Source organism: Paracoccus ravus, assembly GCF_004522175.1.
Taxonomy (GTDB): domain Bacteria; phylum Pseudomonadota; class Alphaproteobacteria; order Rhodobacterales; family Rhodobacteraceae; genus Paracoccus; species Paracoccus ravus.
Genome location: NZ_SDEB01000011.1, coordinates 1 through 54,639, shown reverse-complemented (window position 1 = coordinate 54,639; position 54,639 = coordinate 1). Strand labels below are relative to the sequence as shown.

The 54,639-nt window shown below is 64.5% G+C and carries 57 protein-coding genes (1 of these 57 only partly in view); 44 read left to right on the top strand and 13 right to left on the bottom strand.

Translation table 11 applies throughout. From position 1 onward, the window contains the following. The 3 genes in view from ESZ60_RS10730 to ESZ60_RS10720 are tightly spaced (at most 32 nt apart) and all read left to right on the top strand, a layout consistent with a single transcriptional unit that may run on beyond the window. A protein-coding gene (locus tag ESZ60_RS10730; protein ID WP_134680581.1) for an asparagine synthase-related protein crosses the window boundary here: on the top strand, window positions 1–940 show its 3' portion. It extends 896 nt beyond the left edge of the window; 940 of the gene's 1,836 nt are visible here — the last part of the coding sequence; the start codon falls outside the window, past its left edge; its stop codon occupies window positions 938–940. Next, window positions 937–1,848: a phosphoenolpyruvate carboxykinase (ATP) gene (locus tag ESZ60_RS10725; protein WP_134680580.1), complete on the top strand. Its 912-nt coding sequence runs from the start codon at window positions 937–939 to the stop codon at window positions 1,846–1,848. The genes ESZ60_RS10730 and ESZ60_RS10725 overlap by 4 nt, the downstream gene beginning before the upstream one ends. 32 nt (window positions 1,849–1,880) lie before the next feature. After that, window positions 1,881–3,626: an ABC transporter ATP-binding protein gene (locus ESZ60_RS10720; RefSeq protein ID WP_209021287.1), complete on the top strand. Its 1,746-nt coding sequence runs from the start codon at window positions 1,881–1,883 to the stop codon at window positions 3,624–3,626. Here ESZ60_RS10720 and ESZ60_RS10715 read toward each other — a convergent pair. Then, window positions 3,619–3,810, bottom strand: coding sequence for a hypothetical protein (locus ESZ60_RS10715; protein ID WP_134680578.1), 192 nt, complete (start codon window positions 3,808–3,810; stop codon window positions 3,619–3,621). The two genes, ESZ60_RS10720 and ESZ60_RS10715, sit on opposite strands and share 8 nt — an antisense overlap. 584 nt (window positions 3,811–4,394) lie before the next feature. Between ESZ60_RS10715 and phnC the strand changes: the two genes are divergently transcribed. From phnC to ESZ60_RS10690, 5 genes are all read left to right on the top strand, one after another. After that, entirely contained in the window at window positions 4,395–5,219 is an 825-nt protein-coding gene (gene phnC / locus ESZ60_RS10710; protein ID WP_134680577.1) for a phosphonate ABC transporter ATP-binding protein, read from the top strand. 32 nt (window positions 5,220–5,251) lie between these two features. After that, complete coding sequence (gene phnD / locus ESZ60_RS10705) at window positions 5,252–6,163, top strand: phosphonate ABC transporter substrate-binding protein (RefSeq protein WP_134680576.1); 912 nt, start codon at window positions 5,252–5,254, stop codon at window positions 6,161–6,163. 65 nt (window positions 6,164–6,228) lie between these two features. Next, window positions 6,229–7,098: a phosphonate ABC transporter, permease protein PhnE gene (phnE, locus tag ESZ60_RS10700; RefSeq protein ID WP_134680575.1), complete on the top strand. Its 870-nt coding sequence runs from the start codon at window positions 6,229–6,231 to the stop codon at window positions 7,096–7,098. Further along, window positions 7,098–8,411, top strand: a complete 1,314-nt coding sequence (phnE, locus tag ESZ60_RS10695) for a phosphonate ABC transporter, permease protein PhnE (protein WP_134680574.1) — start codon at window positions 7,098–7,100, stop codon at window positions 8,409–8,411. Before phnE (ESZ60_RS10700) ends, phnE (ESZ60_RS10695) begins: the two co-directional genes overlap by 1 nt. Window positions 8,412–8,427: 16 nt before the next feature. Beyond that, complete coding sequence (locus ESZ60_RS10690; RefSeq protein ID WP_134680573.1) at window positions 8,428–9,045, top strand: LbetaH domain-containing protein; 618 nt, start codon at window positions 8,428–8,430, stop codon at window positions 9,043–9,045. On the opposite strand, the gene phnF is transcribed toward ESZ60_RS10690, so the two are convergent. Then, a complete protein-coding gene (phnF, locus tag ESZ60_RS10685; RefSeq protein WP_134680572.1) occupies window positions 9,033–9,734 on the bottom strand; it encodes a phosphonate metabolism transcriptional regulator PhnF in 702 nt (233 codons plus the stop codon). The two genes, ESZ60_RS10690 and phnF, sit on opposite strands and share 13 nt — an antisense overlap. 90 nt (window positions 9,735–9,824) lie before the next feature. Between phnF and phnG the strand changes: the two genes are divergently transcribed. The 19 genes from phnG to ESZ60_RS10595 all read left to right on the top strand — a co-directional run bounded on the left by phnG (window position 9,825) and on the right by ESZ60_RS10595 (window position 25,838). After that, a complete protein-coding gene (gene phnG, locus ESZ60_RS10680; protein ID WP_134680571.1) occupies window positions 9,825–10,274 on the top strand; it encodes a phosphonate C-P lyase system protein PhnG in 450 nt (149 codons plus the stop codon). Next, window positions 10,271–10,834 (top strand): phosphonate C-P lyase system protein PhnH, encoded by a 564-nt coding sequence (gene phnH / locus ESZ60_RS10675; protein WP_134680570.1) that lies wholly within the window; start codon window positions 10,271–10,273, stop codon window positions 10,832–10,834. Before phnG ends, phnH begins: the two co-directional genes overlap by 4 nt. Further along, a complete protein-coding gene (locus ESZ60_RS10670; protein WP_134680569.1) occupies window positions 10,834–11,922 on the top strand; it encodes a carbon-phosphorus lyase complex subunit in 1,089 nt (362 codons plus the stop codon). The genes phnH and ESZ60_RS10670 overlap by 1 nt, the downstream gene beginning before the upstream one ends. After that, on the top strand, window positions 11,919–12,758 hold the full coding sequence (locus tag ESZ60_RS10665; protein WP_134680568.1) for an alpha-D-ribose 1-methylphosphonate 5-phosphate C-P-lyase PhnJ: 840 nt from the start codon (window positions 11,919–11,921) through the stop codon (window positions 12,756–12,758). Before ESZ60_RS10670 ends, ESZ60_RS10665 begins: the two co-directional genes overlap by 4 nt. Beyond that, window positions 12,758–13,615 carry a phosphonate C-P lyase system protein PhnK gene (gene phnK, locus ESZ60_RS10660; protein ID WP_134680567.1) on the top strand — a complete coding sequence of 286 codons (858 nt, stop codon included), beginning with the start codon at window positions 12,758–12,760 and terminating at the stop codon, window positions 13,613–13,615. The genes ESZ60_RS10665 and phnK overlap by 1 nt, the downstream gene beginning before the upstream one ends. Before the next feature lie 2 nt (window positions 13,616–13,617). Then, window positions 13,618–14,301: a phosphonate C-P lyase system protein PhnL gene (gene phnL, locus ESZ60_RS10655; RefSeq protein WP_134680566.1), complete on the top strand. Its 684-nt coding sequence runs from the start codon at window positions 13,618–13,620 to the stop codon at window positions 14,299–14,301. After that, window positions 14,298–14,828, top strand: a complete 531-nt coding sequence (phnN, locus tag ESZ60_RS10650) for a phosphonate metabolism protein/1,5-bisphosphokinase (PRPP-forming) PhnN (protein WP_134680565.1) — start codon at window positions 14,298–14,300, stop codon at window positions 14,826–14,828. Before phnL ends, phnN begins: the two co-directional genes overlap by 4 nt. After that, window positions 14,825–15,967 carry an alpha-D-ribose 1-methylphosphonate 5-triphosphate diphosphatase gene (locus ESZ60_RS10645; RefSeq protein ID WP_134680564.1) on the top strand — a complete coding sequence of 381 codons (1,143 nt, stop codon included), beginning with the start codon at window positions 14,825–14,827 and terminating at the stop codon, window positions 15,965–15,967. The genes phnN and ESZ60_RS10645 overlap by 4 nt, the downstream gene beginning before the upstream one ends. A gap of 151 nt (window positions 15,968–16,118) precedes the next feature. Continuing rightward, window positions 16,119–16,259: a hypothetical protein gene (locus ESZ60_RS20755; RefSeq protein WP_167620119.1), complete on the top strand. Its 141-nt coding sequence runs from the start codon at window positions 16,119–16,121 to the stop codon at window positions 16,257–16,259. 776 nt (window positions 16,260–17,035) lie between these two features. Next, window positions 17,036–18,346 carry an ABC transporter substrate-binding protein gene (locus ESZ60_RS10640; protein ID WP_134680563.1) on the top strand — a complete coding sequence of 437 codons (1,311 nt, stop codon included), beginning with the start codon at window positions 17,036–17,038 and terminating at the stop codon, window positions 18,344–18,346. Between the two features lie 86 nt (window positions 18,347–18,432). Next, window positions 18,433–19,329 (top strand): carbohydrate ABC transporter permease, encoded by an 897-nt coding sequence (locus tag ESZ60_RS10635; RefSeq protein ID WP_134680562.1) that lies wholly within the window; start codon window positions 18,433–18,435, stop codon window positions 19,327–19,329. Next, window positions 19,329–20,195: a carbohydrate ABC transporter permease gene (locus tag ESZ60_RS10630; RefSeq protein ID WP_134680561.1), complete on the top strand. Its 867-nt coding sequence runs from the start codon at window positions 19,329–19,331 to the stop codon at window positions 20,193–20,195. Before ESZ60_RS10635 ends, ESZ60_RS10630 begins: the two co-directional genes overlap by 1 nt. A gap of 3 nt (window positions 20,196–20,198) precedes the next feature. Then, on the top strand, window positions 20,199–21,284 hold the full coding sequence (locus ESZ60_RS10625; protein ID WP_134680560.1) for an ABC transporter ATP-binding protein: 1,086 nt from the start codon (window positions 20,199–20,201) through the stop codon (window positions 21,282–21,284). A gap of 3 nt (window positions 21,285–21,287) precedes the next feature. Then, the gene (locus ESZ60_RS10620; protein ID WP_134680559.1) at window positions 21,288–22,406 is read left to right on the top strand and encodes a mandelate racemase/muconate lactonizing enzyme family protein; all 1,119 of its coding nucleotides are present in this window, start codon (window positions 21,288–21,290) and stop codon (window positions 22,404–22,406) included. Further along, complete coding sequence (locus ESZ60_RS10615) at window positions 22,403–22,732, top strand: L-rhamnose mutarotase (RefSeq protein WP_134680558.1); 330 nt, start codon at window positions 22,403–22,405, stop codon at window positions 22,730–22,732. Before ESZ60_RS10620 ends, ESZ60_RS10615 begins: the two co-directional genes overlap by 4 nt. Continuing rightward, window positions 22,725–23,780 carry a Gfo/Idh/MocA family protein gene (locus tag ESZ60_RS10610; RefSeq protein WP_134680557.1) on the top strand — a complete coding sequence of 352 codons (1,056 nt, stop codon included), beginning with the start codon at window positions 22,725–22,727 and terminating at the stop codon, window positions 23,778–23,780. Before ESZ60_RS10615 ends, ESZ60_RS10610 begins: the two co-directional genes overlap by 8 nt. Next, entirely contained in the window at window positions 23,773–24,219 is a 447-nt protein-coding gene (locus tag ESZ60_RS10605; protein ID WP_134680556.1) for a MaoC family dehydratase, read from the top strand. Before ESZ60_RS10610 ends, ESZ60_RS10605 begins: the two co-directional genes overlap by 8 nt. Window positions 24,220–24,246: 27 nt before the next feature. Next, window positions 24,247–24,987 carry an SDR family oxidoreductase gene (locus ESZ60_RS10600; protein WP_134680555.1) on the top strand — a complete coding sequence of 247 codons (741 nt, stop codon included), beginning with the start codon at window positions 24,247–24,249 and terminating at the stop codon, window positions 24,985–24,987. 11 nt (window positions 24,988–24,998) lie between these two features. Further along, window positions 24,999–25,838: a fumarylacetoacetate hydrolase family protein gene (locus tag ESZ60_RS10595; RefSeq protein WP_134680554.1), complete on the top strand. Its 840-nt coding sequence runs from the start codon at window positions 24,999–25,001 to the stop codon at window positions 25,836–25,838. 30 nt (window positions 25,839–25,868) lie between these two features. Here ESZ60_RS10595 and ESZ60_RS10590 read toward each other — a convergent pair whose 3' ends face one another. Next, window positions 25,869–26,957 carry a lactonase family protein gene (locus tag ESZ60_RS10590; RefSeq protein ID WP_134680553.1) on the bottom strand — a complete coding sequence of 363 codons (1,089 nt, stop codon included), beginning with the start codon at window positions 26,955–26,957 and terminating at the stop codon, window positions 25,869–25,871. A gap of 136 nt (window positions 26,958–27,093) precedes the next feature. Here ESZ60_RS10590 and ESZ60_RS10585 point away from each other — a divergent pair, with 136 nt between their 5' ends. From ESZ60_RS10585 to ESZ60_RS10530, 12 genes are all read left to right on the top strand, one after another. Continuing rightward, window positions 27,094–27,849, top strand: coding sequence for an IclR family transcriptional regulator (locus ESZ60_RS10585; RefSeq protein WP_134680552.1), 756 nt, complete (start codon window positions 27,094–27,096; stop codon window positions 27,847–27,849). A gap of 179 nt (window positions 27,850–28,028) precedes the next feature. After that, window positions 28,029–29,192 carry a CaiB/BaiF CoA transferase family protein gene (locus ESZ60_RS10580; protein WP_245155660.1) on the top strand — a complete coding sequence of 388 codons (1,164 nt, stop codon included), beginning with the start codon at window positions 28,029–28,031 and terminating at the stop codon, window positions 29,190–29,192. Then, window positions 29,189–30,313 (top strand): ABC transporter substrate-binding protein, encoded by a 1,125-nt coding sequence (locus ESZ60_RS10575; RefSeq protein ID WP_209021286.1) that lies wholly within the window; start codon window positions 29,189–29,191, stop codon window positions 30,311–30,313. The genes ESZ60_RS10580 and ESZ60_RS10575 overlap by 4 nt, the downstream gene beginning before the upstream one ends. A gap of 52 nt (window positions 30,314–30,365) precedes the next feature. Continuing rightward, a complete protein-coding gene (locus ESZ60_RS10570) occupies window positions 30,366–31,547 on the top strand; it encodes a substrate-binding domain-containing protein (RefSeq protein WP_134680550.1) in 1,182 nt (393 codons plus the stop codon). Window positions 31,548–31,598: 51 nt separating this feature from the next. Beyond that, window positions 31,599–32,345 carry an ATP-binding cassette domain-containing protein gene (locus tag ESZ60_RS10565; RefSeq protein ID WP_134680549.1) on the top strand — a complete coding sequence of 249 codons (747 nt, stop codon included), beginning with the start codon at window positions 31,599–31,601 and terminating at the stop codon, window positions 32,343–32,345. Next, entirely contained in the window at window positions 32,338–33,060 is a 723-nt protein-coding gene (locus ESZ60_RS10560; RefSeq protein WP_134680548.1) for an ATP-binding cassette domain-containing protein, read from the top strand. Before ESZ60_RS10565 ends, ESZ60_RS10560 begins: the two co-directional genes overlap by 8 nt. Next, window positions 33,057–33,992 carry an ABC transporter permease gene (locus tag ESZ60_RS10555; RefSeq protein ID WP_134680547.1) on the top strand — a complete coding sequence of 312 codons (936 nt, stop codon included), beginning with the start codon at window positions 33,057–33,059 and terminating at the stop codon, window positions 33,990–33,992. Before ESZ60_RS10560 ends, ESZ60_RS10555 begins: the two co-directional genes overlap by 4 nt. After that, window positions 33,989–34,951, top strand: a complete 963-nt coding sequence (locus tag ESZ60_RS10550) for an ABC transporter permease (protein ID WP_134680546.1) — start codon at window positions 33,989–33,991, stop codon at window positions 34,949–34,951. Before ESZ60_RS10555 ends, ESZ60_RS10550 begins: the two co-directional genes overlap by 4 nt. 11 nt (window positions 34,952–34,962) lie before the next feature. Continuing rightward, window positions 34,963–36,108, top strand: coding sequence for an alpha-hydroxy acid oxidase (locus ESZ60_RS10545; protein ID WP_134680545.1), 1,146 nt, complete (start codon window positions 34,963–34,965; stop codon window positions 36,106–36,108). 84 nt (window positions 36,109–36,192) lie between these two features. Next, window positions 36,193–37,176 carry a TRAP transporter substrate-binding protein DctP gene (gene dctP, locus ESZ60_RS10540; RefSeq protein ID WP_134680544.1) on the top strand — a complete coding sequence of 328 codons (984 nt, stop codon included), beginning with the start codon at window positions 36,193–36,195 and terminating at the stop codon, window positions 37,174–37,176. 61 nt (window positions 37,177–37,237) lie between these two features. Beyond that, window positions 37,238–37,741, top strand: coding sequence for a TRAP transporter small permease (locus ESZ60_RS10535; RefSeq protein WP_134680543.1), 504 nt, complete (start codon window positions 37,238–37,240; stop codon window positions 37,739–37,741). After that, window positions 37,738–39,054, top strand: coding sequence for a TRAP transporter large permease (locus ESZ60_RS10530; RefSeq protein WP_134680542.1), 1,317 nt, complete (start codon window positions 37,738–37,740; stop codon window positions 39,052–39,054). The genes ESZ60_RS10535 and ESZ60_RS10530 overlap by 4 nt, the downstream gene beginning before the upstream one ends. Before the next feature lie 51 nt (window positions 39,055–39,105). On the opposite strand, the gene ESZ60_RS10525 is transcribed toward ESZ60_RS10530, so the two are convergent. Genes ESZ60_RS10525 through dctP (ESZ60_RS10505) form a run of 5 tightly spaced genes read right to left on the bottom strand, consistent with a single transcriptional unit; the run spans window position 39,106 to window position 44,826 of the window. Next, entirely contained in the window at window positions 39,106–40,623 is a 1,518-nt protein-coding gene (locus tag ESZ60_RS10525; RefSeq protein ID WP_134680541.1) for a malonate--CoA ligase, read from the bottom strand. Continuing rightward, entirely contained in the window at window positions 40,620–41,912 is a 1,293-nt protein-coding gene (locus ESZ60_RS10520; RefSeq protein WP_425331317.1) for a malonyl-CoA decarboxylase domain-containing protein, read from the bottom strand. Before ESZ60_RS10520 ends, ESZ60_RS10525 begins: the two co-directional genes overlap by 4 nt. Window positions 41,913–41,925: 13 nt before the next feature. Beyond that, window positions 41,926–43,239 (bottom strand): TRAP transporter large permease, encoded by a 1,314-nt coding sequence (locus ESZ60_RS10515; RefSeq protein ID WP_134680540.1) that lies wholly within the window; start codon window positions 43,237–43,239, stop codon window positions 41,926–41,928. Beyond that, window positions 43,240–43,788, bottom strand: a complete 549-nt coding sequence (locus ESZ60_RS10510; protein ID WP_134680539.1) for a TRAP transporter small permease subunit — start codon at window positions 43,786–43,788, stop codon at window positions 43,240–43,242. A 51-nt stretch (window positions 43,789–43,839) separates the two neighbouring features. Then, the gene (gene dctP, locus ESZ60_RS10505) at window positions 43,840–44,826 is read right to left on the bottom strand and encodes a TRAP transporter substrate-binding protein DctP (protein ID WP_134680538.1); all 987 of its coding nucleotides are present in this window, start codon (window positions 44,824–44,826) and stop codon (window positions 43,840–43,842) included. A gap of 119 nt (window positions 44,827–44,945) precedes the next feature. Between dctP (ESZ60_RS10505) and ESZ60_RS10500 the strand changes: the two genes are divergently transcribed. Then, complete coding sequence (locus tag ESZ60_RS10500; protein WP_134680537.1) at window positions 44,946–45,650, top strand: GntR family transcriptional regulator; 705 nt, start codon at window positions 44,946–44,948, stop codon at window positions 45,648–45,650. Window positions 45,651–45,655: 5 nt separating this feature from the next. Here ESZ60_RS10500 and ESZ60_RS10495 read toward each other — a convergent pair whose 3' ends face one another. The 4 genes from ESZ60_RS10495 to ESZ60_RS10480 form a co-directional block, all read right to left on the bottom strand. Beyond that, window positions 45,656–46,762 carry a YihY/virulence factor BrkB family protein gene (locus ESZ60_RS10495; RefSeq protein ID WP_134680536.1) on the bottom strand — a complete coding sequence of 369 codons (1,107 nt, stop codon included), beginning with the start codon at window positions 46,760–46,762 and terminating at the stop codon, window positions 45,656–45,658. Further along, entirely contained in the window at window positions 46,759–47,355 is a 597-nt protein-coding gene (locus ESZ60_RS10490; protein ID WP_167620118.1) for a methyltransferase domain-containing protein, read from the bottom strand. The genes ESZ60_RS10495 and ESZ60_RS10490 overlap by 4 nt, the downstream gene beginning before the upstream one ends. 523 nt (window positions 47,356–47,878) lie before the next feature. Continuing rightward, window positions 47,879–48,913: a mechanosensitive ion channel family protein gene (locus ESZ60_RS10485; RefSeq protein ID WP_245155659.1), complete on the bottom strand. Its 1,035-nt coding sequence runs from the start codon at window positions 48,911–48,913 to the stop codon at window positions 47,879–47,881. Window positions 48,914–49,056: 143 nt separating this feature from the next. Then, entirely contained in the window at window positions 49,057–49,905 is an 849-nt protein-coding gene (locus tag ESZ60_RS10480; protein WP_134680533.1) for a formate/nitrite transporter family protein, read from the bottom strand. A gap of 183 nt (window positions 49,906–50,088) precedes the next feature. Here ESZ60_RS10480 and ESZ60_RS10475 point away from each other — a divergent pair, with 183 nt between their 5' ends. The 3 genes from ESZ60_RS10475 (at window position 50,089) to ESZ60_RS10465 (ending at window position 52,765) form a co-directional block, all read left to right on the top strand. After that, window positions 50,089–51,348, top strand: coding sequence for a hypothetical protein (locus tag ESZ60_RS10475; RefSeq protein ID WP_245155658.1), 1,260 nt, complete (start codon window positions 50,089–50,091; stop codon window positions 51,346–51,348). 1 nt (window position 51,349) lies between these two features. Beyond that, window positions 51,350–52,078 carry a COG3904 family protein gene (locus ESZ60_RS10470; RefSeq protein WP_134680532.1) on the top strand — a complete coding sequence of 243 codons (729 nt, stop codon included), beginning with the start codon at window positions 51,350–51,352 and terminating at the stop codon, window positions 52,076–52,078. Between the two features lie 219 nt (window positions 52,079–52,297). After that, window positions 52,298–52,765, top strand: coding sequence for a DUF1236 domain-containing protein (locus ESZ60_RS10465; protein WP_134680531.1), 468 nt, complete (start codon window positions 52,298–52,300; stop codon window positions 52,763–52,765). Window positions 52,766–52,846: 81 nt separating this feature from the next. Here ESZ60_RS10465 and ESZ60_RS10460 read toward each other — a convergent pair whose 3' ends face one another. Further along, window positions 52,847–53,440, bottom strand: a complete 594-nt coding sequence (locus ESZ60_RS10460) for an NAD(P)H-dependent oxidoreductase (RefSeq protein WP_134680530.1) — start codon at window positions 53,438–53,440, stop codon at window positions 52,847–52,849. Window positions 53,441–53,610: 170 nt separating this feature from the next. On the opposite strand from ESZ60_RS10460, the gene ESZ60_RS10455 reads away from it, so the two are divergent. Next, window positions 53,611–54,438: a DUF1194 domain-containing protein gene (locus ESZ60_RS10455; RefSeq protein ID WP_245155657.1), complete on the top strand. Its 828-nt coding sequence runs from the start codon at window positions 53,611–53,613 to the stop codon at window positions 54,436–54,438. Window positions 54,439–54,639: the final 201 nt, after the last annotated feature.

Here is a 54,639-nt window from a genome sequence, read left to right as displayed (position 1 = left end):
TTTACGAGCAGCATTCGATCTTCCGCCCCATGACCAGGGTCAGCCGGTCTTTGCGCCGGGCCTGCCCGACAGCCGCCAGCTTTATGCTGCGGCCCGGGCTCTGGGATGCAGCGAGATCATTGACGGGCATGGCGGTGACGAGGTCATCGATGGGGGACCCTGGACAATCGGACAGATCGCGCGGCAAGGGCACTGGGCGCAAGCCTTGGCACTGACATGGAAACATGCGCGTTTTGTGGGGACATCGCCTCTGACCGATTGCGGCCAGCTGATCGCGACCCATGGCGACAGCCGGATCTTGCGCAAGCTCACGCAATTCGTCGCAGGGCCTGTCGAAGACCGCATGGCCTGGCGTGCGCTGGTCGATCCGCACCTGGCCGCGGCAACCGATCTTGTCGAAAGGGTAAGGGCCTATCGGGCGGGCATGGCCGAGAGCCGCCTTCCCCTCGCCATCCGCGATCAGGTGGCGCTGCTCGGAGCACCGCTGACGGCAACCGCGCTCGAGATTCTCGATGCCGCGGCGCGGGATGCCGGGGTGACGCCGCATTACCCTTTCTACGATCATCGCGTCATCGAGATCTGCGCCGCTCAGCCGGATCATGCGCGCATCCATGGCGGCCAGCCTCGCAGCCTGCTGCGCGAGGCGATGCGCGGGATCCTGCCCGAAAAGATTCGGCAGCGGACGGGAAAGACGAATTTTCTGCCCCATTTCTGGCTATGTCTCACGCGCGAAAAACGCGTTGCCCGCATGCTCGCCAATCCCGCATCACTCCAGGGATGGGTGAATATCGACAGGCTTCGGGCTGACGGCCAACGGCTGCGGAATCCGGTGCCGGACGCGCGCACCGCCTTTCGGCTCAGCCGTGCCCTGTCCCTGGCGGACTGGCTCGAAGCGCGCGAGGCCGCCCCCAGCAAACCCGCCATCATGGAGACGACATGACTGCTGCGCATTGCTATGCCGCTTACGGGCTTTGCATCCGTTCTGACCTGGCACTTCCCGAGCTTGCGCCCGCCGACCGGACCCGTGCGCCGGATCTGTCGATCACGCTTCGGCCCTCTGGAACGGTCGATCCCGATACGCGGCCACGCATGCGGTTTTCATCGCGGGAATCTCATTTCTACTGGCCAGAGGTCGGGGCATTCCACGTCTCGGCAGACGGGCGCAGCGTCACGATCTCGCCGGCCGCAGGCGCGGCTGCGGAACTGCTCGCATTTCCGCTATTGGGTCCGGTCCTGGCCGAGGTGCTGCGGCGTCGCGGCTGCTTTGCGCTTCATGCCAGCGCGGTGCTCTATCGCGGTCATGCCATCGCCTTTCTGGCGGACAAGGGAACCGGAAAATCCACGACTGCCTCGGCCCTGATCGCGCGCGGCGCGCGCATTCTTGCAGATGATATCGTCGCGATCGACCCGGCGGGCCGCATCCTGCCGGGATTTGCCCAGCTGAAGCTGTCTCAGGCCGCGGCGGCATTCGCGCCGACCGGCTCCATGGCGCGTGGAACGGTCCATCATCTCATCGACAAGACACGCATCCGCCTGCCTCCGGCGACGCTCGCCGAGCAGGCATTGCCCGCATCAAGGCTCTATGTCCTTGAAAGATTGCCCCTTGGCCGCACGAGCGAGGTCGGTGGAATCGCGGCCAGCGCGGCCTTGCAGGTCACGATGCGATTTTCCTATGCCGCGCGTTTCGGGAATGCCCTCTTGCAGGGGCGGGCGGCGGCAGAGCATCTTCGCGCGGCGGCCCATATCACGCGCCTTTGCCCCCCGCGCCATTTGCGACTCAGCGAGGGGCTGGAGTTCGCAGATGACATCGCCCGGGCCATTTCAGCGGATTTGCGGGGGGCAGCGTGAGGGAGACGACCCCATCTCCCGCCAAGAGCGGCTTGTCCTTTCTGCGGGCGATCATCGGTCTTCATCCGCGCCGCTTGGGCATCGCGACATTGTTCCTTGTGCTGGGGACGCTCACCGAGGGGCTATCCCTGCTGCTCTTTCTGCCTGTCATACACCTGGTCAGCGAGGGCAGGGATGTCGTCGATCTGACGGGCCTGCCACTTCCGCAGGGCTTCCCCGACTCGGCCCCGCTTTCCATGCTACTCTTGGCGATCATATGCCTGACCGGGGGGCTGGTCCTCTTCGGGCGTCTCAAGGGCGTGTATCTCGCCCGGTTGGTCTATGACTTCAGCGACCGTTTGCGACTGGGCCTGTTTTCGGATGTCGCGGCGGCTGACTGGTCGCAGGTCATCCGCATTCCCCGGTCGCGGCTGGAACATGCGCTGACCGAAGATATCGATCGCGTTCATGTGGCGGCCTATAGCCTGCTCAACATCCTGCAGAGCGTCGTCGGGCTGGTAATCTATCTTGGCCTCGGCCTGATGATATCACCTTTGATGACCCTGCTCTGCCTCGCCATAGGCGGTTTGGCATTGACGCTTTTGCGCCCTTATCGCCGCGCCGCCACGGCCTATGGCGCAAGCCTGCAATCGCAGCGTCTGCGACTAAGCCAGACGATCAAAGAGTTCACGCGCGCGATGAAGCTCGCCCGAAGCATGAATCTCGAGCCGCGCTATCAGTCTCTTCTTGGCGAGATGCTGCGCCAGACAAGAGACGGCTCTCTGAGCTACGTCCGCAAATCTCTGGTCGGCTCGGGCCTTTTTCAGCTTGCGGCCGCGACCGGGGCCGCGCTGTTCATCTGGGTGGCCCGGTCCTGGGCACAGATGGATCTGGCCAGGATCGCGGTCCTGCTCTTGCTGTTCCTGCGCGCCGTGCCACGGTTTTCAGGCGTTCAGGCCTCGCTCCAGCAAATTCTCGTGGACCTGCCCGCCTGGGACGCGGTCCGCCGCCTGCAAGCGGAACTTTCCTGCTCTCGTGATCCCGATCCATCCGTCGAAGAGCCGGCGGCCCGGCCCCTCAGCGAGATTTCTTTGTGCAATGTGACCTGGCGTTTCCCCGATGCACCGCGCGACACGCTGGATCGAATGTCGCTGACGATGCGCGCCGGACAGATCACCGTGCTGACCGGTCCGTCCGGTGCCGGCAAGAGCACGGTCGCGGATATCGTCATGGGCCTGATCCGTCCGCAGCATGGGAAGGTTCTGGTCGATGGTGTTCCGCTTGCGGCGTCGCAACTGCGATCCTGGCGGGACCGCGCCGCCTATATCACGCAGGACCCGCTGCTGATGAATGCCAGCATCCGCGCCAATCTAGCCTTGGCCATGCCCGGTTCGGATCCCGAGGCCGAGGAAACCATGCAACGCGCATTGCGGGCTGCGGCCGCGGATTTCGTGTCTCGCCTGCCCGGGGGGCTCGATCACGGCGTCGGCGATCAGGGAGGCCTCCTTTCGGGCGGAGAAAGGCAGCGGATCGCCTTTGCCCGAGGATTGATGCGCAATCCGGATCTGCTGGTCCTGGACGAGGCGACCAGCGCATTGGATTTGCAGAACGAAGAAAGCCTGGTCAGAACCGTCCAGAGCCTGCGGGGCAAGACGACCATTCTGGTGATCACCCATCGCCCCGCCCTGGTCGCCATCGCGGATGCCGTCTATGTCATGGAAAACGGGCGGGCCATTGGGAAGTCGCCTGACGGGCCGAGGCGCGAGGCTCAGATATCCCCCGCCGTTTCGATCACCTGAGGGGCCGCTTGCCGGTGACATAGGCCCGAAGGGCGACATAGATCACCACCAAAAGCTGGGCACAAACCACCATCCCGACCACGCCCAGACAGATTGCCCACCAACCCGCGCCCGTCAAAACCCCGTACCCCACCGCGGCGGCGGCGAGGACCGACAGAGCCAAGGCAAACCGGATGATGAACAAATCTTAGCTCCCTTTGCGGCGTATCATGCATGAAGTCCAGCGCGTGGCAAATACAGAGCCCATAGGGAATTCGCGCTTCTGAACGCGGATGGGCACTGGAAAGCAGCGCTGAAGGGCAATTGCGATCTGCCCGGGGCGTCCGTCACAGCCTGTTCTTGTCGAACCAGATCAGCAAAGGGCCACCTCGCTTCAGCGCCAAATGATGGGACTTCCGGTTTGTGGCTCGGGAGCGGGCAGGCAAGGACTGCGTCATGCCGTGGTCTGGACGTATCGGATACGCTCGGTGAACCTTGCCGCGAAGTTTGCGACTTGACCGCCTCGCCAACCTGTCGCGGTCAAACCGGATCCTCAGCCAATTCCCGTCCGTCGGCGATGCGGCGCAATCGCCCCAACTCCTGATCTCGCGGGAGGTTTGCCCTCTGCTCATCAGACCCGAAAGCTGCCGGATGCACGACCCAAGCCCTTGGAGCGGCTGGTGCAATCGGGCCCTGTTCCGACCGAAGTTTCATCGAAGCTTCACAGTCGGTTTTCTTGTTTGTCATGCTTTGCCGCCACATCTGCGCCGATCAGGAAAAGGGCCCTTCATGCGGATCGAAGCTCAGGACATCACGCGCGAGTTCGGCAGCACCCGTGCGGTCGATCGGGCCAGCTTCGTCATCGAAAGGCCGATGATGATCGGCGTGATCGGCAGTTCGGGGGCGGGAAAATCCACGCTTCTGCGCATGATCAACCGCCTGACCGATGCCAGCGCCGGCAGGCTGGTGGTGGACGGTCGCGACATGCTCGCGCTGCGAGGTCGGGAAAAACGCGCCTGGCAGGCGGAATGCGCGATGATCTTCCAGCAGTTCAATCTCGTGCCCCGTCTGGATGTCGTCAGCAACGTCCTGCATGGGCTTTTGAACAAGCGGGGCATGGCGAGCGCGCTTTTCAATATGTGGTCGCGGGCGGATATCGACCGCGCCGTGCAGATCCTCGACCGGCTGGGCATCGCAGAGCAGGCGGTGAAGCGCGCCGAGGCGCTGTCGGGCGGCCAGCAGCAGCGCGTCGCCATTGCCCGCGCATTGATGCAGGACCCAAGGATCATTCTGGCGGACGAGCCCATCGCCAGCCTCGACCCGATGAACGCGCAGGTGGTGATGGATACGCTGCGCCGCATCCACGACGAGGACGGGCGCACCGTCATCGCCAACCTGCACACATTGGATACCGCGCGGCGCTACTGCGACCGGGTCATCGGCATGCGCAAAGGGCGGATCGTCTTTGACGGCGTGCCCGAGCAACTGACCACCGGCGTTGCGCGCGACATATACGGCGCCGGGATCGGCTTCACCGAAGCGACGACCTCGACCGCCATCGAAACCGAGCGCGCGCGGAATGCGGATTACGCCGCGCGCCTCATGGCCGATTGACGGCCAAGCATATTTCAACCCCGGAGATCAACATGACTCGGACCCTCACCCTTCTTGCCCTGACCTCGGCGCTGGTTCTGCCGAACCTCGCCGCCGCGCAGGAGATCAAGGAATTCAACATCGGTGTCATGGGCGGCGAAAACGCCCAGGACCGCATGACGAGCAACGAATGCCTGCGAAAATATGCCGAGGAAGAATTGGGCGTCCCGGTCAAGCTGTTCACCCCGGCCGATTACGACGGTGTGGTGCAGGGCCTGCTGGGCGGGTCGCTCGACATGGCCTGGCTGGGCGCCTCGGCCTATGCCAAGGCCTATCTGACCGATCCCGAGGCGGTCGAGCCGGTTCTGGTCAAGGCCAATCTCGACGGCAGCACGACCTATTACGCGATCGGAATCGCCCGCAAGGATCAGGGCATTGCCTCGATCGCCGAGGCCAAGGGCAAGGTTCTGGGCTTTGGTGATCCCAATTCGACCTCGGGCTACCTGATCCCCGCCGTCGAACTGCCCGATGCCGGCTATTCGGTCGAACCGGGCGAGTTCTTCGCGGATGTGAAGTTCACCGGCGGGCATGAGCAGACCATCGTCGCGGTCAAGAACGGCGATATCGACGCCGGCGTGACCTGGGCCGACGGGCAGGGCGAATGGGAGGACGGCTACAACTCGGGCGCGCTGCGAAAGGCGGTCGATGCGGGTCTCGTCGACATGAACGCCATGGTCGAGGTCTGGCGTTCGAAGCCGATCCCGGAAGGTCCGGTCGTGCTGCGCAAGGCCCTGCCGCTGGAGGTCAAGGAAAGGATGACGGCGATGCTCGCTGGGCTGATCGACCAGGACAAGGACTGCACCTATGGCGTCGCCGCGGGCGAGACCGCCGGCTTCAAGCCGGTCTCGCATGAGGCCTATCAGACCATCATCGAAGTGCGCAAACGTCAGGAAGCCAACGGCTGATCTGCCAAGCCGACATGGGGGCGCGGGCATGCCGCCTGCGCCCCGTTTCATTTCAGGACGTCCCGATGACCGATGCTTCCGAGATCGCCGCCGCCTACCGGGCGCAGCTGGCCCGCCGCCGCAGCTATGGCGCGCTGCTCTGGGGCATATTCGCCCTGCTGATGATTTCCGGGTTTCGCCTCGCAAACGAGCGCAATGCCGGCGGCTTTCTCGACGGGCTGCCGCATGTGCTGGACTACCCGCAGGAGCTGGTGACCGAGGCGATCCAGAAGGTCGCGAACCTGCCCGGCCTGATGTGGGCCGCCGTGCCAGCGCTGGTCGAGACATTGAACATCGCAGCCTTCTCGACGATCCTCGGCGCGATCGGAGGCGGCATCGTCGCGCTGCTGGCGACGCGCGGCCTTGCTCCCTGGCCGAGACTCGTCCCCGTTTTCCGCCGGCTGCTCGACATCTCGCGGGCCATCCCCGAGCTTGTCATCGCGCTTGTCCTGATCTTCGTGCTGGGCGGCGGACCCGTACCGGCGGCACTGGCCATCGCCTTTCATACGGTGGGCGCATTGGGCAAGCTCTTCTCGGAAGTGGTCGAGAATGCCAGCCTGAAGCCGGTCGAGGGGCTGGAATCGGTCGGAGCGAACTGGGTGCAGCGCATCTGGCTTGGCATCCTGCCACAGGTCGCGCCGAACTGGGCGAGCTACGCCATGCTGCGCTTTGAGATCAATATTCGCGCCAGTGCCATCCTTGGCTTCGTCGGCGCGGGCGGGATCGGATACGAGCTGCGCAATGCGATCAGCTGGGGCCAGGGCCGCTATGATGCGGCGGCGGCGATCTTCCTGCTGCTCTTCGCGACCATCTTCCTCTTTGACCAGCTCACGTCAATTGCCCGCGACCGGCTGACGCATGGCCAGCCGGGCAGCCGCGCCGGAGGGCAAATCTGATGAGCATGCCGGAACTTGCCGCCGCCCATGGCGCGATGGGCCGCAGGCGGCTGATCTCGCTCGCCGTGCCGGGTTTGATGCTGGCCTATCTTCTTTATGTCGCCCTGGCCTTCGACCTGGCGGGTCTTGCCGGGCGCGCACGCTGGGATAACGGCCGGCTGCTTTTGCAGGACTTCTGGTCCTACAAGATCCATGTCACCCGCGACAATCGTGCCGGAGGCGCCATCTCGGCCTCGGTCGAAGGGATGCGCAATGCGACATTCACGCCCGAGCGTGAGCCGGAATGGATCAACCCCCGCGCCGATGGCGGACGCGAAATCGCGCTGCCGCAGGACCATGCCGTCACCCTCGCGGGTGAAGGCGCCGTCACCCTGACGACGCCCGAAGGCCGCTACGAGATCCGCCCCACCGCCACTGGCATTGAGGTCGAGATCCCCGACCCGCCCGAAAATTTCAGTATTTCGGACAAGCTCTTCGCGGCAGATCTTCCAGAAGGGGCAAGGTTGACCGTCACCCGCTCGCGGACCGAGATCTTTCGCCGCCAGACGGGCTGGGAGCTGTTCTTCTTCGACCTCTCCAGCCCGTTCAGCGCCATGTCCTGGTCCGAACTGGCGCGCCATGCGCTCAGCGCCGACAGGATCCGCCCGGAGCAGTCGAATATCGCCGCGATGGCGCAGGATTTTTGGGCCAACAGCGTCTGGCATCATGGCGACGTCGCCTGGGCCATGTTCGAGACCGTTCTGATGGCCTTTCTGGGCACTTTCGGCGCGGGGCTGATCTCGCTGCCGATCGCCTTCATGGCGGCGCAGAATTTCGCGCCCTCGCGTGGTTTGCGGCAGGTCTTCCGGCGCTTCTTCGACTTCCTGCGCGGTGTCGATGCGCTGATCTGGACCATCGTGCTGTCGCGCGCCTTCGGGCCCGGACCGATGACCGGAAGCCTCGCGATTCTCCTGACCGAGACCGGAACCTTCGGGAAGCTCTTCTCGGAGGCGCTCGAGAATATCGACGAAAAGCCGGTCGAGGGGCTGCGCTCGACCGGGGCCGGATCGCTTTCACGAGCACGCTGGGCCGTCATTCCGCAGGTCGCGCCGGTGATCCTGTCGCAGCTTCTCTATTATCTCGAATCGAACACCCGCAGCGCGACGATCATCGGCGCGATCACGGGGGGCGGAATCGGCCTCATGCTGGTGCAGGCCATGCAGACCCAGAAGGATTGGGAGCACGTCACCTATTACATCGTGCTCATCGTGCTGACGGTGATCTTCATGGACTGGCTCTCGGGTCGCATCCGCGCGCGTCTCATCAAAGGCTGACCCCAAAGGCTGATCCATGCCCAGACTGACTGCCGATGCGCCCTTTCTCCATGAGGGCGTCGAAATCCTGAACGCGCGATTCGGTCGCTATTGCGAGGTCGGCGCCGGATCGCGGGTCCTGAACTCGGATTTCGCTGATTACGCCTATTGCGACCGGCTGGCCGATATCGCCAATACCTCCGTCGGCAAGTTCGCGAATATCGCCGCGATGACCCGGATCGGGCCGACCGACCATCCGATGACCACGGCGAGCCTGCACCATTTCCTGTATCGCTCGGAATATTACTGGGACGATGTCGAGCCGGATGCCGGTTTCTTCACCGCCCGCGCCGCCCGCCGCACGGTGATCGGGCACGACACCTGGATCGGGCACGGCGCGATCGTGAAACCCGAGGTGACCATCGGCAATGGCGCGATCGTCGCCGCCGGAGCCGTCGTGACCCGTGACGTGCCCGACTGGATGATCGTCGCAGGCTGTCCGGCGAGAGTGTTGCGCCCGCGCTTTCCCGCCCAAATCGGCGAGCGGCTGACGCGGCTTGCCTGGTGGGACTGGGACCATGATCGTCTGCGCGAGGCATTGTCCGATTTCCGCGCCCTGCCGGTCGCCCGCTTCCTCGACCGCTATGAAACGTGAGGCAGGGTCAGGGTCACGCGCTCGGCCACCCACCAGGTCAGGCCACGCTCGACCGGACGGCCCCCGGCCTCGCTGATCGCCTCGGTTCGCAAAAGCGGGTCTCCGGCGTCGATCTGCAGCCTGGCGGCCTGCGCCGCATCCGCGACGCGCGCGGTGACGCGGGTCGAGACGCGGCGGTAATCCGCGATCCCGCATGCCGCTAGCGCGGCGGTGATCGACTGGATGTCGCGCAGGTGGCGCGCAAGATCGGGCAGCGCATCTGCCGGAAAGACGGTGCGAAACAGTGCCACCGGCCTGAAATCCACCAGCGAGACACCCTCGGCCACATGCACCCGCTCGCCGGTCGCAAGCCCGAGCGCCAGCGCCTCGGCCGCGTCCGAGGGACGCGTCATCACCGCGTCGAGCGCACGGCCGGGCACCTTGCCCGCCAGCTCGATATTGCGGTGAAAACGCACCCTGTCACCCAGCGGGTAATCGACCGGGCTGGCCGCGACGAAAACCCCCGCGCCCTGACGCGAATAAAGCAGGCCCTCATCCGCCAGCGCCCTTGTCGCATTGCGCAGCGTGTGGCGGTTCACACCGAAGCGCGCCGCCAGATCGGCCTCGGCCGGAAGCCGGGTGCCGGGCGGCCAGAGGCCGCGCGCGATCTCTGCGCGCAGAAGGTCCGCGATGCTCTGCCATAGCGTCATGTCGTCACCAAAAATTCACATTTTTCAGGATTGCCGCAAGCCTGCCACCCTCCTACAACTTGTCTAGTTGTATAGGCCATAGGCTACACCATGTCATCCCCTGAAGACGATCCCGATCCTTTCCGCCGCGAGGCCCTCGGATTGCTTGCCCGCGCGCCCTCGGCGCGTCTCGGCGAACTTTTCCCGGACCTGCCCGAGCAGGAGATCCTGCGCCGCCCCGAGACCGGCTCCGTCATGGTCCGTGGCCGCGCCGGCGGCACCGGAAGCAGCTTCAACCTTGGCGAGATCACCGTGACGCGGGCCAGCGTGCGCTTGCCCTCGGGGCATGTCGGACATGGCTATGTGCAGGGTCGCGACAAGGCGCATGCCTTGCGTGCCGCAGCCATCGATGCCCTGGCCCAGCATGACCCGAAGCGGATCGAGGTCGAAATCCTCGCGCCGTTGCGCCGCGAAGAGCATCTGCGCCGCGCCGCCCGCGCCGCCGAGGCCGCGGCGACCAAGGTGGAATTCTTCACCCTTGCCCGAGGAGAGGACGAATGACCGCATCTGAGCTTTCCGGCGGCTTTGCCGTGGCGGCCTGGGACGGCGCCCATGCCTTCCGCGCTGTCCTGAACGCGATGGCCCGTCCCGGCACCATCGTCGCGCTTTCGGCTGCGACGGGGCCTGAACCCATCTCGGTCGCCGCGGCGACGGTCCTTCTGACGCTTTGCGACCGCACGACGCCTTTGCACCTTGCCGGGGACCATGACAATGCGGCGCTGCGGACCTGGATTGCCTTTCACTGCGCCGCGCCCATCGTTGCGGCGCAGGACGCCGCCTTCGCGCTTGGCCGTTGGGACGCGCTGCAGCCGCTGGACCGCTTTGCCATCGGCACGCCCGAATATCCCGACCGGGCCGCGACGCTGATCATCGACAATCATGATTTCGAGGGCATGCCCGCGCGCCTGACCGGCCCCGGCATCCGTGGGACGGCTGCATTGGCGCTTCCCGATGCCCGGGCCTTCGTCGCCAACCATGCCCGCTTCCCGCTGGGCTGGGATGCGATCCTGACCTCCGGCAGGCATCTTGCCGCCCTGCCGCGCTCGACGGAGATACGCTGATGTATGTCGCCGTAAAAGGGGGCGAGCGTGCCATCGACGCCGCTCATTCCTGGCTGGATCGCGCCCGGCGCGGCCCCGCCGAGCAACCGGTGCTGGACACCGCCCAGATCCGTGACCAGATGAGCCTTGCGGTCGCCCGCGTCATGGCCGAGGGCTCGCTTTACGATCCCGATCTGGCGGCGCTCGCGATCAAGCAGGCGCGTGGCGATCTAATCGAGGCGATCTTCCTGATCCGCGCCTATCGCACCACCTTGCCCCGCTTTGGCGCTTCGCGTCCCGTCAAGACAGGCGCGATGCGGATCGCGCGCCGGATCTCGGCCACGTTCAAGGACGTGCCGGGTGGGCAGATCCTGGGGCCGACCTTCGACTATACCCATCGGCTGCTGGACTTCCGCCTGCTGGCCGATGGCGCGCTGCCCGCGACCGATCCGGCCGAAGCCTGCGAGACCTTGCCGGAGCCTGCGCCGCGCATCCTGTCCTTCCTTGACCGCGATGGCATGATCGAAACGGCCGAGCCCGACCAGGCCGAGCCTGCCGACCTGACGCGCGAGCCGATGGAACTACCCGCGGAACGCGCACTGCGCCTGCAGGCACTGGCGCGCGGGGACGAGGGCTTCCTGCTGGGCCTCGCCTATTCGACCCAGCGCGGCTATGCTCGCAACCACGCCTTTGTCGGCGAACTGCGCATCGGCACGGTCCCGGTCGAAATGGAGATCCCCGAACTGGGCTTTTCCATCGAGATTGGCGAGATCGAACTCACCGAATGCGAGACGGTGAACCAGTTCAAGGGCAGCCGGACCGAACCCGCGCAATTCACCCGGGGCTACGGCCTGACCTTCGGCCAGACCGAGCGCAAGGCGCTCTCGATGGCTCTGGTCGACCGCGCCCTGCGCTGGGAGGAGTTGGGCGAGGACGGCCAGGGCGCCCCTGCGCAGGACCAGGAATTCGTCCTGTCGCATTGCGACAATATTCAGGCCACGGGTTTTCTCGAACATATCAAGCTGCCCCATTACGTCGATTTCCAAGCCGAACTGGAGCTCGTCCGCCGCCTGCGGGACGGCAGCGCCGGGCAGGAGGATGCGGCATGACCGATCAGGCCTATAATTTCGCCTATCTCGACGAGGACACCAAGCGGATGATCCGCCGCGCCATCCTCAAGGCCATCGCGATCCCCGGCTACCAGGTTCCCTTCGCCAGCCGCGAGATGCCCATGCCTTACGGCTGGGGCACCGGCGGCGTGCAGGTCACGGCAGCGACGCTGGTCCCCGAGGACGTTCTGAAGGTCATCGACCAGGGCGCCGACGACACGACGAACGCCGTCAGCATCCGCAAGTTCTTTCAGCGCACCGCCGGCGTCGCCACGACCGAGCGGACGCGGGACGCCACCGTGATCCAGACCCGCCACCGCATCCCCGAGACGCCTTTGACCGAGGATCAGATCCTTGTCTATCAGGTGCCGATCCCCGAGCCGATGCGCTTTCTGGAACCGCGCGAGACCGAGACGCGGCGCATCCACGCGCTGGCCGATTACGGGCTGATGCAGGTGCGGCTTTACGAGGACATCGCGCGCCATGGCGAGATTGCGACCTCTTATGCCTATCCGGTCGAGGTGGCGGGGCGCTATGTCATGGATCCTTCGCCCATTCCCAAATTCGACAATCCCAAACTCGATGACTGCCCGGCGATCCAGCTGTTCGGCGCGGGCCGCGAGCAGCGCATCCATGCCGTGCCGCCCTATACCCGAATCCGCAGTCTGGATTTCGAGGACCACCCCTTCATCGCCTCCAAAGCCGATCACGCCTGCGCCCTCTGCGGATCGCGCAAGAGCTATCTCGACGAGGTGATCACCGATGATGCCGGCGGCAGGATGTTCGTCTGCTCGGATACCGATTTCTGCGCGGAAAACGCGAAAGGAGACGCGTGATGGCGCTCACCGAAGCCCTTGAGGAAACGGCCCGCCACGCTGCCCCCGACGACGCCGCCCCCGACGCCGCCCCCGATCAGGCCCCCGCCACGCCCTTGCTGCGCGTGAAGGGCGTGACCAAAATGTATGGTGGCCGCATCGGCTGCGCGGCGGTCAGCTTTGATCTGTGGCCAGGCGAGGTTCTGGGGATCGTCGGCGAAAGCGGTTCGGGCAAATCGACGCTGCTGGGTTGCCTGTCGGGGCAACTCCGGCCCGATGCGGGCGAGGTGATCTTTGACACCTCGGCGCAGGGTCCGGTCGACACGCTGAAGCTGGCCGAGCCGCAGCGCCGCCTGCTTGCGCGCACCGATTGGGCCTTTGTCCACCAGAACCCGCGCGACGGGCTGCGCATGGGCGTCAGCGCGGGCGGCAATGTCGGCGAAAGGCTGATGGCGACAGGCGCGCGGCATTATGGTCGCATCCGCGCCAGCGCCGAGGATTGGCTGGGCCGGGTCGAGATCGACCCCACCCGCATCGACGACCGGCCAAGGCAATTCTCGGGCGGGATGCAGCAGCGGCTGCAAATCGCGAGGAACCTCGTCTCGGGGCCGCGGCTGGTCTTCATGGACGAGCCGACCGGGGGGCTCGATGTCAGCGTGCAGGCGCGGCTTCTGGATCTGCTGCGCGGGCTGGTGCGCGACATGGGCCTCTCGGCGGTACTGGTCACGCATGATCTGGCGGTGGTCCGGCTGCTCGCCGACCGGCTGATGGTGATGAAAGGCGGTCGGGTCGTCGAAGCCGGGCTGACCGATCAGGTTCTGGACGATCCGCAGCATGCATATACCCAGTTGCTGGTCTCCTCGGTTCTGCAGGTGTGAAGATGATCGAAGTCAGAAATGTCGCCAAGGATTTCACCCTGCACAATCAGGGCGGGACGGTGCTGCGGGTGATGGAGGGTGCTAACCTTTCCGTCGCGCCCGGCGAATGTATCGCCCTGACCGGGGCCTCGGGCGCGGGCAAGTCCACGCTGATGCGGATGATCTGGGGTAATTACCGCACCGATCACGGCATGATCCGGGTGGGCGGGACCGAGGTTTCGGGGGCCGAGCCGCGCCGGATCATCGCGCTGCGCCGGGCTACTCTGGGCTATGTCAGCCAGTTCCTGCGCGTCGTGCCACGCGTCCCCACCCTGCGCGTCGTGGCCGAACCCCTGCTGAGCTTGGGCGTGCCCGAAAAAAGGGCCGAGGCCCGCGCCGCCGAATTGCTGACGCGGCTCAGGATCGGCGAAAGCCTTTTGGGCCTCTCGCCCACGACCTTCTCGGGCGGCGAGCAGCAGCGGGTGAACATCGCGCGTGGCTTCATCCATCCCTATCCGGCGCTGCTGCTCGATGAGCCGACCGCCAGCCTCGATGCCCAGAACCGCGAGACCGTCCTGCACCTGATCGAGGAAGCCAAGGCGCGGGGTGCCGCCATCATCGGCATCTTCCATGACGAGGCCGCCCGCGAGCGGCTCTGCGACCGGGTGATCGACGTCACCGCCTTCACGCCGGAGCGCATCGGATGAGCGCCCGCCTCATCGCCGTTGTCGGCCCGTCAGGGGCCGGCAAAGACACGCTGATGCGCGAAGCCATGTTGCGACGGCCCGACCTTCATCTGCTGCGCCGGGTCATCACCCGCCCCTCCGAATCAGGAGGTGAGGATTTTCAGGGCGTCACGCCCGAGCAGTTTGCCCCTATGCGGGACGCGGGACGCTTCGCGCTGCACTGGCAGGCGCATGGGCTGGCCTACGGCATCCCGCATCCCCAGGGGGATGGCGTGATGCTGGTCAATCTGTCCCGCGCGGTTCTACCGCAGGCGGCGCAGGTCTTTCCCGGCCTTCGGATCATCCATGTCGATGCCGCACCCCGGATCCGCGCCGCCCGTCTTGCTGCGCGCGGCCGCGAATCCGCCGCGCAGATCGTCCTGCGGATCGCCCGCGAGGCTCAGTTCGACCCCGGCCCGCTGCCGGTGACCCATATCGACAATTCCGGCGATCTTCAGGCGGCGACCGCCGATTTCCTCGCCGCGCTGGACCAGGTGCCAATCCAATGACGAATGCTTCCGTGACCCTCGCCAATGCAGAGTTGATCCTGCCCGACCGCGTGATGCGCGGCCGCGTCCATGTCGAGGATGGCGTCATCGCCGAGATCGTCGAGGGAGGGTCGGTCCCGCCCGGTGCGACCGATTGCCGGGGCGCGCATCTCGCCCCCGGCCTGATCGAGCTGCATACCGACAATCTCGAGCGCCACATCCAGCCCCGGCCCGGCGTGGACTGGCCGCATTCCGCCGCGATCTTCGCCCATGACGGCGAGCTGGCCTCGACCGGCATCACCACGGTCTTTGACGCGGTGCGCGTGGGATCGATCCCGAATGACGGCGCAGGCTATGCGAAATATGCCCGTCCGCTGGTGACCGCGATCAATGCCCTGTGCAAGGCCGGACGGATGCGGATCAGCCATTTCATCCATATGCGTGCCGAGATTTGCAGCGAGACGCTCCTGGACGAGCTGGCAGAATTCGGCGCGGATGACCGCGTGCGGCTGGTCAGCCTGATGGACCACACGCCTGGCCAGCGCCAGTTCCGCGACATCGCCAAGCTCGCGCAATATGTCCGGGGCAAGAAGGGCCTCAGCGATGCCGAATTTGCCGCGCATGTCGCCCGTCTCATGGAGTTGCGCGCGCGCTTCGGCGATGCGCATGAGGCGGGCGCCGTCGCCGCGGCCCACCGCCTTGGCGCGGTGCTGGCCAGCCATGACGACACCACCGCCGATCAGGTCGAGACCAGCGCCGCCCATGGCGTTCGGCTGGCCGAGTTCCCCACGACCGAATTGGCCGCGCGGGCCTGCCGTACGCATGGCATAGCCGTGATGATGGGCGGCCCGAACCTGATCCGCGGCGGTTCGCATTCCGGAAACGTCGCCGCCGAGACATTGGCGCGGAACGGCGATCTCGAGATCCTCTCGTCGGATTACATCCCCTCGAGCCTGCTCATGGGCGCGTGCCACCTGGCGCGACTCTGGAACGATCTGCCGCGTGCCTTCGCCACCGTGACGGATGCGCCCGCCCGCGCGACGGGCCTGACGGATCGCGGCCGGATCAAGACCGGGCTTCGCGCGGATCTCATCCGGCTCGAGGACGTCCACCGGACCGCGCGCGTGAGCGGCATCTGGGTCGAGGGCGCGCGTCGGTGAGGACTGACATCTCACTTCGCGAAGGGCTTGTTCCAGGTCCGGGCAGTCGATGCCAAGTGCGGGAGATCGGTCGCCTCTTTGCAAAGCCCTGCAAGGAGGTCACGGCCCAAGCGCAAACTGGGCCGCGCCAGCGGATTGAATGATCGGGGAGATGTTTCAAAGCAGAAGAATACGCTTTGCCGCGATCAAGACCAAAGACCAGCAGGCAGTGCCGATGCCGCGCAAGGCGCGCGAACTTCTGGTTCAGCAACGCAGGATGCATCACAAATCCCATACGGTCGCATTTGGCTGAGTTTGACACCATCGCCGCTCGGATGGCCTGAAGGCGGCGAATGCACGTTTCCGCATCAGGTGTGAGAATTGGCCCGGTCATCGGCAGTGGCGGTTCGCGCATTGATCCCAGACGTCCGATTTCCTGACTGGACAGGACGAGCAGATCGCGGCGGAAGTCCTCAGATGGCAACCGACAAACGACGCGAGCCTTGGCTTGGCAACCATCCCCCGCATCGGCCCGATCAGGGCCAGTGCAAAATGTGGCCAGCGTGCCGACTGCGCGCTTGTTGAGTTCGGTATGAATCGCGCGGGGCTCCGGCCCATCCGGCTGAACTTCTCGAAGCGGTGTTCCGCCGTCCTTTTAGAAACCTGCGCAGCCAGTTGATCGGAAAAGGCGGAGCGGCAAGAGGATGCGCGACCGCAAATTCAGAGTACTGGCACAACGGCCCGGATCGGTCTGCGCGATGCTGGCGCGGTTCCTTGGTCCGCCGGACCAGTGCGGTCTCGCGCTTTTTTCGTCTGCTCTTGGGAGTGTCACAGCCAAGTAGAGCGCGTGATAGGGTGTCGCACGATCCTGGCCGATGAGTTTCCCGATCAGCTGGCTCAGGGATGCGGTGATCGACCGGAACCAACGCGTCCAGACGCGCGGAGGGGTCCGGCTGCTTCTATCGGCGGTGCGCAGAACGAGCGACTTGACTTGCGCCTTCGCGTCACGTTTAAGAATGAAATGATGTTCCGAATATAAAATGCGGCGACGGGAGCAGCCGCGGAACATTGCCACAGGGAGGAGAGACCATGAAGGGACCGATGGCCGGCTCAGTGCTGGCACTTCTCGCCGGGTTCGGGTTTGCCACTGCGGCGCTGGCGGATGGCGAATTCGCCGGCGTCACCGTCGAGGCCAAGCTGATCGGCGGGCAGCAATACGAGGCGCTTTACGCCCGTATCGCCGATTGGGAAAAGGCGACTGGCGCGAAGGTCAAGATCATCAGCCAGAAGAACCATTTCGAACTGGACAAGGAATATAAGGCCGATATCGCCGCTGGCACGACGAATTGGTGCGTGGGCTCGAACCATTCCTCATTCGCTTCGCAATATCCGAGCCTCTATACCGACCTCGCGCCGCTTCTTCCGGCCGAGACCGTCGCCGGCTTCGTGCCGGCCAACATCAAGGCCGCCACCATCGAGGGTAAGCTGGTGATGCTGCCGCGCGCGCAATTCGATGTCTCGGCACTCTATTACCAGAAGTCGCTTTACACCGATCCGGCCAAGGCCGAGGCGTTCAAGGCGAAGTTCGGCTATGACCTCGCGCCGCCTGAAACTTGGGACCAGTTCCGCGATCAGGCCATGTTCTTTGCCGCGCCGCCGAATTTCTATGGCACGCAATATGCTGGCAAGGATGAGGCGATCAACGGGCGCTTCTATGAGCTTGTCGTCGCCAATGGCGGCAAGATGTTCAACGACGACTGGACTCCCGCCTTCAACTCGGATGCCGGAAAGCAGGCGCTGCAATGGTTCGTCGATCTTTACAAGGCGGGGGCGGTGCCTCCGGGGACGACCAACTATCTGTGGGACGATCTGGGCAATGGCTTTGCCTCGGGGACCGTCGCGCTGAACCTCGATTGGCCGGGTTGGTCGGGCTTCTTCAACGATCCGGCGAGCTCCAAGCTTGCGGGGAATGTCGGCGTCGCGCCTGCGCCCCAGGGATCGGCGGGGGTGCGCACCGGCTGGTCGGGCTTCCACGGCTTCTCGGTGACCGAGAATTGCGCGACGAAAGAGGCCGCCGCCTCGCTGGTCGATTTCCTGACCAATGAGGACAGCCAGAAGCTCGAATCCGCCGCCGGACCGCTGCCCTCTCGTACCGCTGTCTGGGATCACGTGATCGCCGAGGCCAAGAGCGATCCCTATAAATCCGAGGTGCTGGCCGCCTTCCAGGAGACTGCGAAAACGGCCTTCCCGGTGCCCCCGACCCCTTATTGGATCGAGTCCGGCAACCTGATCTTCCCGGAGCTTCAGGCCGCGATCCTGGGCGACAAGACGGTCGATCAGGCGCTTGAGGATGCCTCCGACGCCGTCGAGGAACTGATGCGCGAGAACGGCGTCATCTGACGCTCGACGCCGGACGGCATCGCCTGCCGTCCGGTTCTTCCCGATACACCTGTGCCCCCTGACGGGCGCCAATGCCCGGATAGTCCATGACCCGCGCAAAACTGCCGCCATGGCTGGTTCTTCTGCTGCCCGCGATCGTCATCATCCTTGCGGTGGTGATGGTCCCCTTGCTGCTGTCGCTATATTCCAGCTTCACGCCCTATCACCTGACCCGGCCCGAGACGCTGTGGAAATGGATCGGGACTTTCAACTATGTGAAGGCGGCGACGGACCCGAATTTCTGGCGCGCCTTTGGCCGCACCGTGCTGTTGCTGACCATCGCGCTGAACCTTGAGATGCTTCTGGGCCTAGGCCTTGCGCTGATGGTGTCGAAGGTGACGCAGGGCCAGCGCCTGCTGCGTACGGCGATGATGTTCCCGATGATGTTCTCGCCCATCCTCGTGGGTTTTCAGTTCAAGTTCATCTTCAACGACAATGTCGGGCTGGTGAACAACGCCCTGCAATCGCTCGGCCTGACCGAACGCGCGATCCCTTGGCTTGTCGATGGCAACCTGGCGCTATTCGCGATCATCATGGCCGAGGTCTGGACATCGACCTCGGTCTTCGCGATCCTGATCCTCGCGGGGCTATTTGCTCTGCCGCAGGACCCTTTGGAGGCCGCCAAGGTCGATGGTTGCACGCCCTGGCAGAGCTTCCGCTATGTGACGCTGCCGTTCCTGATGCCGTTCATCTATATCGCCATGGCGATCCGCTCGCTGGATGTGGCGCGGGCCTATGACATCGTGCAGGTGATGACGAATGGCGGGCCAGCGCGGCGGACCGAGCTGCTCTGGACGCTGATCGGGCGCACCGGCTATGTCGATGCGCGCATGGGTTACGCCAATGCCATGGGCTATATCGCGATCCTGCTATCCATTGCCTTCACAGTATATTTCTTCCGCAAGCTGCAATCGGCGCGGCGTGAATTGGGGATGGCAGACTGATGGCATCCGCATCGCAACATCGTCTCCGCAAGCGCCTGCTGAGGGTCGCGCATCTGACGGGTCTGTTCCTCGCCATGTGCGTGATCTGCCTGCCGGGGCTTTGGGTTGTCCTGAACAGTTTCCGCCCCACGGTCGAGATCATGGCCAAGCCTCCGGTCTGGGTGCCGCAAAGCCTGAGCCTCGACCATTACCGTGCCATGTTCGGTGGCGCGGGCGAGGGGGGGATTCCGGTCCTGACCTATTTCAGGAACTCTCTGATCGTCTCGGTCACCTCGACGCTGATCGCGCTTCTGGTCGGCATGGCGGGGGGCTATGCCTTTGCGCGCTACAAGTTCAAGGGCAAGGCCGCAATGTTCGTGGCCTTGATGGCCAGCCGCGCCGTGCCGGGGGTGGCGCTGTCGCTGCCGCTGTTCATCATCTTTGGCCGGACCGGGATCATCGACACGCATTTCGGGCTGATCCTCGTCTATGTCTCGATGAACGTGCCGTTCACGATCTGGCTGATCGACGGCTTCTTCCGGCAGGTCCCGAAGGAACTGGCCGAGGCCGCCGAGATCGACGGCTGCACCCGCTGGCAGGCGTTCTGGCGCGTCGAGTTTCCGGTGGCGCGAGCGGGGATCGCCAGCGCCGGGATCTTTGCCTTCCTGACCTCGTGGAACGAATATGCCTTGGCGAGCCAGCTCACGCGGTCCGCGAATTCCAAGACCATGCCCGTGGGGCTTTTGGATTTCACCTCGCAATTCACTCTGAACTGGGGCGGCATGTGTGCGCTGGCGGTCTTGATGATCATCCCGGCCTTGGCGCTGACCTTCCTCGTTCAGAAACACCTCATCGCTGGCCTGACCTTTGGCGGCGTGAAAGGATAAGTCATGGCTCAGGTCCATCTCAAAGACGTGGTCAAGCGCTATGGTGCGCTGGATGTCGTCCATTCCATCAATCTTAGCATTTCCGAGGGCGAGTTCGTCGTCCTCGTCGGCCCCTCGGGCTGCGGCAAGTCCACCACCTTGCGCATGGTCGCGGGGCTTGAGGCAATCTCGGATGGCGAGGTCCGCATCGGCGATCGCGTCGTGAACGACCTGCCCCCGCGCGAGCGTAACCTCGCGATGGTGTTCCAGAACTATGCGCTTTACCCGCATATGACGGTACGCGAGAACCTTGGCTTCTCGCTGAAGATCGCCAAGCGGTCTCAGCGCGAAATCGACGCCGCCGTGAATGAGGCGGCAGAAATTCTGGCGCTGACGCCCTTGATGGATCGCAAGCCCGGTGCCTTGTCGGGCGGGCAGCGTCAGCGCGTTGCCATGGGCCGCGCCATTGTGCGTCAGCCGGATGTCTTTCTGTTCGACGAGCCGCTGTCGAATCTGGATGCGAAGCTGCGGACCCAGATGCGGGTCGAGATCAAGAAGCTGCATCAGAAGGTCGGCTCGACGGTGATCTATGTCACCCATGACCAGATCGAGGCGATGACCTTGGCCGACCGCATCGTCATTATGCGCGACGGCCATATCGTGCAGGTCGGCACCCCTCTCGAGGTGTTCGAGCGTCCGCTGAACACCTTTGTCGCGACCTTTATCGGCAGCCCGCCGATGAACCTGCTCAGCGGGGTGATCCAAGATGGGGCGGTCGTGTTGGCGGACGGGACGACTATCCCAACCCCGCCGGATCTGCGCGTGGCCGAGGGTCGCAAAGTCAGCCTTGGCATCCGGGCTGACAATATCATGCCCGAGGGGCATTCCCTGCCGCCCTCGGCCCATATGGCGCAGGTCGAGATGCCGGTTCTGCTGACCGAACCGCTTGGCACCGAGACGCTGCTTTTCACCCAGCTTGCCGGGACCGAGGTGCAGGCCAAGATGCTGAACCCGCGCCCGGTCCGCCCCGGCGAGGTGCTGCGTTTCGGCATCGCGCTCGACAAATGCCACCTTTTCGACGCCGAGACCGGCGCAAGCCTGAGGAGCTGACCCATGCCGCGCATTACGCAAGCCGAGGCTTTCCTTGTCGATCTGGTGCCCAAGGTGAAGCGCACCGACGCGATCCAGTCCTTCAAGAGCCAAGAGACCATCTTTGTCCGCGTCACGGATGCCGAGGGCGCGCAAGGCATGGGCTATAGCTACACCATCGGCGATGGCGGCTATTCGGTGCTGGAACTGCTGCGCCGCACCCTTCTGCCCGCATTGATGGGGCGCGAGGCCGATCAAATCGAGGCGATCTGGCGCGATCTTCTATTCGTAAGCCATGCGACGGCAGTGGGGCCGATCATGTCCTTGGCGCTGGCCGCCATCGACACCGCGCTCTGGGATCTGCGCGGGCATCGCACCGGCCTGCCGCTGCATCTGCTGGCGGGGGGCGCCAAGACCCGCGTGCCGATGTATTCGACGGAAGGAGGCTGGCTGCATCTGGAACCCGCTGCTTTGGTCGAGGATGCGCTGGCCATGCGCGAGGGCGGGTTCCGGGGATCGAAGATCAAGATCGGCAAGCCCACGGTTGCGGGCGACGCCGCGCGGCTTTCGGCGGTGCGCGAGGCTCTTGGCGAAGATTACGAGATCATGACCGATGCCAACCAGTCGATGACCCAGCCCGAGGCGACGCGGCGGCTTGGCCTGCTTGAAGACCTCAATATCGCGTGGTTCGAGGAACCCTTGCCCGCCGATGACATTGCCGGACATGCGCGGCTGAACCGCCTGTCGCGCGTGCCGATCGCGGTGGGCGAAAGCATGTATTCGCCGGGGCAATTCGCGGATTACATCGCCGCCGATGCCTGCGGCATCGTGCAGGCCGACGTGGCGCGGATCGGCGGCATCACCCCTTGGCTCAAGGTCGCGCATCTGGCCGAGGCGCATAATCTGATGATCTGCCCGCATTTCCTGATGGAACTGCATGTGAGCCTCGTCTGCGCCGTGCCGAACGCGCCGTGGCTCGAATATATCCCGCAGCTGGATGATATCGCGGCACCGATGGGCCGCGAGGGTGGCTTTGCGCTGGCTCCGACCGCGCCGGGTCTTGGCATCGCTTGGGACATGGACGCGCTCAAGGCCCGTCTGGCCGAGGGATCGGCATTCACCGTGACCGAGGGACAGGCATGAAGCGCTATGGTTCCGTTCTGGGTCTGAGCGAGGAAGGCAAGGCAGAGTATGTCCGCCTGCATGCCGAGGTCTGGCCCGGAGTTCTGGCGAAGATCAGCGCCTGCAATATCCGCAATTACTCGATCTTCCTGAAAGAGCCCGAAAACCTGCTGTTCTCTTATTTCGAATATCACGGCTCGGATTACGACGCCGATATGGCGAAAATGGCCGAAGACACCGAGACCCAGCGCTGGTGGGCGCTGAACATGCCGCTGCAGCGCCCGCTGGAGACCCGCGCCGAGGGCGAATGGTGGGCCGGGATGCGCGAGATTTTCCACCATGACTGAGTTGCGCCAGCGGGTGACCCCGCCAAAGACCAGCCTGCCCATCGTGATTTTTGGTGCGGGTTCTATCGTCAAAGACGCGCATTTGCCCGCCTATGCTGAGGCCGGTTTCACCGTCGCGGGCATTTACGACCCCGACCGCGAAAAGGCCGAAGCGCTGCTGCCAGCGGGGGCCACGGCCTATGCCGATATGGCTGAGGCGACCGCTCTTGGCACGGCCGCAATCTATGACCTCGCCGTGCCGCCCGCCGCAATCCCGACGATTCTTGAGGCTTTGCCCGAAGGCGCGGTCGCCTTGATCCAGAAGCCTCTGGGCTCTGATCTGGCCGAGGCCGACCGGATCATCGGCATTCTGCGCGCACGAAACATCCGCGCGGCGGTGAATTTTCAGTTGCGTTTCGCGCCCATGGCGCTGGCGCTGAAGGACGCGATAGGGCAGGGACTTCTGGGCGAGGTCGTCGATTTCGACGCATGGCTCGCGCTGGATACACCTTGGCATCTCTGGGCCTTTCTGAAGGACCTGCCGCGGGTCGAGATCCTGCTGCATTCGATCCATTACCTCGATTTCGTCCGCGACCTTCTCGGAAACCCGGCGGGGGTCCATGCGCGGACCATGGGGCATCCCTCGTCGAGTGTCTCGAATACGCGCACGGCGATGATCCTTGATTACGGGCCGCGCGCGCGGGCGGCTTTGTCGATCAATCACAACCACGCTTTTGGCCGGAAATTCCAAGCCTGCGAGTTCCGCATCTCGGGGACCAAAGGCGCGGCTTACATGAAACTGGGGGTCAATCTCGACTATCCCAAGGGTGAGCCGGACGAGCTTTGGCTGAACACGGATGGCGAATGGCGGCAGGTTCCGCTGGTCGGCAACTGGTTCATCGAGGCCTTCGTCGGCCGCATCACACAGGTCATGCGCTTCGCCACGGGCGAGGACGCGGACCTGCAGGGTTCCGCCGAGGACGCCTGGCACACCATGGCCCTTGTCGAGGCCGCCTATGAAAGCAGCGCCCTTCCGGCGCATCCGATCAGGACTTCCCCCGATGCTTGAGCAAGTGAAATATTACGAAGATTACGAGATCGGCGAGGGCCGCGACACCGTCGGGCGCACCATCACCGAGACCGATTTCGTCGTCCATGCCGGGCATTCCGGCGATTTCTTCCCGCATCACCTCGATGCCGAATTCTGCAAGACGCTCCCTTTCGGCCAGCGCATCGCGCATGGGACGATGGTCTTTACCATCGGCGTCGGCTTGACCGCGACAGTGATCAACCCGGTCGCCTTTTCCTATGGCTATGACCGGATGCGCTTCGTGAAGCCGGTCTTCATCGGCGACACGCTGCGCTCGCGGGTCGAGATTATCGGCAAGGAACTGCTGGAGAAACGCCCCGGCTACGGCCGCGTCACCGAAAGGCTGACCGTGACCAAGCAGACCGGGGAAACCGCCCTTGTGGCCGACCATATCTACATGGTCGAGTGCCGGCCGTGAGCCTAACCGATTCAAACTGAGGGACTGATGATGCAAAGACTTGCGGGCAAGCGCGCCCTGATCACCGCTGCCGGACAGGGCATTGGCCGGGCCACCGCCCTGCGGCTGGCCGAGGAAGGGGCCGAGGTCATCGCGACCGATGTGAACGAGGCGGCGCTGGCGGAACTCGCGGGCACGCCGGGCATCGAGACGCGCGTGCTGAACGTGCTCGACGGCGCGGCAATCACCGCCACCATCGCCGAGGCCGGTCGGATCGACGTGCTGTTCAACTGCGCGGGCGTGGTTCATGCCGGCGATATCCTCGCCTCGACCGAAGAGGAATGGGACTTCGCCTTCGATCTGAATGCCAAGGCGATGTATCGGATGATCCGCGCCGTGCTGCCGGGGATGCTGGCGCAAGGGGGCGGGTCGATCATCAACATGGCCTCGGTGGCCGGGCCGATCACCGCGCCCGCGAACCGCTTCGTCTATTCGGCCTCCAAGGCGACCGTGGCCGGGATCACCCGCGCCGTGGCGCAGGACTATGTCAAGCAGGGCATCCGCTGCAACGCGGTCTGCCCGGGCACCGTGGACAGCCCCTCGCTGCACCAGCGCCTGCGCGATACCGGGAATTACGAGGCGGCACTTGAGGGCTTTATCGCCCGCCAGCCGATGGGCCGCATCGGCAAGCCCGAGGAAATCGCCGCCATGGTCGCCTATCTCGCGGCCGACGAATCCGCCTATACCACCGGCCAGCTTTTCGCGCTGGACGGCGGCTGGACCATCTGAGGAGCATCCCAATGAAACTAGTACGTTATGGCGAGCGCGGCGCGGAAAAGCCCGGTCTGGTCGATGCCCAGGGTCGCCTGCGCGATCTGTCCGCCCATGTCACCGATATTGGCGGCGAAATGCTGGCCGATCTGGGTAAGCTGGCCGCGATCGATCCCGAAACCCTGCCCTTGGTCGAAGGCGATCCGCGCTTCGGGGCCTGCGTCGGGCAGGTGGGGAAATTCATCTGCATCGGGTTGAACTACTCCGACCATGCTGCCGAATCCGGCATGGAGGTGCCGCCCGAACCGGTGATCTTTGCCAAATACACCTCGGCGATCTGCGGCGCGAATGATCCGATCATCATCCCGCGCGGCTCGGAAAAGACCGATTGGGAGGTCGAACTGGCCGTCGTCATCGGCAAGCGCGCGAAATATGTCTCGCCGGAACAGGCAATGGAGCATGTCGCGGGCTATTGCGTCTGCAATGACGTGTCCGAGCGTTCCTATCAGATCGAGCGTTCGGGGCAGTGGTCCAAGGGTAAAAGTCAGGACAATTTCGGCCCCATCGGCCCTTGGCTCGTGACCCGCGACGAGATCGAGAACCCGAACGATCTGCGCATGTGGCTCAAGGTCAATGGCGAGCAGATGCAGGACGGCTCGACCAAGACCATGGTCTATGACGTGCCGTTCCTTGTCTCGTATCTGTCGCAGTTCTTCACCCTGCATCCGGGCGATGTGATCTCGACCGGGACGCCGCCCGGCGTCGGGCTGGGGATGAAGCCGCCGCGCTATCTGAAGGCGGGCGATGTGGTGACGCTGGGGATCGAGGGCCTGGGTGAGCAGCGCCAGATCTGCGTCAACGACATCTGAAACCGAGGAGGGGGCTGAACGCCCCCTCGCTTACGGCGCGAATTTCACGCACATCGGCGTGCCGATGGGGATGAACTTGCCGGTATCGGAGAGCGCGCCGGTCTCGGCATCGCGGGCAAGGATCGAGACGCGATCCGCATTCTGGTTCGCCACCAGCAGATGCCGCCCCGTGGGCGTCAGCGCCAGATGGCGCGGCGTCGCGCCGCCGCTGGGGGCGAAGCCGCGCGGGGTGAGCGTTCCGGTCCCGGACACCTCAAGCACCGCGATGCTGTCATGCCCCCTGTTGCCGCCATAAAGGAAACGACCATCGGGCGAGATCTGGATATCCGAGCAATGGTTATGCGCCCGCGCCTCATCCGGCACGGCGGGCTGGCTGTCGATCAGGGTCAGGATGCCGGTCTCGGGGTCAAGCGCATGGGCGGTGACAGTGGAATCAAGCTCATTCATCACGAAGACAAAGCGCCCGTTCGGATGCAGCGCGATATGGCGCGGGCCCGCGCCGGGGGCAGTGGGCGTGCTGGCCAGACGCTCGGGCGTGCCGTCCGTTGCAATCCGATAGGTGACGAGCGTATCGGTCCCCAGATCGGCGACGATGACGCGGCCGCCTTGCAGGATTTCGGTCACGCTATGGGCATGGGATCGTTCCTGACGCTCGGGGTTCGGGCCAGAGCCCCGATGCGCGACGCTGGCGATGGCGGGGGACAGGGTGCCATCCATGCGGATATCGAAGACCGTCAGCGATTGATCCGGTCCGCCGCTGCCGACAGCATAATTCGCCACATAAAGCCGCTTGCCGTCGCGCGAGATCATATTATGCGCGGCGATGCTGCCAAGGGTCGGCTGGGTATTGAGATAATCCAGGCGGTCGGTGTCGCTCTCATAGGAGAAGGCAGTGACCAGCCCCTCGCGCCACTCGGCCACCTCGGAATTGGCATAGACATGGCGTCCATCCGGTGTCACCGAAAGATAGGTGGGGTTTTCGATATCTGGAAAATGCGCGAGGCGGCGGAACGTCAGCGCTTCTTCGTCAAAGGCGTAAACGCTAAGACCGTCGCCGCGTGCGCCTTGAAAATACGGCGTCTCGCGATTGAGCGCGCCGATGAAAAGTCGAAATTCCATGTCCCCCCTCCCGTCTGGTCCGGTCCTCCCGTGACCCGACGTTTCCATATTTAAAATTGTGTACCGCCAGTAAACTCAATACATATGATCAGGTCAATCCGCCGCATCTCGGGATGCCGGCTCCAGAGGTGAAACCATGTCGGAAGACGAAGATGAAGGCCGCTATCGCGCCCCTGCGCTGGACAAGGGGCTGGACATGCTGGAACTGCTGGCTGCCCGCGACGAGGGGATGACGCTCAAGGACATCGCGACGGCGCTCGGGCGCTCGCCGACCGAGCTCTACCGGATGCTCGACCGGCTGGCGCGGCGCGGCTATGTCGCGCGGCAGGGCGATACCTATGACCTGACGCTGAAGCTTTTTATCCTTGCACATCAGCGCCCGCCGATCCGGCGGCTGGTGCGCCATGCCTTGCCGGTGATGCGCCGATTCACCAGCAGCGCCGAGCAGGCCTGCCATCTGGTGCAATATGATCGCGGCGATCTGGTGGTGATCGCGCAGGTCGAGGCGCCGGGCTATTGGGGCGTGAATATCCGCACCGGCGCGCGGATCGGGCTGGTGAATTCGGGCTCGGGTCATGTTTTTCTGGCCTTCGCCTCGGAAGAGGAAAAGGCGCTGATGTTTGAAGAGCATGAGACCATGCCCTTCGAGGTCGCGCCGCCCGCGCTTGACGCGCGTCTGGCCGAGGTGCGCAAGCAAGGGTATGAGGCGATGGAAAGCCAGCAAACGCCCGCTGTCTCGAACCTCTCCGTTCCGATCATGGGGGCGAATGGTGCAGTTTTGGCGGTGCTGACCTGCCCCTTCCTGCGGCGGCTCGAAAACCCCAATGCGCCCGATCGCGAAAGCGTGCTGCGCATGCTTCTGGAGGCGGGGCGCGAATTGTCCGGCGGCTGATCCGGTCTCAACCCAGTCCTTTCCCACCCCGGCCCTGTGGCTGGGGTTTTCTTTTTCGTAGCTCTCGGATTCGCGCTTGCAGAACCGTTCCATAAATGAAATTGTCATTCACATAAGAAATGTAGTGCCGCAAAACCGCAGGGGAGGCGGGCGGCGCGGCATCGCTGGGAGAGACGATCTTGAACGAGACTGACACCGCCCTGCCGCTTGACGGCCTGCTTGTGCTGGATATGAGCCAGTTCCTGTCCGGGCCTTATTGCTCGCTGCGGCTCGCGGATATGGGCGCGCGGGTGATTAAGATCGAACGCCCCGATGGTGGCGATCTGTCGCGCAGGCTTTATCTGTCCGATACCGAGATCGGCGGCGATTCGACGATTTTCCATGCCATCAACCGCGGCAAGGAAAGCCTTGCCATCAACATGAAGGATGAGGGCGATCTCGCGGCGCTGAAAAAACTGATCGCCAAGGCCGACGTCGTGATCCAGAATTTCCGCCCCGGCGTGATCGAGCGGCTGGGTCTGGACTATGCCGCGCTGCGTGAGATCAACCCGCGTTTGGTCTATGCCTCGATCTCGGGCTATGGCGATGAGGGGCCTTGGGTCATGCGGCCGGGGCAGGACCTGCTGGCGCAGGCGCGCTCGGGGGTGATGTGGCTCAATGGCGACGAGGATCAGGGGCCGGTGCCTTTCGGCCTCGCCATTGCCGATATGCTGGCGGGCGCGGCCTGCTGTCAGGGCATTCTCGCCGCTTTGGTGCGGCGCGGCATCTCGGGGCAGGGGATGGAGGTCAGGACCAGCCTGATCGAGGCGCTGATCGACTTCCAGTTCGAGGTCCTGACCACGCATCTGAACGATGGCCGCCGGGTGCCGACGCGCTCGAATTTCCGCTCGGCCCATGCCTATCTGTCGGCGCCTTACGGCGTCTATCAGGCGAGCGATGGCTGGCTTGCGATTGCCATGACGCCCTTGGCGCGGCTTTCGGGGCTGATGGGGATCGAGGGGCTTGCCCCCTTTATCGACGAGCCGAAACTGGCCTTCACCCGCCGCGACGAGATCAAGCGGATCATCGCGGCCACCGTCGCGACGCGCAGCGTGCAGGACTGGCTGGAGATCCTCGAGCCCGCCGATATCTGGTGCGCCCGCGTGATGGATTGGCCGGAACTTCTGGCCTCGGAAGGGTTCCGCACCCTTGACATGCTGCAAACGGTGACCCGCGCGGACGGCGTCTCGATCGAGACCACCCGCCTGCCTTTGCGCCTGAACGGGTTGCGCCCGACCCGGCCCGAGGCCGCCCCCCTGATCGGCGCGCATAGCGCCGCCATCCGCAAGGAGTTCGCGCTGTGACCCGACTGAAAGGCATGACTTGGAGCCATCCGCGCGGCTATGATCCGATGGTGGCCTGCTCGGCGATCTGGGCCGAAAAGACCGGCGTGAAGATCGACTGGGAAAAGCGTTCGCTGCAGGATTTCGAGAGCTTTCCGGTCGAGGAACTGGCCCGCAATTACGACCTGATCGTCATCGACCACCCGCATGTCGGCCAGATCACCGATGAGGGATGCCTTGCGCCATTGGATGTGCCGGGTCGCGAGGCCGAGCGCGCGGCCCTGGCGGCAGGCTCGGTCGGGCAGAGCTATCCGAGTTATAACTGGCGCGGGAGCCAATGGGCTTTTCCAATCGATGCGGCGACGCAGGTCATGGCGTGGCGGCCCGATCTGATCGAAGCGGCCCCGGCGACTTGGGACGAGATGCTTGATCTCGCCCGTGCGGGCAGGGTGATGATCCCGCTGCGCCCGCCGCATTCGCTGATGTGCTTCTTCACCCTCGCGGGCAATCTGGGCCGACCCTGCGCCATCGAAGGGGATAGCTTCGTCGATGCCGCGACCGGGTCGCAGGTCTGGGCAATGCTGCGCGAGATTTCGGAACTGGTCGATCCGTCCTGCGCCAGCATGGACCCGATCGCGGTTTTCGAGGAAATGGCCCAGCCCGGCTCGCGCATCGCCTGCGCGCCGCTGATCTATGGCTATGTGAATTACGCCATTCCGGGCTTCCGCCCCAGCCTCATCCGCTTTGCCGATATGCCTCTGGCTGGGACGCTGGGCTCGGTGGGCTCGGCGCTTGGCGGGACCGGGATTGCGGTCTCGGGCTTCTCGACGGCCCGCGACGCCGCCATCGACTTCGCCTATTGGATCGCCAGCGGTGAGATCCAGCGCGGTCCTTTCGCCAAGGCCGGAGGTCAGCCGGGTCATGCCGACGCTTGGGAAGATGGCACCGTGAACGCGGCCACGAGTGAGTTTTATCGGGCCACCCGCGCGACGCTGGAAGGCGCATGGGTCCGCCCGCGCCATGACGGCTACATGAATTTCCAAGAGGCCGCAGCGCAACGGATCACCGAAGGGCTCGCCGCACGCGAGGAATTCGCGCCGGTACTTTCCGACCTCAACCGCCTGTTCCGGGAGAGTTTCTGACAGTCCAAGACGCCCCCGGACGCTTCCGGGACCATAAGGGAGGAGGAACCCGATGAAAGGAAGACTATGCGGCATCCTGGCCGCGACCGCGCTGGCTCTGCCCGCCGCGGCAGAGACGGCGGTCAAGGATGTAATCGCAGGCCTGCCCGCCGAACTGGCCGCGCAATATGAGAACGCGCCTCAGAATGTCACGGCAGGGCCGCTTGGCGATTTCACGCCCAAGGCGAAGCCGTGGAAATGGTGCCATTCGGAAAGTTATCAGGGAAATCCGTGGCGCGTCTCGGTCACGAATGAATTGAAGCGCCTTGTCGATGGGCTGATCGCCGACGGTACGGTGTCGAGCTTCGAGGTCTCGGATTCGAACGGCGATGTCGGCCAGCAGATCAACCAGATCCGCGCCTTCATCGACAAGGATTGCGGCATCATCACCTCGATCCCCGGCTCGGCCACCGGGCTGGACGAGGCCATTGCCGCCGCAGCCAAGGCGGGCATTCCCTTCGTCACCGCTGCCGGTTCGGTCACCGCGCCTTCGGCTGTCAACGTGGACAGCAACTATACCCGATGGGGCTATGAGATGATGGCGGCCATCGGTAAGGCGCTGCCCGAGGGCGGCAATGTGCTGATCGTCGAGGGCATCGCGGGCCATCCCATCGTCGCGCAAGAACGCGCCGGAGGCGATGCCGCGATGGCCGAGCATCCCAAGCTGCGTACCGCCCGCGTCGTGAACGGCGACTGGACCGCCAATGTCACCAAGACCGTGGTCTTGCAGACGCTTGCGACCAATCCCGCGCCGATTGACGCGGTCTGGTCGGCCGGTTCGGAATCGCGCGTCATCGCCGAGGCTTTTGCCGAGGCGGGTCGCCCGGTGCCGCTGATCACCGGCTCGATCACCGGCGATGCCTTGGGGCATTGGAAGGCCAATCCCGAGGGCTACCGTTTCGAGGGCCATGCCGTGCTGCCGGGCTGGACCGCGCAGACCCTGTTCCGTGTCGCGGGCCGCATCATGGCGGGGCAGAAGCCGGTCCTGAACACGCTGATGATCCCTCTGCCGCCGGTTCATGGCGCGGATCTGGCGAATTGGCATCAGGATTGCATGACGCCGGATGCGGTCTCGGTGTTTCCGGTCCCGCCCGCCGATCCGATGCCCGAGGAATGGCTGAACGCCTATTTCTCGAATCCCGCGCCCAGCCCCGCCTGGGACTATGCGGCCGTGCCATCGGCTTGCGCGAAATAAGAAAGCCGGCCGCGCCTCACGCGCGCGGCCCCCACCCACGGAGTGAGAGCCATGCTGGAAATCTCCGGCCTGACCAAGCATTACGGCGAGACCAAGGCATTGGACCGCGCGGATATCGCCTTCCGCGCCGGTACGGTGCACACGATCCTTGGCGAGAATGGTTCGGGCAAGAGCACCCTTGTGAAGCTGCTGTCGGGGATCGTCCTGCCCGATGCCGGGCAGATCCGTTTCGAGGGCCGCCCGGTCACGGCGCGCGACCCGGCGGGGTTTCAGGCGGCGGGCTTTGCCACCGCCTTTCAGGAGGTTCTGATCGCCCCGGATCGCAGCGTGACCGACAATATCCTGCTGGGCCTCGACGGGCTTTTCACCCGCCGCATCCCACGCGGCGAGCGCCGCACCCGCGCCGCCGAGGTGCTGGCGCGCTTTGCCCGCACGCCCATCGATCCGGATGCGCAGGCCGGTTCCCTGCCCCTGGCCGCCCAGCAACTCGTGGTACTGGCCCGCGCAGTCGCGCGCGAGCCGCGCATTCTGATCCTCGACGAGATCACCGCCGCGCTGGATTACGCGGATCGTGAATCGGTCTTTGATTTCATGCGCGAACAGGCTGCGGCGGGCTGCCTGATCCTTTTCATCACCCATCGCATGGATGAGGTCATGGCGCTTTCCGACGATATTTCGGTGCTGCGTTCGGGGCGGGTCGTCGCGACCGGTCCGCGCGGCGACGCGACCCCGGCAGCGCTGCTGAAAAAAATGGCCCCGCAGACCGCGCGCGAACTCACCGAGACCCAGCATGCCTGATATGATGAATATCCTTGACCTTACCCTGAAACCGGGCGCCGCGCCCTTTTCGACGGGCTTGCGGGCGGGCGAAATCCTTGGTCTTGCGGGGCTTGACGGGCATGGCCAAGAGGTTTTCCTGCGCCGCCTCGCCGGGCTTGAGCGCAGCGCGGGCGGGCTCGAGATGCAAGGCCGTGCGATCAACGCTGCCCGCGATGCCGAGCGCAATGGCGTGGTCTATGTCCCACGCGACCGCCGTTCGACGGGGATATTTCCGGGCCTCTCGATCCTCGACAATTTCGCCATCGCGACCGCGGGGCGGGACCGGCGCGGCGTCTTTATCAGCACGCGCGCGCGCCGCGCGCGCTACGACCGCTGGAAGGAGCGGCTGAAGATCGTGGCTCCTTCGCCCGAGGCGCCGATCACCGCGCTGTCAGGGGGCAACCAGCAAAAGGTGCTGCTGGCGCGGGCGCTGGCCCGCGATCCCAAGGTGCTGCTGCTGAACGACCCGACGCGCGGCGTAGATGTCGCGACCCGGCATGTGCTTTACGATCTCTTTCGCGATCTGGCTGCCGAAGGCATGGCGCTGGTCATCCTGTCCTCGGAGATCGAAGAAATCCTTGTCCTTTGCGACCGCGTGCTGGTCTTTCGCGACCATGCCATGGCGGCTGAAATGTCGGGCGCGGCGATGCAGACCGGCTCCGTGATCGCCGCCATGTTCGGGAGGGCAGCATGACCCGCATCCTTGGTCGCAATGGCTTTGCCCTGGCCATTCTTGCCGTTTTGCTGGCGGCAAATCTGATGATGAACCCGGCGCGATTCCATCCCGCCGCATGGGGCACGCTTCTGGGCATGGCCGCGCCGCTGATCGGGGCCGCCTTGGCCTCGACCCCGGTGATCCTTGCCGGGCGGGGTGGCATCGACATCTCGGTCGGGCCGGTCATGGGGCTGGTCGGCGCGGTGGTGATCAAGCTCCTTTTCCTGGGCGCGGGGATCTCGTCGCCCTTCCTGCTGTGGCCCGCCGCCCTGGCGATCGGCGCCGCGATCGGGGCCTTCAACGGCTTCATGGCGGTGGTGGTCCGGGTCCAGCCCATCGTGGCGACGCTGGGGACCTATCTGATCCTTGGCGGCGTGACCCTGACCATCCTGCCCGCGCCCGTAGGACCCGCGCCAGACTGGCTGAAGGCCATGGCGGGCGGCTGGTCCTTTCTGCCGCTGGGGCTGATCGCGCTGAGCTGGTGTGCACTGACGCGGTTGCCGTTCCACGGGCAGCTGATGGCGGTGGGCAGCGACGATCGCGCCGCCTACACCGCCGGGGTCAATGTCAGCCTGGTGCGGTTTCTGGCCTATGTGCTCACTGGCCTTCTTGCCGGGGCGGCGGGCATGATGCTGACCGCGCTGATCGGTTCGGCCGATCCCAAGGTCGGCGCGAATTACACCCTGATCGCCATTGCGGCCGTGGCGCTTGGCGGCGTCAGCCTTGCGGGCGGCAGGGGCGGGTTGCTGGGCGCGGCCATCGGCGCGATCGACATCTTCCTGCTGCAAAGCCTGCTCACCACGCTCAATGTTTCGACCTATGTCCTTCAGGTCGCCTATGGCGCGATCCTCGTCACGGCGGTCGTCCTGATCGCGCTGCAGGACCGGCACGCAGAAAGGAGCCCGGCATGACCCTTCGTCGTGACGCCATGTCCATCCGCATCCTTGGCGCATTCGGCGTGGCGCTGGCGCTGCATGCCATCGGCACGGCGCTGATCCCCGGCTATTCCGCGCCCTTCGCGATCCGTGCCATGCTGGTCATCGCGGCGCTTCTCGCGGTGGCCTCGGTCGGGCAGACGCTGGTGGTGATCCTTGGCGGAATCGATCTCTCGATCCCCTTCGTGATCGGTTTTGCCAATGTCGTGGCGGCCCAGCTTTACGGGCAGGGCTGGCATTTCGCACTGGTCTGCGTCGTCGTCTTTGGCCTTGCCGGTTTGATCGGGGCGCTGAACGGGGCGCTGTCGCGCGGGCTGAACATCCACCCGCTGATCGTCACGCTTGGCGTGGGGATGATCGTGCAGGGTCTGGTGCTGATCTGGACCAAGGGCTTCCCCTCGGGATCGGCACCCAAGGCGGTTTCGGCCTTCGTGTCCATCGGCGGGCATTTCGGCCCCTTGCCGGTTCCGGCGCTGATCCCGGCGCTTGTGGTGCTGACCCTGCTGATCCTCTTGGTCCTTGAGCGCACCCCCTATGGCCGCCAGCTTTACGCGCTGGGGGCCAATCCGGGCGCGGCGCCCTATGCACTGATCCGGCCATTGCGGATCTGGACCGTGACCTTTGCCATTTCGGCGCTGTTCGCGGCGCTGGCGGGAGTTCTTCTGCTGGGCTTCACAGGCTCGGCCTACGGCGATGTCGGCCAGCCCTATCTGTTCCAGACCATCGCCGCCGTGGTGGTCGGAGGGGCGGCGCTGGTCGGCGGTCGCGGCAGTTTCGTCGGCACGCTGGCCGGGGTTCTGGTCCTGACCGAGATCAACACGCTGCTGATCGGGCTGAACTTCGCGCCGGCCTCGGTGCAGGCCGCCTTCGGGGCGATCATCCTGCTGCTCGTCTCGCTTTACGGCCGCGAGCGGCATTTCCGAACCACCGTCTGAGGGAAACTGCGATGCGCTTGGCCGATTGCCATAATTTCCACGATTTCCGGCGGCTGGCCAAGCGCCGCCTGCCGGGGCCGATCTTCAACTATATCGATGGCGGGGCCGATGACGAGGTGACGCTGCGCCGCAACAGCGCAGCCTTCGAGACGGTCGATCTGGTGCCGGATGTGCTGCGCGGCGTGACCGATGTGGATCTTTCGGTGACGGTCATGGGTCAGAAGCTGGCGCTTCCGGTCTATCTGTCGCCGACCGCGTTGCAGCGGCTTTTCCATCATCAGGGCGAACGCGCGACCGCAGCGGCAGCCGAGACCTTCGGCACGATGTTCGGCGTGTCCTCGCTCGGGACGGTGGGGATGGCGGAACTGGCGAAGAAGCACCGGACCCCGCAATGCTACCAGTTTTATTTCCACAAGGATCGCGGCCTCAACCGCGCCATGATGCAGACCGCCAAAGAGATCGGCATCAAGGTGATGATGCTGACCGTGGACAGCATCACCGGCGGCAATCGCGAGCGCGATCTGCGCACCGGCTTTTCGATCCCATTCCGCCTGACGCCGGGCGGCATGGCGCAATTCGCGCTGAAGCCGCGCTGGGGCATCGACTATCTGCGGCACGAGAAATTCTCGCTGCCGCAACTCGACGCCCATATCGACATGAAAGGCGACAGCCTGACCATCGGGCGCTATTTCACCGAGATGCTCGACCCGTCGATGAACTGGGATGATGTGGCGCAGATGGTCGAGGAATGGGGCGGCGCGTTCTGCCTCAAGGGCGTGATGAGCGCCGTGGATGCGCGCCGGGCCGCCGATATCGGCTGTTCGGGCATCGTTCTGTCCAATCACGGCGGCAGGCAGCTTGACGGCTCGCGCACGGGCTTCGACCAGCTGGACGAGATCGTGCAGGCCGTGGGGGATCGCATCGACGTGATGATGGATGGCGGCATCCAGCGCGGCACGCATGTCCTCAAGGCGCTGAGCCTCGGGGCCAAGGCGGTCGGGCTGGGGCGGTTCTATCTTTACGCGCTGGCCGCTGCCGGACAGCCCGGAATCGAGCGCGCGCTGACACAGATGCGCGCGGAACTCTTGCGCGACATGCGGCTGATGGGCGCGCGCAGCGTCGCTGATCTGAACCGCGACAAGCTGCGCTTCCGCTAGGGAGGAAGGGCGGGCCCGCGGGGAAGGGCGGGCCGGTCCGGGGACACAAACCGCTCCTGTCAGGAGCATGAGGGAGGAATGACGATGAATGTTTTCAGACTGATCGCTGCGGCGACAGCCATTGCCCTGGCACTGCCCATGGCCGGACATGCCGAGACGCAGAAGCTGCGCTTCACCACCTCGCAGGTCAATCCCAGCGAGCCGATCGTGGTGGCGATGAAGGGATTTGCCGAGCGCGTCGGCGCACGCAGCGACGGAAGATTGCAGCTTGAGATCCTGACCGGCGACCAGCTTGGGCCGCAGAAAAAGGTCAACGAGATGGTCGCGAGCGGTGCTAAAATGATCAGCGCCACCGATTACGGCCAGCTTTCGATCTTTGCGCCGGATGTGGGGGTGATCGCCGGTCCCTATGTCTTTGCCGATCTGGCCGCCGCCGACAAGCTTTTCGCCTCGGATGTGTTCAAGGGGCTCGAAGCCCAGCTTGAGGCCAAGGGGTTCAAGGTCGTGATGCCCTCGGGCCTGTTCGGGCTGCGCCATGTCATCGGCTCGCAGGCCTATCGCAGCCCCGCCGAGATGGAGGGGGTCACGATCCGCGTGCCGTCCTCGCCGATGATGGTCTCGACCTTCACCGCCTTTGGGGCACGTCCCACCGAACTGCCTTGGGGCGATGTCTATAACGCGCTGCAGACCAATGTGGTGGATGCCGCCGAAGCGCCCTTTGGCTCCATCGCCGGATCGAAACTGCAGGAAACCCGCAAGGTGATTTCGCGCACCGGGCATCAGATGATGTTCACCGCATGGGTGACAAGCAAATCCTATTTCGACGGGCTCGATCCCGATCTGCAGCAGATCCTGCTGGAAGAAGGCCAGAAGACCGCCAAGGAACTGACCGCGCTGACGCTGGAAACCGACCAGCGCTATGCCGACGAGTTGAAGGCGCAGGGCGTCGAGATCGTGGAGGATGTCGATGTCGCGGCCTTTCAGGCGGCGGCCAAGGGCGCGTTCGATGCGGTGCCGGGGCTGACGCCGGGCATCGTCGATCAGGTCCGCGCCGTCGTCGCGCAGTGACACCACAGGCCGCGCGCGATCTGCGCCGCGCGGCCCCCGCAAGCCCGAAAGGAACCCCGCCATGACCGAGCAAGGCCCCGGAAGCCTGCTGCAATGGAAGCGCTGGGACGAGATGATCGCCGCCGCCTCTCTGGTTGTCATCGTGCTGGCGATCAGCTGGGGCGTGGTCAGCCGCTATGTCCTGCCCACCCCCGCCGCCTGGACCTATGAGGTGGCGAGCCTTGCGTTTGCCTATCTGGTCTTTTTCGGCGCGATTGCCGGGATCCGTTTTGGCGCGCATGCCGCGATCGACGTCCTGGTCGATGCCATGCCGATGGGCTATCGCCGGGCCGTGGCCTGGTTCAACTACATCCTTGTCGGGGGGCTTTTCGTCACCCTCGCAGTGCTGTTCTGCCAGCAGGCGATTATTTCCGCTGGCGCGCGCAGCGTCGCGCTGAACCTGTCGCGCGCGTGGTATTACGGCCCGCTCGCCTTCGCCTCGGCGGGGATGTTCGTGCAGCATCTGGTCTCGGATCGCCCCTGGCGCGGCGAGACCCTCGAACGCCATGCGGATGCAATGATATGACCCTGCTTCACCTTGCCGGTCCGGCCCTTGTCGTGACCCTGCTTTTCCTGCTGCGCACGCCGATCACCTGGGCGATGGCGCTGGGGGCGCTGTTCTTCTTTGTCCTGAACAGGGACATGATCCCGCTGTCGAATTTCGCGCAGGAAATGGCAGAGGGCAGCCAGTCCGTCTCGCTGCTGGCGCTGCCGCTTTTCGTGCTGGCGGGCTGCATCATGAACGCCTCGGGGATCACGCGCAGGCTGATCAATCTGGCCGATGTGCTGGTCGGCCACATGATGGGCGCGCTGGCCCAGATGTGCACGGTGCTGGGGACCCTGTTGGGCGGGCTGACCGCCTCGAGCAATGCCGATGCCGCCATGCTGTCCAAGACGCTGGGTCACCAGATGATCCGCAAGGGCTATTCGGCGGCTTTCGCGGCGGTCATCACCTCGTCGGCCTCGATCATCACGGCGCTGATCCCGCCCTCGATCGGGTTGATCATCTATGGCTACCTGTCCGAAACGTCGATCGGCCGTCTTTTCGCCGCGGGCCTTCTGCCGGGCTTCGTGCTGGCGGTGGCGCTGATGGCCACGACCCGCATCGTCGCGGCACGCCGGGGCTATCTGCCGCAGCGCGCCGAACGCGCGCGCTGGCCCGAGATCCGCAGCGCCTTGCACGACGGGTTATGGGCTCTGTCCATCCCGGTCGTGATCCTTGCGGGCACGCGTTACGGGATCTTTACCACGACGGAATCCGGCGCAGTCGTGGTCGTCTATGTCCTGTTCATCTCGATCTTTGTCTATCGCGAGTTCCGGCTGCGCGACCTGCCCGAGGTGCTGGCCGAGGCCGCGCGCGATTCCGCCACCGTCATGGTGATGATCTGCGCCGCCGCCGCCTTTGGCTTCTACCTGAGCTGGGAGGCCGTGCCGCAAAGCCTTTCCGGCTGGATTGCGGGCGCGACGGACGATCCGCTGCTGATGCTCGTGCTGATCAATGTCGTGCTGATCGTGCTGGGCACGGCGATCGAAGGCTCGGCCGCCCTGATCATCCTGACCCCGATGCTGATGCCCATCGTCACCAAGGTCGGCATCGACCCGGTGCATTTCGGCATCGTCTTCATCACCAACCTGACCATCGCCGGGATCACGCCGCCGGTCGGAGGGATGATGTATATCTCGTCCCAGATCCTGCGCGTGCCGATGATGGATTACGCGCGCGAGGTGATGCCTTTCCTGCTCGCCATGCTGATGGTGCTCGTCGCGCTGTCGGCCTTTCCGCAGATCTCGCTCTTGCTGCCCGATCTGATCTATGGCGCGGCGAATGCACCGATGTAGCTATCGCTCGGGACCGTGGCCGCAGCGTCATCGCTGCGGCCGCCCGAGGGCCTAGCGCTGCAGCGCAAAGACCGATTCAAGTTCCTTGCGGAGCAGGTTCTTTTGCACCTTGCCCATCGTGTTGCGGGGCAGTTCCGGCAGCACCGCGATATGTTTCGGTTGCTTGAAGCGGGCGAGGCTTTGCTCCAGCGCGGTCCTGATCCGGACAAGGTCGGGGGCAGAATCAGGGGCCGCGACCAGCACCGCAACCACGCCTTCTCCGAAATCCGGATGCGGCACGCCGACCACGGCACTTTCCAGAACGCCGGGCTGCTCGTCGAGGATCAGTTCGATCTCCTTGGGATAGACATTGAAGCCCCCGGTGATGATCAGATCCTTTTGCCGCCCGACAATGCTGACATAGCCATCCGGGTCGATCACGCCGATATCGCCGGTCAGGAAAAAGCCGTCCTCGCGCAATTCCTCACGGGTCTTTTCGGGCATTTCCCAATAGCCCAGAAAGACATTGGGGCCACGCACCTCGATCATGCCCGGCTCGCCATCGGGCAGTGTCGCGCCGGTCGCGGGATCGGTGATTTTCAACTCGACCCCCGGCAGCGGGAAGCCCACCGTCCCCGCGCGGCGCTCGCCGTCATAGGGGTTTGAGGTGTTCATGTTCGTTTCGGTCATGCCATAGCGCTCGAGGATGCGATGGCCGGTGCGGTCTTCGAATTGACGATGGGTTTCGGCAAGCAGCGGCGCCGAACCCGAGGTGAACAGCCGCATATGCCCGACCAGATCGCGGTCAAAACGCGGATCGTTCAGCAAACGGGTGTAAAATGTCGGAACTCCCATCATGGTGGTCGCGCGCGGCAAGAGTTCGATCACCTGATCCAGCTTGAACCCCGGCAAAAAGATCATCCTGCCGCCTGACCGCAGCACCACGTTCGAGGCGACGAAAAGCCCATGCGTGTGAAAGATCGGCAGCGCGTGAAGCAGCACATCATCCTTGGTGAAGCGCCATTCCCGGACCAGAACCTCGGCGTTCGACAACAGGTTCGACTGGCTCAACATCGCCCCTTTCGACCGGCCGGTCGTTCCCGAGGTATAAAGAATGGCGGCCAGATCGTCCGGGTTTCGCGCGGCGGGCGTGAAATCCCCTGCCTCGGCGGCCAGATCGGGCAGGCTGCCCGCGCCCGCGCCGTCCATCGTCTGGAACCGCGCGCCATGCCGGGCCGCGACGGCATGCAGGGCCTCGGCCTTGGCGGGGTCGCCCACCAGCATGGCGGCGCGGGAATTGCCGACAAAGTAATCCACCTCTTCGGGGGTATAGGCGGTGTTGAGGGGCAGGAAAACGACCCCGGCCGCGACAGCGCCCAGATACAGCGCCAGCGCTTGCGGGGATTTTTCGATCTGGACGGCAAGCCGGTCGCCCGGAACCAATCCCGCGCCCGCCAGCGCTGCGGCAAGGCGCATGGCCCTGCCGTAAAGCTCTGCGCCTGACATTCCGGCCCCCACGGCATCGATCAGCACATCGTCACGGCGTTCGGCCAGAGGTGCGACGAGGGCGTCGTAAAGCGGATTGGTCATTGTCTTCTTCCTGTCGTATTGCGCTGCGCGAGCAGGGCGTGAACCTGTTTCGAGGCAGTCACCTCGCGCTGGGTGACGAAACACTCGTTGTTCTGTTCGACCTTTTCGGGGTCGTAAAGGTAATTCACCATCGCCGTCCGGCTTTGGCGCAACCCGTTGGCCGAGATGTCGGCCAGGGCGTGGATGTCGTGCAGGGCCGCACCATTGCCAAGGTGAAAGCGCGCGACGGGGTCTACGGGCAGACCATCCCCGCGCTTGGCTTTCAGCAGATATTCCGCGGTCAGGCGGCGCAGATCCTCGGCATGGGGGCGCAGGGTTTCAGGATCGGCGGCCTCGATCAGGGCGGCGGCCTCGGGGCGCTCGGGGGCGCGTTCTTTCAGCCAGCGGACCAAGCCGGGGATGGGCGAAAGGGTGACGAAACGGCTGACCTGCGGCAGGTCGCGCTTGAGTTCCTCGACCACCTGCTTGATCAGCGAATTGCCAAAGGAAATGCCGCGCAGGCCCTCCTGGCAATTCGAGATGGAATAAAAGACGGCGGTGTCGAACTCGGTCTCGGCGCTGCGCTCTTCGGCCAGCAGCGCCTGAACCGATCCGGGGATGCCCTTGCACAGCGCGACCTCGACAAAGATCAGCGGCTCTTCGGGCATGGCGGGATGGAAGAAGGCAAAGCAGCGCCGGTCATCGGGACGCAAGCGGCGTTGCAGATCGTGCCAATCGTTGATGGCATGGACCGCCTCGTATTCGATGATCTTTTCCAGGATATTCGCGGGCGTGCGCCAGTCGATATGACGCAGCACCAGGAAACCGCGGTTGAACCAACTTGCGAAAAGATGCTGAAAATCCGTGTCGATCACGCCCAGCCGCGGCGCGTCGGGCAGAAGCCGCAACAGATCGAGCCGCATCCGCACCAGCGTCTCGGTCGCGCCGGGGGCCTGATTGAGGCGGCGGAACAATTCCTGCCGGCGCGGCTCGGCCTCGCGCGAGAGCCGCGCGAGATCGCCCGGGGCATGGGACGCGCCATAGCGCTTTGCGGCCTCGATCACGGCGGCAGGGTCAAGGTCGAGAGCCTGCGCGAGATGGTCGAAAAAGGCGCGGCGCGCTTCGGCGGACATGGCCCGGTAATGCGACAGGATGTCCCGCGCGAGCCGCACCCCCGAGACCTCGCCTTGCGAGGACAAGAGCGCGTCGCAAAGCTCGGTGATCGGGCGCTGGCTGGGGCCGGGCGGTGTCGTGGCCCGGCGCTCGAAAATCGTGGACATCAGTTCCGAAAAGAACGCGATGCGGGCCATTTTGCCTCCTTTGTCAGATCTGGCCCATCACGAGGTTCGGCAACCAGGTTGCAAGGCCGGGGAAAATGCACAGGATGATGATCGCCGCGAACATGCAGCCCACGAAGGGGGCCGATCCCATCAGGATCGTGCGCAGCGAGATATTGGGCGCGATCGAGTTGATGACGAAAAGGTTCAGCCCGACCGGCGGCGTGATCAGCCCGACCTCCATGTTGATCGTCAGGATGACGGCGAACCAATAGGGGTCGAATTGCGCGGCCTCGAGGATCGGCATCAGGATCGGCGCGGTCATCAGGATCACCGCCACCGGCGGCAGGAAGAAGCCGGCGATCAGCAGGAAGAGATTGATGAGCGCCATCAGCACCCAACGGTTGACCTCGAGCCCCGCGATCCATTGCGCGATCGACTGCGTGATGAAGAGCGAGGACATCATATAGGCAAACACGCCCGCCGCCGCCATGATGAACAGGATCATGACGCTTTCGCGGGTGCTGTCGCGCAGCACGCCCCAGATCGCGCGCGGGTTCCACAGCCGGTAGATCAGGATCGCCATCAGCAGGCACAGCACCGCGCCGACGGCGGCCGTTTCCGAGGTCGTGGCGATCCCGCCATACATCGAATACAGCACCCCCGCGATGACCAGCAGGAAGGGCAAGACCCGCGGCAGGATCTCGAAGCGTTCGCGCAGGCTGTAGCTGCGCGGCGACAGCACCGCGGTATTCCCCGAGCGCCATGTCGCGAATATCGCCCAACCCATGAACAGCGCCGTCAGCAGCAGGCCGGGGATGATCCCTGCCAGAAACAGGCGCCCGATCGAGGTCTCGGTGGCGATGCCATAGACGATCATCGTGACCGAGGGCGGGATCAGGATACCGAGCGTCCCGCCTGCCGCGATGGCACCCGCCGCGACGCCGTCGGGATAGCCGCGCTTCTGCATCTCGGGGATGCCCATCTTGCCGATGGCGGCACAGGTCGCGGGCGACGAGCCCGACAATGCGGCAAAGAGCGCGCAGGCCCCCAGATTGGACACGACCAAGCCGCCCGGCACGCGGGTCAGCCAGCGTTCCAGCGCCTCGAACAGATCCGCCCCCGCCCGCGTCGAGGCGACCGCCGCGCCCATGATGATGAACATCGGGATCGACAGGATGGTAAAGCTGTTGAGGTCGGCGAAAAAGATCTCGGGGATCATTTCCAGCGAACGCGTGCCGTCAAAGACCAGCAGGAAGAATGCCGCGACAAGCAGCAGCCCGACCGCCACCGACACGCCGGAAAACAGGATGACGATGGTGGCGACGGCGACCAGAAGGCCAAGCGAAAGCGGGTCCATTCACCCCTCCTTGATGCCAAAGGGCGGTTCGGCCCCGGTCACGAGCTTGACCAGATCCGCGACGAGTTGCAGCAGGAACAGGCCAAAGCCCAGCGGCAGGGACAGATAGGGAACCCATAGCGGCGGCGCCCAGACGGTCGAGGATTTCCAATTCCGTTCAAAGGATTGGTGCCACAAGTCCCAGGAATACCAGGTGATCACCAAGGTAACCGCGATGGTGGCCAGCAGGACGGCATAGGCCAGCACGCGGCGTGACCGCGGACCCAGCGCCATCGGGATCAGATCGACATTCACATGCCCGCGCATCTGCTGGACATATCCAAGCCCCAGCGTGGTCGCGGCGATCATCAGGTAGATCACCGCCTCGGTCTGCCAGATGGTCGATTGGCCAAGGACATAGCGGACAAAAATCATCTGGCAGGTTACGAAAAGCGCGATGATGGTCAGCGCGGCCGCGATCCAGCCGAACACCGCCGTCACCGCTTCGACAGCGCGCACAAAGACAGTTCCGCCCTTCCGGGACGAAACGACCGCGGGGGATGCGGACATGGGATTACTCCGTATCGAAAGTTGCGGACACCAAAGGGTGCCCGCCTGCCGTCACTCGACCGAAAGCGCCATGTCGAGCAGCTTCTGCCCGTCCGGCACGTCCTTGACGAATTGCTTGTAGGACGATTCCTCGGCCAGCTTCTTCCAGGCGTCGAAATCGGCCTGGGTCATTTCGGCGATCTCGACGCCGGCTGCCTTGAAGGCCTCGACCGAGGCGGCATCCTCTTTCTTGGCTTCCTCGAGGTAATAGGCTTCGGCCTTGGCCGAAGCGGCGCGCAGGGCCTCTTGCTGTTCGGGTTTCAGCTTGTCGAAGGTGGTCTTGTTGACCAGAAGCGGCTGATACATGAACCACAGCGCGACATCCGCGGCGGGGGTGTAGCATTTCGCCAGTTCCTGAAGCCGGAACGACACGAAGGATGAGGACGAGGTGTTCAGCGCCTGCAAGACGTTCTGCTGCATGGCGTTATAGGTCTCCGAGGATGGCATCGAGGCGATCGAGGCTCCCGCCGCCTGCAGCATTTCCTCGAAGCCCTTGCCCGCGGCGCGCACGGTCTTGCCCTTGACGTCCTCGGGCTTGGTGATGCAGCCATCCACGCTGGCAAAGCCCCCGGCAAGATAGCCGTGGACCAGCGTCATCACGTCATCCTCGTTCAACACGCGCTCGATCTCGGCCATGAAGGGCGAGGCGTTCATTCGCGCGGCGTGATCGTGGCTCTTGATCAGGCCCGGCATCAGGGTCAGGTTGTATTCTGGGCGCTGTCCGCCCGCATAGGACAGCGGCAGCACCGTCATGTCCAACTGACCACGGCTCAGTGGCTGATATTGCTCGGTCGCCTTGAACAGCGAACCCGAGGGGAAGATCTTGATCGTCAGATCCACATTCGCCGCAGCAACGTCATCCGCGACCATCTGGGCAATCTTGTGGCGCAGGTCGCCCGGCGCAAATTGATGTGACAGGCGCAGTTCTTCGGCTCCGGCGGCGGAAACGGCAAGCGCCAGAGGGATCGCAGCAAAGGCTGCCATCTTAGCAAATTTCATCGAAAACCTCCTCCCAAAGGTACCGTGCTTTTCTCACGATTGATGCAGCTTGCGATTATCTGCATTCCCAGTCAATAATCTTGTATGCAAGAATTTGTGCGGTGAATGCAGGCAGCAAGATGCAGGACAGATCGGACAGCCGTCGTACCGACCGTATCCGCGAGGCTTTGGAAGAGATGATCGTCGAGGGACGTTTCGCCGATGGCGAGCGGCTGGACGAGGTCAGCCTGTCCAAGAGTTTCGGCGTGTCCCGGACACCGCTCCGCGAGGCATTTCAGGCGCTGGCAAGCTCGGGTCTGGTCGAGATCCGGGCGCGCCGCGGAACATTCGTGCGCTTTCCCTCGCTCGAAGATGTGGTCGAGATGTTCGACGTCATGGCCGAGATCGAGGCGCTGTGCGGCCGCTATGCCGCGCGCCGGCTTGCCCAGGCCGACCGGCTGGCCATGGGCGACGCGCTGCGGGCCTGCGAGGATGCGGCGTCCATTCCCGATGTCGAGGCCTATTACCGCGCGAACCATGATTTCCATGCCGCGATCTATCGGGCTTCGGGCAATCGGTTTCTGGCCAATGAGGCCGAGCGGCTGCACCGTCGCCTCAAGCCCTTCCGCCGGCTGCAATTGCGGGTCCGGGGACGGATCCCCGAATCCCTGGCCGAGCACACGCGGATTTTCGAAGCGATTGTGGGCGGGGACGAAGCGGCGGTCTCTTGCGAATTGCGTCGCCATATTGCGGTGCAGGGCGACGGATTCGCGGATCTGGTGGCGGGCTACCGCGCTGCGGTGACGGGGGCAAAAGGGGCCGCGCGGGCGCGCCGTCCGGCCTGAGCCGCTCAGCGCGGGGCGCCGCCGTCCTTGCGGCTCAGCGCGTGCCAGAGCACCAGCCCGCCCAGAGCGATGAGTGGCACCAGCGCAGGGCGTTCCTGCGTTTCGGGCGCAGTCCGGCCTGCCTTTCCCGGCGTTGGCGGCGAGAAAAAGGCGTGGCGGGGCTCGGGCGTGCTATCCGTTTGCGGGGCTGACTTATCCGGGGCCGAGTTTTCGGAGGCTGGATCTCGTCCGGCCTGTTGCTCGATCTCGGCATTCAGTTCCGCCCCGGCAAGCACGACAAAGGCGGAAAGCCACAGCCATGTCAGCAGGATGATCACGCCTCCAAGCGCGCCATAGGTTTCGGCATAGGTGCCAAGATTCTGCACATAGACGGAGAACCCAATCGTTCCCGCGATCCAGACAAGGGTGGCAAGACAGGCGCCGGGGCTGACCCAGCGCCAGCGCGCCGGACGCCGCGACGGCCCGAAACGGTAGATGAAGGCAAGTCCCAGCATGGTGAACAGGGCAAGGATCAGCCAGCTGGCCCAAGGCAGGACCGCCTCGATCACGCCGCCCAAGGGCAGGAATTGCAGGATCGAGGGCAGGATGATCGCCAGAGCCAGCGTGGCGAGGAAGCCGACGAGGATGGCCAGTGTCAGGATCAGGGCGGTCAGGTAAAGGCGGAAAAAGCCCCTGTCCTCGGTCTCGTCATAGGCGATATTCAGGCCTTCGATCAGGGTCATCACGCCCTTCATCGCGCCATAGACCGCCACGGCGAGGCCGGAAAGCGCCACCAAGCCACTGCCTGCGCCGCTGCCGCCAGTCACCGCGAACACCTGACCCTCGATGATCGACGCGGCACTGGGCGGAAGCCGCGAGGCCAGCCGCGTCAGTTCGCTGCCGAGATCCGACGGGTCCAGAAAGAATCCCGAAAGCCCCACCAGCGCGGCGATGGCGGGGAAAAGCGCGATCAGGCCATAAAAGGCAATCCCCGCCGCGACCACCGAGACATGATCCTCGGCGATCTCCTTGCGAAGCCGGGTCAGGATCTGCCGCCAGCCGCGCAAGGGAATTGCCGCCGGCGAGCGGGCCTTGCGCCCCGTGGATGTGCTGCGGGGCGCGGCGAGAGTCATGCGATCGCCTCGTTTGCCGGGGCTTCATTCGCACCGGCAGATGGTGCGGCGGAAAGCGTCTGATGCATATAGGCGCAGAGATCGGGATGCCAGACGGTCGTCATTTCGCGGAACTTGCGAAACTCGGACAGGAATGCCTCGGCCGGACCGGGGCGCTGCATCCGGTCATCGCGCCCGGCGCAAAGCACCACGATCTCGCCGCATTCGCTAAGGCTCGCGGCACAGCGCCGCGCGAGCAGCCGGGGTTCGAAACGGGTCATCCCAAGCGGCAGTTCCGACAGGACGACAAGGTCGAAATTCCGCCGGGGCCAGTGCTGCGGCGAAGCCTGCCGGACCCGCGCCTGCGGTCGGCTGAGCAGGAACTTGCGGGCCTGCGTGACGGCTGCGGCCGAGCGGTCGAGCATCAGGAACCGGTCGGCGCGTCGGGCAAGCTCGACATTCAGCGGCGCCGTGCCGCATCCGATCTTGAGAATGCTGGAATAGTGGTGACGACCCAGCCGCGCGACGAGCGCGCGTGCGACCGCATCCTCGTGACCTATCGGATCGGCCGGACCGTCGGGGCGGTTTGCAGCGCAAGGCGGCCGGAATCGCATGTCGCGATCCCCACAGAAACGGGCATGGGGCATGATACGGATCGGTTCGATGAGGTCAGAAATTTGACTATCCTCGGGTATTTCTATTGCTGTGATCCGAATTCGACTGTCCGGATATGGAAGTCACAACACGGGCATGCCGGATGGGTTCCTGCAGAATTCCTGTGGAACGCGAAAACGACCGAGTCGTGATCGCGCCCCGGTAGCGGCTAGGGGCTGGATCTTCAGAACCCTCGGCGTCTGATGCACGCTGTTCACAGTGAGGTCAGGCCCGGCGATGAAGGGCGTCGCTGGGCCGGATCGTGGTCTTTGTCGCCTCTCTGACTGGCAAGAAGCTAACCGCAGGATTCCGTGAAAGTGTGACGGATTAGCAAGGTGATAGCTGGGCTTCGTCGAAAACTTCTACGCGGAGATTACGGAATTCAGGGCCATCGCGACCCGCTAGGGAGCGACGAGCCGGAGTTCCGCCGCGCACTGGAATCGCGACGCAACCCTATCGCATTGTTGTGAATCTCCGCAGCGCCTAATTCAAGGCGACTGCGGCCGCCTCGGTGATGCTGGCGCGGGTCTGCGGCAGGGCGCTCGGCTGCACGCGCTGCAGATAGGCCAGCAGCTTTTCGCGGATTTCGCAGCGCAGATCAAAGGCCTTTCCGGCATGGTTCGCGCTGGCGAGGATGCGGATCTCGACCTCTCTTTGACGGAACTCGGTGACTTGCAGGGCAAAGACATCGCCATTCCAGAGGGGCGACGCCCGCGTGATGCGCTCGGCCTCGGCCCGCAATTCCGGGATCGAGACGCCGTAATCCAGATAGATCATCACTGTGCCGATCAGCGCGGCGTCCTTGCGGGTCCAGTTCTGGAAGGGCGTCTCCATGAAGTAGTTCAGCGGCACGATCAGGCGGCGCTTGTCCCAGACACGGATCACCACATAGGTCGCGGTGATTTCCTCGACATTGCCCCATTCGCCCTCGACAATCACCGCATCGTCGATCCGGATCGGCTGGGTCAGCGCAAGCTGGATCCCGGCCAAGATATTGCGCAGCACCGGTTGCAGGGCAAGGCCGAGCACGATCCCCGCCGCCCCCGCCGATGCCAAGAGACTGACGCCATATTGCCAGACACGGTCGAAGGTCATCAGCGCGGCGCTGACCCCCACGGCGATGACCAGAACCACCGTCACGCGCTGCAGGATGCGCGTCTGGGTGACATGCTTGCGGGCCAGCAGATTGTCCTCGACATCGAGCCGGAATTTTCGCAGATGCAGCGCCATCCACACATCCAGCATGATCGTCACGATCCACGTGATGCAGGCGATGAAGGCGATCAGCAGCACATGGCGCAGGATCGCGCCCTGTTGCGGCGGCAGGGGTGCGATATTGGCCGCAAAGGACAGGGCCATGATCATCAGGCCCAGTTGGACCGGGCCGCGCGCACGGACGACCATGCGCCGCCAGAACTCATCGCGGTGACGGATGGCTTTCAGCGCCGCGCGATAGATCAGGTAGCCCGCGCTCCAGGCGACGATGAGCGCCAGCAGGAAAATCAAGGTGGTATGCATCCAGGGTTGCATCGGACCTCGCTGTTTTCATCAAACCAGCCAAACACGGCGTTGCTTACGCGGGTTCCGAAGACCCTGGCCGAAAGGCAAGTCCCGGCCGGGTCAGCGCGCGAAAGCGGCAGTCCGCCGCCTGAACCCGGGGCCTAATTGCCCTCTTCGTCGGCGCGAACCTCAAGATGGGTGACCAGCGCGAATATCGCGGTTCCGCCCAGAATATTGCCCAGCGTCACGGGGATGAGGAAATCCCCGATCGCGGCGGTGACGGAGGTCTCGCCCATGAAGAGCAGGTAGGCGACCTCGATCGCGCCGACGATGACATGCGGGAAATCGCCGATCGCGACCAGATAGGTGGCCAGAAAGACGAGGACCAGCTTGGAGGCCTCGAGGCCGCGGATGGCCCAGACCATCGTGCCGATCATCCAGCCCGACACGATCCCGCCAGTGAACATCTGGGTCGGGGTCTTTTCCATCAGATGCAGGCTGATCGACAGGAAGGCCTCGGTGGTTTCGGCGCTGAAGAGCGGCATCCAGACAAACACCGCCGCCGCGATCATGCCCCCCAGGATATTCCCGCCGAGCACCGATCCCCAGAGCCGAAGAAGTCGGCCCAGATTGCCCAAGCTGGGGTGGCGCAGCACGGGAATGACCGGAGTGACGGTGTTCTCGGTGAAAAGCTGCTGGCCCGCCGCGATGACGAACATGAAGCCGAAAGTGTAGCCCACGGCCTCGATCAGAAATCCCAGTTCGATCTCGGGCAGGTTCGCCTGAAAGATCCCGCGCGCCACCAGTGAAAGGCTCATGGTGATCCCGCCCGCCAGCGCCGACCAGAAAAGCGCGGCCGCCTCACGCGAAAGCTCGCGTTCGCCTTCGCGGCGCAAAAGTTCATGGACCGTCGCCGCCTTGGAGGGCATCCGGTCGTCCAGTTCCTCCTCGGGAATCGCCTTGGCGGTTTCCGGATCAGCCGGCTTCCTGTCGTCTATTTCGCTGCCCATCGCCATTTCCGCCTGTTATGTCCTGCAAACGTGACGCTTGCCACGGAGTTCGGGTTCCGAAACTCTTGCAAGCGGGCGGCAGGGAATGTCGCGGCTGTGAAGGCGCGTGATCGGGCTGCGGATGCACTTTGCCGGTGGGCAGTGTATCTGTCTTGGGATCACGGATCTTTGGGCGGGGGCGGCATGGACGAGACTTCACGACCATTGGGAAGCTCGGGCGATCGATATGCCCGTGAGCTGGAACGCCATCTGGACTGGCTCGACACGTTTTCCTCGACCGCCCTGGGCGTGCTTGCAGCGGCATCGGGGATATATACCTATCTGGGCGTGCGCACGCTTCTGGACAGTCCCGGGCTTTGGACCACCTTTGCCGCGCTGTCCTATTCGATCGCCGTCTCTGTCGGGATCTTCGTCTTCTGGTCCTATATGATGCGCCTGCTTCCGGCCGTGCGCAGCGCGGCGTCGCGGGTCGGGCTGCTGCTGGCCATGGCTCTGGGCAGCGTGGCGATCGTCGCGATGTCGTCCTGGCTGAATGCCGCGGCGCTGGCCGGATCGGCAGCGGTCGAGACCCATATGGCGGTGACCGTCCAGCATTACCAGGCATCGCTGGAACGCGCCCATTCCAATGCGGTCGCCGGTCAGGCGCTGGCGCGCGATGTGGCGCGGGTCAGGCAAAGCTTTGCCGATCTCTCCGAGCAAGAGGCAGGGGGCACACTATCGGGCTTTTCCGGGCGGGGGGCGGTTTTCCGCGTCCTTACGCAAAAAGGCGCAGAATTACAGGCGCTTGAAGCACAGCTTTCAAGCGTTTCCGACCCTATCGAGGAAACATTTGCCGAAGGCAACCGGATCCTGTCGCGCATGCGCGGCGTCTCGGTCGAGCCCGGCGCGCTGGAAGAAAGGACGGTCCGGTTTTCCGAGGACGCGGTCGAACTGGCCGGGTTGATCACCGAATTGCGCCAGCTCAATCCCGCGCCGCAGGTGACGCGCGCGGCCAAGGATCTGGCCGACGCGGTGGTCCTGCCCGAGCTTGACGGCTCGACCCCGGAAATGCGCGCGGGGCAGTCCAGCACGATCACCTCGGTTCTGGCGCTGGTCGAGCAGCGGGGCCGGACACTTTCGACCGCCGCCGCCGAGGTCGAGAGCCTGCCTCAGCCGGACGAAACCATCTATACCCCGATGTCCGCGGCGGATGCGGTCATCGTCTATGCCCGGAATTTCGTTCCGGCCTGGGCGGGGGCGATCTCGATCGACCTACTTCCGGCGGTTCTGGTGCTGATCGTCATGGTGGTGCAGGCGGCGATCCGCTCGGGGCGCGGGGAACATGAGAGCGACGACCGCATGACGGTGGGGGAGTTGCGCGCCGCTTTGGCCGCCGCCGAACAGCTGCGCCGGGCCGAGGCGGCGGTCGAGCCCCCCCGCGCCATCAAGGGACCCGAGGGCTAGGATGCGGTTCCTGGCCTCGCCGCAGCGGGCGATCCGTGCTGTCCTGATCTCGCAGGTGGTGCTGGCGGCGGCGATCATCGGGCTGGATCTGGCGCGAAGCCCCGCGGCAGTCGCGCCCGGCCTCTTTGCCCCCGCGACCGATGCCCCCGCGACGCGGCCCTATCGGCCCGACCGCGGCCCGGCCGAACCGGGTGGGCCGCCCATGCGTCCGATGGCGGACCGGCTTGATTTCACGCTCGACGGCGATGTTCTGCGCCTGTCCGGGCAGATCGCGCCGGGGGATGCCGATCGCTTCCTGGACTGGCTCGATGAAAGCCGCGCCGGGATCGTCCGGGTCGCGCTGGACAGTTCCGGAGGCTCGGTCTCGGATGCATTGGCCATCGGTGAGACCATTCGCTCGGCCGGATATGATACCTTGGTCGAGGCGGGTTCGGTCTGTCTTTCCGCCTGTCCCTATATCCTCGCCGGAGGGGTCAGGCGCGAAGCCGCGGCGGGTGCCGTAGTCGGGGTCCATCAAAGCTATTTCGGCAAAAACACTCTGCTTCCCGCCTTCATGGCGGTCAGCGATGTGCAGCAGGCCCAGGCCAAGGTGATGGATTTCCTGACCCGGATGGGGATCGATCTGCGCCTCGTCATCCATGCCCTGCGCACCCCGCCCGAAGAGATCACCATTCTCGATCCCGATGAGATGCGGGAACTGCGCCTGACGACCCAGCCCGACCCGGAATAGGCCCGGAAAGCGGGGGTCGCGGACCAAAATTTCCGCCTTGCGCATGTTTTGGCCGATGCTCGGTTTTTCGCCGCCAAGTCATGCATTTGATGCAAAAGATTTGGCGCATTCACCCGAGGGGGACGGTGCGACGCAGGGATGCCGGGCAGGTTTTTCCGGAACCTTGCTGCGGCGGCGTGGTTGTGTCGCCGAAAGCAAAAGAACAGAGGAAACAATACGATGAACAGCATTCTTGCCCTTTCGGTGGGCGCGTTCACGCTTGCCTCCACCGCCGGTGTCGCCCTTGCCCAGACCACCGTCACCACCACGGCCGAGCCCGTTGTTGTCCAGCAAAAGGTCGAGCCCGGCCAGGACACCTCGGGCGGCGGCGCGGCTGGCGGTGCGACGACCGGCATGGTTGCCGGCGCGATCGCCGGCGGTCCCGTCGGGGCTGTCGTGGGCGGTGTCGTGGGCGCTGTCGCAGGTGATGTCGCCGAAGACGCGATGACGGCTGAGACCCGGACCTATGTGCTGGAAAACCGTGTCCAATCCGTCCCGGTTCAGGGCCAGGTGGTCGTCGGCACCGAATTGCCGCAGACCGTCCAGATCCAGCAGATCCCGGATTCGGAATATCGCTATGTCTATGTCAACGAGCAGCCCGTGATCGTCGATCCGAACAGCCGCAAGGTCGTTCACATCGTCCAGTAACACGGCAAAGACGCCGCGTTCTGAACGCGAGCCCCCGCCAGTGGCGGGGGCTTTTTGCATTCCGACCCGGAGACGGGATGTCTATGCGGTCAGGCGTTGGGTGATCTCGACCAGCCGACGGGCCTGATGGGCAACGGCCGCGCGGCCCTTTTCGTCGAACTTTCCTGCCTCGGTCGAGAACCCATAGGGGTTGCCTCCGGCCTCGTAGAGGACCGGATCGGTATAGCCGGGCGGCACGATGATCGCGCCCCAATGCATCGCGGTCGTGTAGAGCCCAAGGATCGTCGCCTCTTGTCCGCCATGCGCATTCTGCGCGCTCGTCGTCGCGGTAAAGGTCTTTCCGGCAAGCTGGCCCTGAGACCAGATCCCGCCCAGAGTGTCGATAAAGGCGCGCAACTGGCTGGGGCCGCCGCCGAAACGGGTCGGTGCGCTGATGAAATAGCCATCCGCCCAGACCATGTCATCGGCCGTCACGGTGGGGATGTCCTTGATTTTCTCGAGCGTGGCTTTCCAGGCTTCCTGACCATTCACCACGGATTCGGGCGCGGTTTCAGCGATGCGCAGCAGGCGCACCTCGGCCCCGGCGGCGCGGGCGGCCTCAGCAGCGGCCGAGGCGACCTGATGGTTCGTGCCATAGGTGGAATAAAAGACGACGGCGATCTTGGGTTGTCCCATCAGGGGCTCCTCTGAACTGTTGGACCGGGGCATCTGAGCGCAGCATGCGACAGATCCCTTGTCGATTGCAAAGCTCGATTTGGCCTTCGAAAGGCAGGATCCGGGCGCAGCAGGCCGAACTTTCGGAATTGTGATTTGGTTTGCATCGTGGTTTTGGCGAGGCTCTTCTGGTGAAACACTCTCAGTTCGCCTTTCTTTGTCCGCTTCTGGCGGTGACCGGGCTGACTGGCCCGGTTCACGCGCAATCGCCGGCCGGCGATCTGGGCGTGGGGGTCGAACTTGTGCTCGCCGTCGATATTTCCCGATCGATCGATCCCGCCGAACAGGCCATCCAGCGCCGGGGCTATGCCGAGGCGTTTCGCAGCGTGCAGATGCAAAAGGCGATCCTGCTGGGCGATTGGAAGCGGATCGCGGTCACCTATGTGGAATGGGCGGGGGCCGGATCCCAGACCATCACGATCCCCTGGACCTTGATCGACAGTCCTGCCGCCGCCGAGGAGTTTGCGGGCCGGATCGAATCCGGGGCGTCGCTTCCCGTTTCCCGGACCTCGATTTCCGGGGCGATTGATTTTGCGGCGGAACTCTTCGAAGGCAATGGCTATTCCGGGGGAAGGCGCGTGATCGACGTGTCGGGCGATGGCCCGAATAATCAGGGCCGCATGGTCACCGATGCCCGTGACGCCGCCCTGGCGCGCGGCATCACGATCAACGGATTGCCCTTGCAGGTCGATGATGCCGAGGGCGGCGGGGGCTGGAGCACCATTCCCGATCTGGATCGCTACTATATCGACTGCGTGATCGGCGGCATGGGGGCGTTTTCTATCGCCGTCACCGACTGGGATCAATTCGCGGCAGCGGTGCGGCGCAAGCTGGTTCTCGAAGTTGCCGGGCAGGAGCCGGTCTCGCGCGAGGCGGTGACCCGCGCTCAGGTCCGATCCAGCGATTGCCTTGTCGGAGAACGGCGCTGGGAGGATCGCCAGCGCCTTTGGGCCGAATGATCGGCAGAAAATCCGCCGCGCCATCCTTTGCCCCGGCCCTGAGTGACGTCGGTGCTTGCAAATTCCGTTATATGGGGTCAGATTGGAACAACTCGTGAACACCGGCGCGCTGATTGCCCGGCCGGGCAGAGTGTGAAACAAACATGAGGACAGCGTGGCAGGGGCGACACTTTTCGACATGAGCGACAAGAAGACGGCAGA

What these genes read in the sequence shown, in the direction of transcription:
- dctP (WP_134680538.1), bottom strand. Translation starts at nt 44,826, where the DNA reads ATGAAATTTGCTAAGATGGCAGCCTTTGCTGCGATCCCTCTGGCGCTT.
- ESZ60_RS10475 (WP_245155658.1), top strand. Translation starts at nt 50,089, where the DNA reads ATGGACGAGACTTCACGACCATTGGGAAGCTCGGGCGATCGATATGCC.
- ESZ60_RS10605 (WP_134680556.1), top strand. Translation starts at nt 23,773, where the DNA reads ATGCTTGAGCAAGTGAAATATTACGAAGATTACGAGATCGGCGAGGGC.
- ESZ60_RS10490 (WP_167620118.1), bottom strand. Translation starts at nt 47,355, where the DNA reads ATGCGATTCCGGCCGCCTTGCGCTGCAAACCGCCCCGACGGTCCGGCC.
- phnG (WP_134680571.1), top strand. Translation starts at nt 9,825, where the DNA reads ATGTCATCCCCTGAAGACGATCCCGATCCTTTCCGCCGCGAGGCCCTC.
- ESZ60_RS10600 (WP_134680555.1), top strand. Translation starts at nt 24,247, where the DNA reads ATGATGCAAAGACTTGCGGGCAAGCGCGCCCTGATCACCGCTGCCGGA.
- ESZ60_RS10630 (WP_134680561.1), top strand. Translation starts at nt 19,329, where the DNA reads ATGGCATCCGCATCGCAACATCGTCTCCGCAAGCGCCTGCTGAGGGTC.
- dctP (WP_134680544.1), top strand. Translation starts at nt 36,193, where the DNA reads ATGAATGTTTTCAGACTGATCGCTGCGGCGACAGCCATTGCCCTGGCA.
- ESZ60_RS10565 (WP_134680549.1), top strand. Translation starts at nt 31,599, where the DNA reads ATGCTGGAAATCTCCGGCCTGACCAAGCATTACGGCGAGACCAAGGCA.
- phnN (WP_134680565.1), top strand. Translation starts at nt 14,298, where the DNA reads ATGAGCGCCCGCCTCATCGCCGTTGTCGGCCCGTCAGGGGCCGGCAAA.
- ESZ60_RS20755 (WP_167620119.1), top strand. Translation starts at nt 16,119, where the DNA reads ATGTTTCAAAGCAGAAGAATACGCTTTGCCGCGATCAAGACCAAAGAC.
- ESZ60_RS10480 (WP_134680533.1), bottom strand. Translation starts at nt 49,905, where the DNA reads ATGGGCAGCGAAATAGACGACAGGAAGCCGGCTGATCCGGAAACCGCC.
- ESZ60_RS10615 (WP_134680558.1), top strand. Translation starts at nt 22,403, where the DNA reads ATGAAGCGCTATGGTTCCGTTCTGGGTCTGAGCGAGGAAGGCAAGGCA.
- phnH (WP_134680570.1), top strand. Translation starts at nt 10,271, where the DNA reads ATGACCGCATCTGAGCTTTCCGGCGGCTTTGCCGTGGCGGCCTGGGAC.
- phnK (WP_134680567.1), top strand. Translation starts at nt 12,758, where the DNA reads ATGGCGCTCACCGAAGCCCTTGAGGAAACGGCCCGCCACGCTGCCCCC.
- ESZ60_RS10530 (WP_134680542.1), top strand. Translation starts at nt 37,738, where the DNA reads ATGACCCTGCTTCACCTTGCCGGTCCGGCCCTTGTCGTGACCCTGCTT.
- ESZ60_RS10690 (WP_134680573.1), top strand. Translation starts at nt 8,428, where the DNA reads ATGCCCAGACTGACTGCCGATGCGCCCTTTCTCCATGAGGGCGTCGAA.
- phnE (WP_134680575.1), top strand. Translation starts at nt 6,229, where the DNA reads ATGACCGATGCTTCCGAGATCGCCGCCGCCTACCGGGCGCAGCTGGCC.
- ESZ60_RS10595 (WP_134680554.1), top strand. Translation starts at nt 24,999, where the DNA reads ATGAAACTAGTACGTTATGGCGAGCGCGGCGCGGAAAAGCCCGGTCTG.
- ESZ60_RS10635 (WP_134680562.1), top strand. Translation starts at nt 18,433, where the DNA reads ATGACCCGCGCAAAACTGCCGCCATGGCTGGTTCTTCTGCTGCCCGCG.
- ESZ60_RS10465 (WP_134680531.1), top strand. Translation starts at nt 52,298, where the DNA reads ATGAACAGCATTCTTGCCCTTTCGGTGGGCGCGTTCACGCTTGCCTCC.
- ESZ60_RS10610 (WP_134680557.1), top strand. Translation starts at nt 22,725, where the DNA reads ATGACTGAGTTGCGCCAGCGGGTGACCCCGCCAAAGACCAGCCTGCCC.
- ESZ60_RS10590 (WP_134680553.1), bottom strand. Translation starts at nt 26,957, where the DNA reads ATGGAATTTCGACTTTTCATCGGCGCGCTCAATCGCGAGACGCCGTAT.
- ESZ60_RS10520 (WP_425331317.1), bottom strand. Translation starts at nt 41,912, where the DNA reads ATGGCCCGCATCGCGTTCTTTTCGGAACTGATGTCCACGATTTTCGAG.
- ESZ60_RS10535 (WP_134680543.1), top strand. Translation starts at nt 37,238, where the DNA reads ATGACCGAGCAAGGCCCCGGAAGCCTGCTGCAATGGAAGCGCTGGGAC.
- ESZ60_RS10560 (WP_134680548.1), top strand. Translation starts at nt 32,338, where the DNA reads ATGCCTGATATGATGAATATCCTTGACCTTACCCTGAAACCGGGCGCC.
- ESZ60_RS10665 (WP_134680568.1), top strand. Translation starts at nt 11,919, where the DNA reads ATGACCGATCAGGCCTATAATTTCGCCTATCTCGACGAGGACACCAAG.
- ESZ60_RS10725 (WP_134680580.1), top strand. Translation starts at nt 937, where the DNA reads ATGACTGCTGCGCATTGCTATGCCGCTTACGGGCTTTGCATCCGTTCT.
- phnD (WP_134680576.1), top strand. Translation starts at nt 5,252, where the DNA reads ATGACTCGGACCCTCACCCTTCTTGCCCTGACCTCGGCGCTGGTTCTG.
- ESZ60_RS10510 (WP_134680539.1), bottom strand. Translation starts at nt 43,788, where the DNA reads ATGTCCGCATCCCCCGCGGTCGTTTCGTCCCGGAAGGGCGGAACTGTC.
- ESZ60_RS10645 (WP_134680564.1), top strand. Translation starts at nt 14,825, where the DNA reads ATGACGAATGCTTCCGTGACCCTCGCCAATGCAGAGTTGATCCTGCCC.
- ESZ60_RS10500 (WP_134680537.1), top strand. Translation starts at nt 44,946, where the DNA reads ATGCAGGACAGATCGGACAGCCGTCGTACCGACCGTATCCGCGAGGCT.
- ESZ60_RS10550 (WP_134680546.1), top strand. Translation starts at nt 33,989, where the DNA reads ATGACCCTTCGTCGTGACGCCATGTCCATCCGCATCCTTGGCGCATTC.
- ESZ60_RS10515 (WP_134680540.1), bottom strand. Translation starts at nt 43,239, where the DNA reads ATGGACCCGCTTTCGCTTGGCCTTCTGGTCGCCGTCGCCACCATCGTC.
- phnF (WP_134680572.1), bottom strand. Translation starts at nt 9,734, where the DNA reads ATGACGCTATGGCAGAGCATCGCGGACCTTCTGCGCGCAGAGATCGCG.
- ESZ60_RS10625 (WP_134680560.1), top strand. Translation starts at nt 20,199, where the DNA reads ATGGCTCAGGTCCATCTCAAAGACGTGGTCAAGCGCTATGGTGCGCTG.
- ESZ60_RS10485 (WP_245155659.1), bottom strand. Translation starts at nt 48,913, where the DNA reads ATGCATACCACCTTGATTTTCCTGCTGGCGCTCATCGTCGCCTGGAGC.
- ESZ60_RS10470 (WP_134680532.1), top strand. Translation starts at nt 51,350, where the DNA reads ATGCGGTTCCTGGCCTCGCCGCAGCGGGCGATCCGTGCTGTCCTGATC.
- ESZ60_RS10640 (WP_134680563.1), top strand. Translation starts at nt 17,036, where the DNA reads ATGAAGGGACCGATGGCCGGCTCAGTGCTGGCACTTCTCGCCGGGTTC.
- ESZ60_RS10670 (WP_134680569.1), top strand. Translation starts at nt 10,834, where the DNA reads ATGTATGTCGCCGTAAAAGGGGGCGAGCGTGCCATCGACGCCGCTCAT.
- ESZ60_RS10495 (WP_134680536.1), bottom strand. Translation starts at nt 46,762, where the DNA reads ATGACTCTCGCCGCGCCCCGCAGCACATCCACGGGGCGCAAGGCCCGC.
- phnE (WP_134680574.1), top strand. Translation starts at nt 7,098, where the DNA reads ATGAGCATGCCGGAACTTGCCGCCGCCCATGGCGCGATGGGCCGCAGG.
- ESZ60_RS10585 (WP_134680552.1), top strand. Translation starts at nt 27,094, where the DNA reads ATGTCGGAAGACGAAGATGAAGGCCGCTATCGCGCCCCTGCGCTGGAC.
- ESZ60_RS10555 (WP_134680547.1), top strand. Translation starts at nt 33,057, where the DNA reads ATGACCCGCATCCTTGGTCGCAATGGCTTTGCCCTGGCCATTCTTGCC.
- phnL (WP_134680566.1), top strand. Translation starts at nt 13,618, where the DNA reads ATGATCGAAGTCAGAAATGTCGCCAAGGATTTCACCCTGCACAATCAG.
- ESZ60_RS10620 (WP_134680559.1), top strand. Translation starts at nt 21,288, where the DNA reads ATGCCGCGCATTACGCAAGCCGAGGCTTTCCTTGTCGATCTGGTGCCC.
- ESZ60_RS10460 (WP_134680530.1), bottom strand. Translation starts at nt 53,440, where the DNA reads ATGGGACAACCCAAGATCGCCGTCGTCTTTTATTCCACCTATGGCACG.
- ESZ60_RS10525 (WP_134680541.1), bottom strand. Translation starts at nt 40,623, where the DNA reads ATGACCAATCCGCTTTACGACGCCCTCGTCGCACCTCTGGCCGAACGC.
- phnC (WP_134680577.1), top strand. Translation starts at nt 4,395, where the DNA reads ATGCGGATCGAAGCTCAGGACATCACGCGCGAGTTCGGCAGCACCCGT.
- ESZ60_RS10570 (WP_134680550.1), top strand. Translation starts at nt 30,366, where the DNA reads ATGAAAGGAAGACTATGCGGCATCCTGGCCGCGACCGCGCTGGCTCTG.
- ESZ60_RS10545 (WP_134680545.1), top strand. Translation starts at nt 34,963, where the DNA reads ATGCGCTTGGCCGATTGCCATAATTTCCACGATTTCCGGCGGCTGGCC.